The sequence below is a fragment of the Rahnella ecdela genome, from assembly GCF_019049625.1.
Taxonomy (GTDB): domain Bacteria; phylum Pseudomonadota; class Gammaproteobacteria; order Enterobacterales; family Enterobacteriaceae; genus Rahnella; species Rahnella ecdela.
Map to the genome: position 1 here is coordinate 1 of NZ_JAFMOY010000115.1, position 57,671 is coordinate 57,671.

The following is a 57,671-nucleotide window of genomic DNA, read 5'->3' on the forward strand; positions in this document are numbered from 1 at the left end:
CTTTTTATTCCGCCCTGGCCGGAGAGGTAATACTTCACGACAGCAATACGGAATTCCAGTGTGTAATTGGGCTTGCCCATAAATTGCACCTTACTCAGTTAGTGTCCAACTTTTGGGGTGCAGTTCATTTCATGGCGGGGCTTTTTTATTCAGGCGTTATATCTGCTAAGCGTTACGTTTACTCACCATCATCTACTTTCTGCCATTTGGCATCCGGATTAAATGACGTGAGCGCTCGCGCCACCGCATCGGTTTGCGCCCCGAGATCCTGCTGGTAAATTTCACCACGCTGGTCGGTCATAAAACTGGTGACGCCGGTATGTCCATATACCGCTGGCCAGGCAATCAGCGCAAAGCCTTTGGTCATCTTGCCATTTTCGATATAGCTGAAAGCCCCGCCGCTGGCATTCGCGCCCTGGGACGTCAGAATGCGGTAATAATATCCGTGATAATCAGCCCCCGGCTGCGTCTCGCCAAAAGCGGGCCCCAGCGGGCTTGGCGCTTCACCTTCTTTAACCGGCCAGTACAGACCATCATGTTGCCCGTCGGTACTGATAAACCGCTGAGCGTATTGCCCGGCGGTTTGCTGATACTGGTGCTGGGCATCGGCATATGCCGCCACAGCCTGAATGGCGGAAAGCTCATTTCGACCAATGGTGCGGGTTTCAATTTCCGCCGCACCGGCCACCATATCAAATGACCAGCCTTGCGCCGTCTGCTTCATCGGGATCGGCAACTGCCAGTTCTCCGTCCCGACATTCAGATGCGCGGTATCCCCCTCGGTGACAATCTTGTGGCTGATTTTCCAGTCACGGAGGAAACGCGCCACTTCATCCGGATCAACGTCTTTCTCTGGCAGATAAACCCGCCATTTATCGCCCAGAATCTTTTGCAGCGCGGCATCGTCATGGGAATCAATTGCTTTCACCAGCGCTTGCGCAGCCAGATCCGGACTGGTAAACATCTGCTGCGCGAAGCCAGTCAAAGGTAATAATAACAAGCCTGCTGAAATCAACGTATTACGCAAAATCTTCATTTCCTTTCCTCGTCAATCTAGCGGCGATGCAAATGCACCGGCTCTGCGTTCGCAGGGCGTGCATGCTGGAAATTCTGCATATGCTGGCGGCTCTGATTGCCACGCGCCTGCTGCTGTTGCCACGATGGGGCACGGCTCGAGTTCCCGCTGAACGCCGTGCTGCGTGAGGCATTATTTCCCTGATGGAAATTCTGCCTTTGCTGAGCGCCGTTGTGCTGGTTAAGCTGCCCCACGTTCTGATGCTGTAAAGACTGCCGGTTCTGTGTGAGTGATTGATGCTGCTGACTTTGCTGATGTGCGGCAGCATGATGGCTGACTGATGGCGCAGCAGCCCGGCTGGCAGGGACAGAATGTTGCAGCGGTTTCTGCTGCGGGTTCACTTGATGATTGTTCATCACCGAAGCCGCCTGCTGACGACGCTGATCTAGTGTCTGATTCTGCACGCCGCCGTTATTACGTCCGACCGCATTGTTACCGTTAAAACTGCGGGCATTGCTGTCGTAACCGCGATAATTATTGCGCTGCGCCGCATGATTCAGAGCCTGATTTTGCGTGGCTCCGCTGAGATTCGCCGTGTGATTTGGCAGACCTGCGTTAAAGGCAGGATTATGCTGCCAGCCAGCAGTGTTGCCGGAGCCCGGATGGTTCACCACATTGCGGTTGTTGTTTCCGGAAATACGGTTGTAGTTGTTCACGTTCACATTGACGTAATTATTCTGCGACCCGCCGCCGTGATGCCCGTCGTCATGGTGATCGTCATGATGGTCATAATCGTCGTGATGATGATCGTCATCCCAGTCGATGCTGCCGAAAATCGCATACGTCGCCGCGACTCCTACGCCAAAACCAATGCCCGACGCCATACCATTCACAAACTGCTCCCCCGGCGGAGGCGGAAGATAAACAGGCGGATAGGCAGGCGTCGGCCACGCGCCGTAAACCACATTCGGGTTATAGCTCGGCACATACACCACCTGCGGATCGGCAGATTCAATCACAATGGTTTGCTGCACCGGAGCCCCCTTCACCACTGTAGTCGAAGCCGGTTTCGGTTTGACGGTCACCGTCTGCTGCGGAGTGCTTTTCAGCGCCCCGCTCTTTTGCGCTACTTCACGAAATTTCTGCACGGTATTCATGACGTCATCTGGCTGAGCCAGAAACGCATTACCTAAATTTTGCACCCATGCCGGATCTTCTCCCATCAGCGCTAACAGCTGCGGGAATGCCACCAGTGATTTCACACTGGGATCCCAGGGTTCGTTCGCGACCTGAGTCACTGCAGCGTCCCCCTGACTTTGCGGATGATCACGCGACCATTGCACCGCCTGAATCACGTTAGTCGGATAAGTCGAGGCCATCAGTACCTGCGAGAGCAGGCTGTCAGGATAGAGGGCGACAGGTGCGACCCACTGATCGAGCTGAGCCTGAGTAAAGGCTGGGGGTGTCACCGCCGCTGCCGGGACAAGTGCGGGTGTCGATCCAGGGACTGGCGTTGCCTGTACCGCTGCGGGTGCCGGATCTGGCACAGGTGTGGTCCGGGTGGTGGTTTCTGCCTGACTGCTGACCGGAAGCCAGCCTTGCATAAACATGACACTGGCAAGAGCAAATGCGCCTGCAGCGCACAGAACTGCGATACCCCAGGGCTTGAATGATAAATTCATTCGGATCACCTTAAAAAGCCTCAGCCGGATTGAGAGGCACAATGAATGAGTATAATCGGACAAATAAAACTCAACGGGCGCCACTGTATTTTTATTTCATGAATGGGATTTACACATAAAATGCGCAATAAAAATGACCAGAAAGGGAAATATCTCAATCACTTGATTAAAGAGGATTTTTTATTTTCTGCTGTTACAAACTGAATTAGTAAATTTGAGAAGGGTTTTAATTATTTGAATTCTTTAATAATTATTCTAAATACATCATCAATCGAACATTTAGACGGTGAATAAAAAAGCGCGTATTCACCGGAACACACGCTTTTTATTACTGCCATTAATCAGCTGACCGGCGGCAAATTCAGACGGCTGGTATCAGCGGCCAGCATATTCTGCACCAGCTCCACGCATTCGAGAAAACGCTGATCGTAATCTGAAGATTCAACGTGGACATAATCCACTTTGTTTTCTTTCAGCATCTCGATGAGCAAATTCTGGAAAGACATCCGGTCACTGGTGCTGCCTAAACTACGCAGACCGTCGGCGACCCACGGCGTATTGTTTTCCAGCAGGATCACCAGATCAAACCGGTATTCGTCCATGAGCGCCTGCACAAACGGATGTTCACGCCCTTCGTATTTTTTACAAAAAGCCTGAGTGGTCAGAAAATCCGTATCAATAAAGGCGACTTTATTAGCATATTTCACTGCAAAATCAATATACTGCGCCTGACCCAGCGCGATCTTATCGTAATCCGAATATTGCAGCGCCATTTCGTCACCGCCCAGATGAGAGAACACGTAATCGCGTCCGTATTCCCAGGCGCTGGTGGTGTTGAAGATGTTGGCCAGTTTGTTCACCAGCGTGGATTTCCCGCTGGATTCTCCACCGAGAACCGCCACGGTCCGCACGAAGAATGGCTTCACTTCGGTCGGAATATAATCCCAGTAACGGAACGGATCCTGACGGATCTGACGACCGCTGATATTCATAAATGACCGTTTCGGGTCGATCAGCACCGTTTCAATACCGAGATGCTCACGGTACTGCGGTGCATCCGCTTCTTCGCTGGAATAAATGGTATTGGGTTCAATGCCTTTCTGGCCCATGAACTCTTTAATACCACGTCCCCAGACATCCCAGCCATGCGGATAGGGTTCCATCCCTTCTTCGTTAAAGGCATGAATACGAATGTTTTTCTGATATTTGAACGTCTGCAACAACCAGCGCAGTCGGTCGCTGACCGTTGGCTGCTGAGACATGGAACTGTTTTCAAACAGCTCGCGATCGCGTGGCTCGTCATAGCCCATAATGATATGCAGTTCATCCACCTGGCTACAGGCGCGCTGGATCAGATAGATATGGCCGGTGTGCAGCGGATAAAACTTGCCGAACACCACGCCGATATTCTTTTCACGACGGGGAAACTCAAGATCAAGGAAGCGATGCAAAGCCTCCAGCTTCTGAGCACTGGGACTTTTTATCTTTGCATTCAACAACTGACTGAGATAACCCTTGGTCATCCCGCTGGCCTCAGCCACCTGTTGCAGCGTGCGTCCTTGTTGTTTAATCGCGGTTTTTAGATAGTCGAACTGTGACATGCCTTGTCCCCAGGTTTGCTTTACTAAACAAAATAGCTAAACAAAAAATAGCACAAAGACAGCTCCGAATTACAGCGGAGAACAGCTACGAAGTAGAAAAGTTACAGCACAGAACAATTACAAATCGTCGAGGATCGCCAGCGCATCGGCCAGCTTTTTGACGCCAAACACCTGCATTCCGGCCGGGACTTTCTTCGGCACGTTGGCATGTGGAACAATCGCGCGCTTAAAACCGTGCTTCGCCGCTTCGGTAATTCGTTCCTGACCGCTCGGCACCGGACGGATTTCCCCCGCCAGTCCGACCTCGCCAAACACCACTAAATCCTGCGGCAACGGACGGTCGCGCAGGCTGGAAACCAGAGAAAGCAACAGCGCTAAGTCAGCACTGGTTTCGGTGACTTTCACACCGCCGACCACGTTGACGAACACATCCTGATCCGCCATCTGTAAGCCACCGTGACGATGCAAAACAGCCAGCAAAATGGCCAGACGGTTCTGTTCCAGGCCAACCGCCACGCGACGCGGATTGCCCATCATCGACTGATCGACCAGCGCCTGCACTTCAACCAGCAATGGCCGTGTGCCTTCCCACAGCACCATAACCGAACTGCCGGAGGTAATTTCATCACCACGGCTGAGGAAAATCGCTGAAGGATTGCTGACTTCGCGCAGCCCCTGCTCGGTCATGGCAAACACGCCCAGCTCATTGACCGCACCAAAACGGTTTTTGTGGCTGCGCAGCGTACGGAAACGCGAATCTGCGTCGCCATCGAGCAATACCGAACAGTCAATACAGTGCTCGAGCACTTTCGGACCTGCCAGAGAACCGTCTTTGGTCACATGGCCAACCATCACAATCGCCACACCGCGCGTTTTAGCGAAACGGGTCAGGTACGCCGCCGTTTCACGCACCTGGGCAACCGTACCCGGCGACGACTGGATATCCGCCATGTGCATCACCTGAATGGAATCGATCACCATCAGTTTTGGTTGTTCAACATCGGCAATTTCACAAATTTGCTCGATGCTGGTTTCCGACAACATATTCATGTTGGCTGTCGGTAAACCCAGACGGTGCGCCCGCATGGCCACTTGCTGCAAAGATTCTTCGCCGGTGACGTACAGGGTTTTCATGTTTTCGCTGAGGTGACACAGAATTTGCAGCAGCAGCGTACTTTTACCGGCGCCGGGATTACCGCCAATCAGGATCGCACTGCCGGGCACCACGCCGCCGCCCAGCACGCGGTCGAATTCTTTGAAACCGGTGCTAAAGCGTGGAAGTTCATCGAGGCTGATATCCGAGAGTTTCTGCACGCGACTGACGCCTGCATCCCCGGCATATCCGGTCAGCCGCTCGTTACGCGCCACTGTCGGAGAAGCCGCCAAACGGATTTCAGTAATGCTGTTCCAGGCCTGGCAGGCACTACACTGCCCTTGCCAACGCGGATAATCTGCGCCACATTCATTACACACAAATGCACGTTTTGCTGCTTTTGCCACAACTTACCTCTTTGTATTTATTAAGACTGACTGCCACTTAAGATGCAGAGAACGCCAAGAAGATCCGCGTGGCGGATGCAAACGGATGCCTGCTCATACACTTTTGGTTTGGCGTGATATGCAATGCCCAGACCGGCCACCGCCATCATTTTCAGGTCATTCGCGCCGTCACCAATCGCAATGGTTTGTTCCTGAGCAATCCCCAGCTTTTCCGCCAGCTTAAGCAAGGTGTCTGCTTTATATTGTGCGTCGACGATCGGACCGATCACACGCCCGGTCAGTTTGCCTTCACGGATTTCCAGCTCATTCGCTGCGACATCAATCAGATTGAGCTTATCGCGCAGGTATTCGGCGTAATAGGTAAAGCCGCCGGAAGCGATGGCCACATGCCAGCCCGCTTCCTGCAGGCGCTGCACCATGACGGTCAGTCCTGGCATCAGCGGCAGAGTTTCGCGCACCTGCTCAAGAATACCCGCATCGGCATCTTTCAGCGTCGCAACGCGCTGACGCAGACTGGCGGAAAAATCGAGTTCGCCACGCATCGCACGCTCGGTGACTTCCGCCACCTGTTCACCGACGCCCGCCAGTTTGGCAATTTCGTCGATGCATTCAATCTCAATCGCGGTAGAATCCATGTCCATCACCAGCAGGCCCGGCGTGCGCAGATAAGGCACTTTGCCGAGCTGGGTGACATCAAATTCAAAAGATTCAGCCAGTTGCTGTGCGTCGGCGGTGAGTGAACCGGCAAGACGCACAACCTGATAACCTTCTACGGCCCAGGCGCTGACAATCACCAGAGCACGACCTAACCGGCGCTGGAACTGCGTAATGCTCGTTTTATCGAGTTTTCTACCATAGAGCAGCCATCCGGTGTGTCCGGCCCGGTAATCCAGCGGCATGACCTCGTCACCGCTCAACGAAAGGGGAAGTCCCGGCCATTGGTGGATCTCCGCAGGAAGATCGCAATAGGTCAGACTGTTTGGCATGATGGCTCCGGTAGATTGTTTGGTTAAAACGATTGTTAATAAAACGGCTGAAAAGGCAGAGGCAACGTCGATAAAAACAGGCATCAAGCTACCTTATCGTGCCCGCATCTGGCAACATAAAGTCTTCGAAAAACGCAAGGAAACAGAATGGCCAAGGCCAAACTAAAATTTCGCCTGCATCGCGCAGCTATCGTATTGATAAGTCTGGCGTTATTAGTCATTCTGATGCAAGGCGCATCCTATTTCAGTCTGGGACATCAACTGGCACGCTCAACGCAGGTGGAACAGCTTGCCCAGACGCTCGCCAGACAGGTGGCGTTTTCGCTCGCACCGCTTATGGACAGCAATAATGATGGCGCCGATATCGCACAAATTTCCACTATTTTGAGCCAGCTTACTGACGGAAGCCGTATTCTTGATGCCAGCGTTTATGAGTCGGATGGATCTCTGGTTGCCCATGCCGGCGAACAGGTGCCGGTGCGCGACAGGTTGTCTCTTGATGGTAAACGCGCAGGCAGCTACTTCAATCATCAGATTGTGGTGCCTATCGAAGATAAAAATGGTCCCAGCGGATTTTTACGTATCACGCTGGACACGCACGTACTGGCGACAGAATCCAAACAGGTGGATAACACCACTAACTTGTTACGTCTGATGATGCTCGCCGCGCTGGGCGTAGGTATTATTCTGGCACGGACATTGTTGCAGGGGCGCCGTTCGCGCTGGCAGCAATCGCCATTCCTGCTGACTGCCAGCAAACCGCTGAAAGAAGATGATGAACAGGAAGAAGAGCCGGACGAGTTCGGCCCGCCGCCGGTGCTGAACATTCCGGAACCGGAATCTGAGGTTGCGCCGGTCAAACCGGCGACCGAAGCACAAACCAAAGAAGCCGCACAAGCCGCTTACCGCAGTCTGAAACGCAGCCGGCCTAAGTGATTCAGGCCAGCCGCTGGATCGGCGATATTAATTCTTCCACCAGCACCAGCTGGCCAGCTGGCGGAATTCATCACTGATGGCAGTATCGCTTTCCACTTTCAGCCAGAATTCCTTTGCCCAAGCCTGTGCATTCAACCACTTTTCTTTCGACACCAAAGGATCGAGCGTTACAGGCGCAATTTGACGACGCATCGCACCGGCGTTGGTCGGCGCAAAAGCCATCGGCAGCATGTCATACGCTGGCGATAACGAAAGAGCTTGCTTTAAAGGATCAATGGCAGGGTCGATAAACGACAGATTTCCCTGATGCATATCACTGTTGGCGATCAGTTTTCCGAAGGCATAAATCTGCTCAATAATGAATAGGAAAATGCATAGCTAATAGCATAGCTGAACGAAAAGAATGTTGGTATCAGATAACCTGATATCAAGGAGATGAAGAGAGGGTGATATTCAAAAGAGAGTAATTGCCCCCTTAAAATGCATAGCAAAACGGGCGCCATTCAGCGCCCGTTTTAGTTTCTGCTATATATGTGCAGAATTTATTCTTTGTCGCCCAACAAAACAGATTCCAGCGCGATTTCGATCATGTCGTTGAAAGTCGTCTGACGTTCAGCGGCAGTGGTTTGTTCGTGCGTACGGATATGGTCGGAAACGGTACAGATGGTCAGCGCTTTTGCACCAAATTCTGCTGCCACGCCGTAGATCCCGGCGGCTTCCATTTCCACACCCAGAATGCCGTATTTTTCCATCACGTCGAACATTTGCGGGTCTGGCGTGTAGAACAAGTCAGCGGAGAAGATATTACCTACGCGGGCATTGATGCCTTTGGCTTTGGCAGCGTCAGCGGCGTTACGCACCATGTCGTAATCGGCGATAGCAGCGTAGTCATGGTCTTTGAAACGCATGCGGTTCACTTTAGAATCGGTGCAGGCACCCATTCCGATCACGATATCACGCAGTTTGATGTCAGCGCGCACTGCGCCACATGAACCCACACGTATGATTTTTTTCACGCCGAATTCAGTGATCAGCTCTTTGGCATAGATTGAGCAGGAAGGAATGCCCATACCGTGACCCATGACAGAAATTTTGCGGCCTTTATAAGTACCGGTGAAACCCAACATGCCACGCACGTCGTTCACCTGCTTAACGTCCTGAAGGAAAGTTTCCGCGATGTGCTTGGCGCGCAGCGGATCGCCCGGCATCAGCACTACGTCAGCAAAGTCGCCCATTTCAGCATTAATGTGTGGAGTTGCCATCTTCTTATTCCTTAATCAGCGAGGTGTCATATTCATCATAAAAAACGCGGCCAGTATAAGTGACTGGCCGCGTATGCAAAGCGTTATAGCATCGACTTACCGTAATCCATTGGTGACAGGTCGAAGTATTTAGCGACCGTCTGGCCGATGTCCGCGAAAGTCTCACGGTGGCCTAATGAGCCAGGTTTCACTTTAGGACCATAGATTAAGACCGGGATGTGCTCACGGGTATGATCCGTGCCGCGCCAGGTCGGGTCGCAACCGTGGTCAGCGGTGAAGATGATGATGTCGTCTTCTTTCACCAGCTCCAGCAATTCCGGCATACGGCGGTCGAACAACTCCAGCGCAGCGGCGTAGCCCGGCACATCACGGCGGTGACCGTAAGAAGAGTCGAAATCAACAAAGTTGGTGAAGACGATTGTCTTGTCACCCGCTTCTTTCATCTCTTTGATGGTCGAGTCAAACAGCGCGTCCAGACCGGTGGCTTTCACTTTTTTAGTGATACCAACCTGCGCGTAGATATCGGCGATTTTACCAACGGACACCACGTGGCCGTCTTTCTCATCAACCAGTTTTTTCAGGATGGTCGGTGCCGGTGGTTCAACTGCTAAGTCGTGACGGTTACCGGTACGTTCGAAATGACCGGCTTTATCGCCGATGAACGGACGGGCAATCACGCGGCCAATGTTGTAGCCACCTTCGGTCAGTTCTTCACGGGCGATTTCGCACAGTTCGTACAGGCGATCCAGTCCGAAGGTTTCTTCGTGACAGGCAATCTGGAAGACGGAGTCAGCAGAAGTGTAGAAAATCGGCTTGCCGGTTTTCATATGTTCTTCGCCCAAATCGTCCAGTACCACGGTACCGGAAGAATGGCAGTTGCCGAGATAGCCCGGCAGATTGGCACGCTCAACCAGTTTATCCAGCAGTTCCTGCGGGAAGCTGTTGGTGGTATCGCTGAAATAACCCCAGTCGAAAAGCACAGGCACACCGGCGATTTCCCAGTGGCCTGACGGGGTGTCTTTACCGGATGAAAGCTCGCTGGCGTAAGCATATGCGCCGGTAATTTCAGAATTACCGTCCATGCCGTCAGGAATTTTACCGGTAGATTCTTCAGCAGCTTTCGCCAGCCCCAGACGGGTCAGGTTCGGCAGATTCAGAGGACCTTTACGACCTTTGTCCGCATCGCCACGCGCACAGGCAGCCGCAATATGGCCCAATGTGTCAGAACCGGCATCGCCAAAGCGCTCGGCATCTTCACTGGCACCGATGCCGAATGAGTCTAACACCATGATAAATGTACGTTTCATTTTGCTCTCCTGCGAATGGTTACGCATTGGGTCACGCGGAACTGCCGCGCACCTGATCATTCTTAAATGGGGGCAATTCAGCCTGAAATCAAGCCTTGCCGCTGATCCGGCGATAAACCACCGGCGTGCTTTCCGGCGCTTTGTCACTCAGAACAATGGCCGCCCGCACTTCCTGCGCTGCCTGCTGCCAGGCCGCTTCACTGTTCGCGTGGATCATCGCCAGTGGCTGACGGGTATCCACCTGCTGGCCGAGTTGCGCCATGTGGGTCAGACCAACGCTGTAGTCGATAGCATCGCTGGCACGGCGACGACCGCCACCCAGTGAAACGACCGCCATGCCCAAAGCACGGGTATCCATCGCGCTGACAATACCGTTGGTTTCGGCGTAAACCGGTTTGCTCAGTGTGGCCTGTTGCAGGTAATTATCGTAATTTTCGATGAAATCGCTCGGGCCTTTTTGCGCAGCAATCATCCGGCCAAAGACTTCAGCGGCTTTACCGTTATCCAGCACTGCCTGCAATTTGCTGCGGGCTTCGGCGTCATCTTTTGCCAGTCCGCCGGACAGCAGCATTTCAACGCACAGCGCCATCGTAACTTCCAGCAGACGCGGATTGCGGTATTCACCGGTCAGAAAGCGGACGGCTTCGCGAACTTCCACCGCATTACCGGCACTCGATGCCAGCACCTGATTCATGTCGGTCAGCAGCGCCGTGGTTTTACAACCCGCGCCATTCGCTACATCGACAATCGCCTGCGCCAGATCTTCTGAAAGCTGGTAAGTTGGCATAAACGCGCCGGAACCGACTTTAACGTCCATCACCAGCGCATCCAGACCTTCGGCCAGTTTCTTGGCGAGGATCGAGGCGGTGATCAGCGGAATGGAATCGACGGTGGCGGTGATATCGCGGGTCGCATAGAAGCGTTTATCCGCCGGAGCCAGCGAGCTGGTCTGGCCGATAATCGCCACGCCGACATCCTGAATGATGCTGCGAAAACGGCTGTCATCCGGGAAAATATCAAAGCCCGGGATCGCTTCGAGTTTATCGAGCGTGCCGCCGGTATGACCGAGGCCACGTCCTGAAATCATCGGGACATAACCGCCGCAGGCTGCCACCATCGGGCCAAGCATCAGGGAAGTCACATCACCCACGCCGCCGGTCGAATGTTTGTCGACAATCGGGCCGTTCAGATTGAGGCTTTTCCAGTCGAGCACGGTCCCTGAATCACGCATCGCCATGGTCAGCGAAACACGTTCTTTCATGGTCATGTCGTTGAAATAGATAGTCATTGCCAGTGCGGCAATTTGTCCTTCAGAAACCTGGCTGTCACGAATACCGTTAATAAAGAAACGAATTTCTTCGTCGCTTAAAGGCTGACCGTCACGTTTTTTACGAATAATTTCTTGTGCGAGAAACAAGGTATCCCCCTGCCTGAGCTGAACGCTAAATATGAACGCCAATACCGGACGCTGCAAAACAGCGCCACGGCATCGGCATAACGACAGTGATTAGTAGCTGCTGGTGGCTTTCTGGCCAGCGTGACCCAATGTGGTCAGCAGGCTTGCCAGCAGGCTGGATGCGCCGAAACGGAAGTGACGTGCGTCAGCCCATTCGCGGCCCAGCAGGCGGTCAGCCAGTGCCAGATATTGCGCGGCATCTTCAGCGGTTTTCACACCGCCGGCCGGTTTGAAACCGACGTCTTTGCCAACGCCCATTTCAGCAATCACGCTCATCATCAGCTCAGCGCTGTGCAAAGTGGCATTCTCAGGCACTTTACCGGTAGAGGTTTTGATGAAGTCCGCGCCCGCTTTGATGGCGATTTCGGAGGCTTTGCGGATCAACGCATCTTGCTTGAGCTCACCGGTTTCGATGATGACTTTCAGCAGGACGTTGGCAGCCGCACAGGCTTCCTTGCACTGTTTGACCATCTCAAAACCGATTTGCTCGTTACCGGCCATCAGCGCGCGGTAAGGGAATACCACGTCAACTTCATCGGCACCGTAAGCAATCGCCGCACGGGTTTCTGCCAGCGCAATATCAAGATCGTCATTACCGTGCGGGAAGTTAGTCACGGTCGCAATGCGGATATCAGGCGTGCCTTGCTCGCGCAGAGTTTTGCGGGCAACAGGAATAAAACGAGGATAAATACAGACAGCAGCGGTGTTACCTGCCGGGCTTTTCGCCTGGTGACAAAGCGCGATCACTTTTGCATCGGTGTCGTCTTCATTCAGGGTAGTTAAATCCATCAGGTTCAGCGCACGTTGCGCTGCGGCGGTTAAATCGGTCATATAACTCTCCAACAATTTTCAATTCCAGCGACCGGCCAGAACTGAGCATACAGTCATGAATTCGTTCCGGCGGATATCGACGGGAAATGAATTCTGCACGGTTGGCGAGCGGACTTGGTTCCTTGAAGATAGCGTGCGTAAGCGGCGTGTCGTGGCTTACGCGGCAACTGAGATCCTTCTCACCGCGCTTTGATTGGCTGACGCCAATTCGTTGTGACTATTTGAACACGTCACATCAGGTTCCTGTGTGCAGTATTTCACACAAAATGAAAACCATTTGCAACGTTGCTTAGTGAAATGAGACCTTAATCACACTTCACTAGCTTTATGCTCAGTTTTTGGTCCAGATAAGAGTGTATACCCGAATCATGACAAACGGAGTGCGCACGGATATACAGCGATCACCGACCGGCGATCTTAGAAGCAATGTTATTATAATAACATTTCAAAGAGAACATAAATTACAAGACCTGAAGAAACACCTTAATTTATGCGCATGAATGGTGAATTTTAAATGTTACTTTAATCACAAAAACACGAAGAAAGGGATTACAGAACAGATAAATTGAAGATCCGGCGGGTATTTTCCAGCAATGCATCAGCAATCTGCTGGGGGGCTTCTTTGCGCAGACTGCACAATATGCCGAACACGTTAGCCGCACGCTCCGGACGATTAGGCTGCCCCTGAAAACCCTGCAACGGCATATCAGGCGCATCGGTTTCGAGCAGCAAGGAGGAAAGCGGTAACTGCGCCATCACCTGACGGGTTTTCTGCGCGCGTTCATAGCTGATCGTACCGCCCACGCCTATCGCAAAACCCAGCTTAATGAATGCCTGCGCCTGCGAAAGGCTACCGGCAAAGCCGTGAACCACACCCGTTGCGGGCAATTTTGCCTGACGTAACATCGCCGCCAGCTGATCGTGGCTGCGCCGGGAATGCAAAATAACCGGCAACGTTTCACGCTTTGCCAGCGCAAACTGCGCTTTCAGCAGCTGCTGTTGCAGCTCAAATTGCGGCGCCTCCATGTATAAATCCAGCCCGATTTCACCGACGGCCACCAGATGCGGAGCCCGGTGACTGAGCAGCGAATCCAGTAATTCCAGGCAACTGTCTTTGTGCTCACGAATATAGAGAGGATGCAATCCCAGCGCGGCGTGCAGCTGCGGGAATTTTTTGGCCAGCGAGAGAATGGCGCGAAAACGATCTGAGGTGACCGACGGAACGATAATCTGCCGGACACCGGCTTCTCCGGCGAGACGCAAACTTTCGGCTTCCGCACCGGTAAACGGTGGAAAATCGAAATGGCAGTGCGTATCGACGAAGGTATAACTCACAGCTTATCGCCCTCACTGGTGGGATACGTTTCTGATGAACCGTTTTCTACCGGTGGCATGTCAGACGCCGCGCGTTTCGGCTGCGGGTCGTGAACCACGCTGTCTTTAAAAGCCGCCGGACGCACAACGCCGCCGTCCGCCACCATATCCGTCAGCACAGCGGGATCGAGAATAATTTGTTCTACCGTGCTGGCCGATGCCGCCAGCGGGATCACATTTTCCGGCTCGTCCTGCGGTACCACAACCCGCTGAGGACGACGGGTCACGCGCGGTTCAATCTGCGGATAAGGCCGTTCATTTTCACGCGGCTGCAGCCAGTGCGCCGCAGCTGACAGGAAATAGCGTCCGCAGCGGCGCCCCAGATGGTAATCCTGATTCAGCGCAGGCAGACGACTGCCGAGCGCGTGGCTGGCTAACGGTTTCGGCGGGAAAATTTCGAAAATACGCACATCGTCCGGCGGATTCTCAATAAACTGCTGGATGCGATGATAGCTTTCTTCGTGATGCTGCATCATGCGCACCAGCTGTTGCAGGCTGCTTTCACTCAGCCATTGTTCCATACGTTTCATCCACTGCGGGGTATAGAACATCGCCGAGGGAACAGTGCGGATCACCACAATGGTATCTGCTCCACGGCGATAGGCTTCTTCAACCGGGATCGCGTCGCTGATGCCGCCGTCCTGATAACTTACGCCATCAAGATCGACGCCCATGCGGTAAAAACCGGGAATAGCGCTGGAGGCTTTGATCACCGGCAGCCAGTTCTCGCGCGTCGGGGCAAAGTAACTGGCCGTGTAATCGTCGCTGCGGCAGGCGCACATCAGGAACTCGCGGCCGTCGATTAAAAGCTTTTCAGCGGTTTCCATCGACAGCGGCATATTTTTCGCGGTTTCGTCGACCAGCCAGTCCAGATCGATAAGATGCCCGCCGCGCACAAAACGCAGAGGATTGAAAAAGTCGGGGCTGGTGGTGTAGCGGGTGATGACTCTTCTGGCATAACCAGGTTGTCCGCATACAAAAGCAGAGAGATTTTGTGCGCCGGCAGACGTGCCGAGATATAAATCGAACGGATTGAAGCGAGCGCGCTGAAATTCATCCAGCACACCGGCTGTAAAAATGCCCCGCTGTCCGCCGCCTTCGCACACCAGTGCTATTTTGCCGGGTGTATACGGTTTATACGCCAGTGGTTCTATGTTCCCCAGCGTGACAGGTATTCTGTATCCCAACGGGCTATCCTCACAAAATCGGCATCACACAAATGGCCTCACTCGGCGGCCTTCATTTCAGAGCATACCTCGTCTGACTGATTTGCGTGAAATTCTTGCCAAATTTCGGCGATAAAATCGTTACGTCCTGTAAACGGCCATATTGTGCACATAAAAAGAATCGCCCCCTTCACTGAAGGGGGCGATGTCATTAATTAACACTTTTGGCATCAACTCATTGATGCGGTCAGAGTCGTTTACGACCAGTAAACAGGCTGACCAGGAACAGAATGATACCGACTACGAAGACGATTTTTGCAGCCCAGGCAGCTGTACCCGCCAAACCACCGAAACCGAGAGCCGCCGCGATTAACGCGATGATTAGAAAAATAATGCCCCAACGAAACATAAGCTTCTCCTTTACCCTATTTTCACTTTGCCAGTTTAAAAGGTGGTGCCCCGCTTCGGGCCGGACTCACTGTGAAACATCTGCCTTTCTGACACTTTATCTACCGGCCGTATGCCGGGAACAAAAAACTGCTTACTTAATAAAGGTAGTCGAAAAATTAAAGTGTTAGAGCTTCAGCCACGATATTTTTTCCGAAATCAGGCAAATCTGTTCCATCCCAAATTATGAGCGGGCAACACAAATATAGTTATGCGTTATTCAAAAGATGAGGCACCCGCCCGCGGGAGGGCACCCTTTACAACATGTCGGACAGATATTGTTACGGTGCGACTTTCAGGTCATTTTTGACGCTTTTCACGCCATCAACGGTTTTCGCAACGCTTTCAGCACGGTCAGACTGTGCCTGATCTTTCACTGCGCCGGAAAGTTGTACCACGCCATCGGTAGTTTCAACTTTCACATTACGTGAAGGGACGATGTCATCGGCCAGCAGTTTCGCTTTAACAGACGCTGTGGTTGCGCTGTCGCCAGCATAGCCTTTCACGCTTTGATCTTTACTGTCTTTAGTGTGCAGTTTGTCACTGACAGATTTTACACCTTCAACTTTGGTCGCTGCGGCAACGGCCTGTTCTGCTTCAGCCTGTGAACCAACAAAGCCGCTCAGCGTTACGACGCCAGCATTGGTGGTTACGGAAATGTCGCTGCTTTTGATGGCTTTATCATCCACCAGTGCACTTTTTACTTTCGCTGTGATGGCGCTGTCGCCCATGTAGTTATCAACTTTCTTCATGGAACTATCGATTTTTGCACCTGCGCTATCTGTAGTCGTCGTTGCCGCCAGAGCGCTACCGCTCATCAGTGCGGTACCCAGTACTACGGCCATCATTGAATAGGCAAATTTAGAGTTTTTCATCGATTTCTTCCTTTCGGTTTATGAGCCTTGATTTCGACTCTTTACGTCACATTCTTGGTGACGCCTTATAACAAATTGTATTGCTGCTGTTTTTACTTTCCTTGTAGCAGAGCACATCGTTTTATTCTGGCTATTAAACGCCATACGATATAACCCTCTGTAACGTGACTTTAAAGTAGTGCTTTAAGCCACCGCGTCCTGAACACACATTTAATATAGTCAAGAATGATCAGATGTGTAGGAAGATCGTCGAATACGCCCCCTAATGCAGACAAGTCTTAAGATTTAAGACGTTTCACGCCCATTTTTCAGGCAAAACGATGATAAAAAGAACAGGAGGAAATGAGAGATAAATCACTTTTAGCGAGAAAATGGCGAAAAAAAAGACGGCAAACTCGCCGTCTTTCTGTTTCAAAACCCTATGATACGAAAATTAATGCTCGCGGGTTTTGCGGAATTTAACTTCCGGATAACGCTCTGAAGCCAGATTCAGGTTCACCATGGTCGGGGCGATATAGGCCAGATTATCGCCACCATCGAGCGCCAGGTTGGTTTCATTCTTACGTTTGAATTCTTCGAATTTCTTCACGTCGCTGCATTCTACCCAGCGGGCGGTAGAAACGTTCACGGATTCGTAAATCGCTTCGACGTTGTATTCACTTTTCAGACGCGCGACAACCACTTCAAACTGCAGCACACCCACCGCACCAACGATCAAATCGTTGTTTGAGATTGGACGGAAGACCTGTACCGCGCCTTCTTCTGAAAGCTGTACCAGACCTTTCAGCAGCTGTTTCTGTTTCAGCGGGTCACGCAGACGGATACGACGGAACAGTTCAGGGGCAAAGTTAGGAATGCCGGTGAACTTCATGTTCTCACCCTGAGTAAAGGTGTCGCCAATCTGGATAGTGCCGTGGTTGTGAAGACCGATGATATCGCCCGGATACGCTTCTTCAACATGCGAACGGTCACCGGCCATAAAGGTCAGTGCGTCAGAAATCACTACATCTTTACCGGTACGTACCTGGCGCAGTTTCATGCCTTTTTCATATTTACCGGACACCACACGCATGAACGCCACGCGGTCACGGTGTTTCGGGTCCATGTTGGCCTGAATTTTAAACACGAAGCCGGTGAATTTCTCATCGTCGGCTTTCACTTCACGCAGGTCGGTTTTACGTGGCATCGGCGCAGGTGCCCAGTCCATCAGACCGTCCAGCATGTGGTCGACACCAAAGTTGCCCAAAGCGGTACCGAAGAACACCGGCGTCAGCTCGCCCTGCAGGAAAGCTTCATGATCGAATTCGTGCGACGCGCCCTGCACCAGTTCCAGTTCATCACGCAATTGCGCGGCCAGATCTTCGCCGACAGCAGTGTCGAGATCCGGATTATCCAGACCTTTTACGATGCGGACTTCCTGAATGGTGTGACCTTTACCGGTCTGGTACAGATACACTTCGTCTTTATAAAGGTGGTAAACCCCTTTGAACAATTTACCGCAGCCGATCGGCCAGGTAATCGGAGAACAGGCTATTTTCAGCTCGCGCTCCACTTCGTCCATGACTTCCATCGGGTCGCGGATGTCACGGTCGAGTTTGTTCATGAAAGTCAGGATCGGCGTATCACGCAGACGGGTAACTTCCATCAGCTTACGCGTACGATCTTCGACACCTTTTGCGGCGTCGATCACCATCAGACAGCAGTCAACTGCGGTCAGGGTACGGTAAGTATCTTCGGAGAAGTCTTCGTGCCCCGGGGTGTCGAGCAGGTTAACCAGACACTGTTTGTACGGGAACTGCATCACAGACGTGGTGATGGAGATACCACGTTGTTTTTCCATTTCCATCCAGTCGGATTTGGCGTGGTGGCTGGAGCCACGGCCTTTTACCGTACCGGCGGTCTGAATGGCCTGTCCGAATAACAGAACTTTTTCAGTAATTGTCGTTTTACCGGCATCGGGGTGAGAGATGATGGCAAATGTGCGGCGCTTGGCCACTTCAAGGGCGTATTCACTTGGAGACATGTTTTTCACGTTTCTGCGGTTGGTCCGCCCTGCATAGGATTTAACATCACGTCAGAAGATGACGTCAGGCAAAGCGGTAATAAAAGTTATAGCCGGCTATTTTCACTGATTTAGACGGGATGGGCAATCAATGGTTTTTTTGTGCTCTAGCCCAGCGGCAGCGCCATCATAATCGCGTCTTCGCGCCCTTGTGCGGCGGGATAGTAATTACGGCGGACAGAGAGTTCGTTAAAGCCGAGGCTTTCATAGAGTGCGATGGCTTTGGCGTTTGAGGCACGAACTTCCAGCCAAAGCGTGAAAACATCTTTTTTCTCAAGCTGTTGGATCACTTCTTCCAGCAACGTGCGGCCTAAGCCCTGACGCTGGAACGCCGGATCGATGGCGATATTAAACAGCGTGGCTTCGTCGAGCACGATTTGAGTGATAGCAAAACCGGCTATCACCTCGCCCAGCATGATTTTGAGGTTCAGATAACGCTCGCCCTGATTGCTGGCTAACGTATTTTCAGTCCACGGAAAAGCGTGACTGGCCTGTTCGATTTCAAATGCGCGGGGAAGATCAGCGGGCGTCAGGATAGAAATGTTGTTCATTTTCACAGATCTGCTGCCAGAGCGCGCGTTTTGCGCCGGCGTCTTGATAGAGTTCGGCCAGAGCCGGACTGGATAACTGCGGACCGGCGAGAGTCAGCGGTTCGCTTAACCCCAGTCGCCAGACATTGCAGCGGGTATCTTCAGGTAACATGGCTACCTGCTCCGGCGTCAGGCGATAAACCTGCTGTGAGCTCAGTGCCATACTGCGTAAAACATCGGTGACCAGCGGATCATCTTCCGCAGGGGGAACATCTGCCACAATCAGCAGTTTGGTGTCAGGAGGCAGACTGACCGCCACTTCGCCCTGTAAAACCGCAGGCCGGCGCAGCGTCCACTGGGTGATCCCCAGTTGCTGTAACAATGTGTCTCGTCTGGATGCCATGCCTGATCCCTGCCCGTTAAATACCGAAAAAGCCCGGCTATGCTAGCAAACACATCGAACATGCGCCAATAAACCTCTATAATCCCGCGTTCATTCCTGAGGAGCCTCACCCTGATGTCTGCATTAACTCCGGCCAGCGAAGTCATACTGCGCCATAGCGAAGAATTCGAAGGCCGCCGCGTATTGTTCGCCGGCGACTTACAAGACAACCTGCCAGCTGAAATTGACGCCGAAGAAGTCCGCGTCCACACCAATATGTACCATCACTGGCAGATGCTCAGCAAAAGTCTGGGTGAAAACGTTCAGTTTGGTTTGCTGGCTGACGCTGAGCTTATCGCCCCTTGCGATGTGCTGGTGTATTACTGGCCGAAAAGCAAACTGGAAGCGAAATTCCAGTTGTTCAACTTACTGTCACAATTGCCGGTCGGCATTGACGTATTTGTCATCGGTGAAAACCGCAGTGGCGTACGCAGCGCGGAAACCACGCTGGAAGGTTTGTGTGAACTGAGCAAAATCGACAGCGCGCGTCGCTGTGGTTTGTATCATGGCCGTCTGGAAAAACAGCCTGAATTTGATGCTGACGGCTGGTGGGATCAGTACATGGTCGAAGAAGTGACCATTAAAACCCTGCCGGGCGTATTCAGCCGTGAAGGTCTGGATAGCGGAAGCCTGCTACTGATCAACACGTTTGAAGAGCCGGTAAAAGGCAAAGTGCTGGACGTCGCTTGCGGCTCCGGCGTGCTGGCTTCAGTACTGGCCATGTACTCGCCGAAGATGAAAGTCACGCTCAGTGATGTGAGCGCCGCCGCTATCGAAGCCAGCCGCGCCACACTGGCGGCGAACGACCTGCCGGGTGAAGTGATTGCCAGCAACGTCTATTCCGACATTGCCGGTCGTTTCGACATGATAATCTCCAATCCGCCATTCCACGAAGGCCTGCAAACCAGCCTGACTGCGGCTGAGCAATTGATCCGTGGTGCCGTTGGCCATCTGAACATTGGCGGCGAACTGCGCATTGTGGCGAACGCCTTCCTTCCGTATGCCGCCCTGCTCGATGACGCTTTTGGCAGCCATGAAGTGCTGGCTCAAAACGGTCGCTTCAAGGTGTATAAAGCCGTCCGTGGCCGTCCGCCTCGCGATTTGAAAAAGAAAAAACGTTAATCAGTCAGACGCTGAGGATACGCATCATTTCTGCGTTGTAGCGGTCACCCGCCGCCACGCGGAAAGGAAACACTGCTTCGATCGCCGCGATTTCGGCTTCACTCAGGGAGACATCAAGCGCGGCGATGTTTTCCTCAAGATAATGACGACGTTTGGTGCCAGGGATCGGCACCATGTTGTCGCTACGTGAAAGAACCCACGCCAGCGCCAGCTGCGACGGTTTCACGCCTTTCTCCTGCGCCAGTTCCCCGATTTTTTCCGCCAGTTGCAGATTCTTCGCAAAGTTTTCACCCTGAAAACGCGGGCTGTCACGACGATAATCATCCACATCCAGGTCATCCACTGAACGGATTTGCCCGGTCAGAAAACCGCGACCCAGCGGGCTGTAAGGCACAAAACCAATCCCCAGACGTTCGCACGCCGGTAAAATATCGGCTTCCACATCACGCGACCAGAGCGAATATTCCGTCTGCAATGCCGTGACAGGATGCACTTTATGCGCCCGCTCCAGGATGCTCACCGGCACTTCACTCAGGCCGATATATCGGATCTTGCCTTCACTCACCAGATCGGACAGCGCGCCCATTGTGTCCTCAACCGGTACGGTCGGATCCGGGCGATGCTGGTAATAGAGGTCAATAACATCGGTACCCAGACGTTTCAGGCTGCCTTCGACAGATTGACGTACATAATCTGGGTGACCGTTAGTGCCACGCGCTTGCGGATTCGCCGGGTCACGCACAATGCCGAATTTGGTCGCCAGAAAGACCTGATTGCGACGCCCTTTCAGAAAACGCCCCAGCAGTTCTTCATTGGTATGTGGTCCGTAAACATCGGCGGTATCAAACATCGTGACGCCCAGTTCCAGCGCACGCTCCAGCGTCGCCATCGATTCTTTATCATCAAGACCGGTGGTATAGAAATCACTCATGCCCATGCAGCCCAGTCCCAGCGCAGACACCATCGGACCCTGTTTACCCAGCTGACGTTGTTTCATCGGATTTTCCTTTTATAGCTCAGAGAGGGAAGTAACGAATTGAAGTGTGGTTGTTATGTCAGGAAAGATAAATCAGCGAAAACGTGCAACACTGTTCATAAATCGCAAACAATCAGCAGGAAAGTTATGGATCAATTTCAGGCGATGAAAATTTTCATCCGTATTGCCGAACTGGAAAGTTTTAGCCGGGCTGCGGAAGACCTGAATCTGCCGCGCGCAACTGTCAGCACCACGCTAAAGCGGCTGGAACAAAAGCTCGGGGTTCGCCTGTTTCTGCGCACCACACGCCAGGTGAAAATCACCGATGAAGGCAAAATTTACTACCAGCGCTGCCTGCAACTGATATCCGCGCTGGAAGAATCCGACACCTTGTTTGCCCATCACAAAAAACAGCCTGCGGGTATTGTGCGCATCGACATGCCACATTCCTTGGCGCGCGTGATGGTAATCCCCGCTTTACAGGCTTTTTATCAGCGTTATCCGCAAATTACCCTCAGCGTCAGCGCTAATGACAACGCCATCAATCTGCTCGATCAGGGTGTGGATTGTGTGGTGCGCGCCTGGCCTTCAGAGGATGACAATTTGCAGTCGCGCCATCTGGCAGATTTGAAACAAATCACCTGCGCCTCTCCTGAGTATTTAGCGAAATTCGGTACGCCGGAAACGCCGGAAGATCTCGCCGGACATCAGGCTGTGGGCTATTTTTTTGCTCATCAGCGGGCAGATTCGCATCTCGAATTCGTGACAGACGGAAAAATTGAAAAGCGACAACTGGCCAGCAAACTGACCGTCAGCGGCGCTGACGCCTATGTCGCTGCCGCAAAAGCCGGTTTCGGGCTGATTCAGGCCTCTGAGCTGGCAATGGCGCAGGAACTGGTACAGGGAGAACTGGTGGAAGTATTGCATCAGCACCTTCCGCCGCCGATGCCGCTGTACATCATGTATCCGCCCGGCCGTTTTCTCGCGCCGAGGATCCGTGTGCTGCTGGACTGGCTGATCACCCTGTTTTCCAGCCCTGCTCATCCGGAGAAACAAAATGCCATTATTGGAAAAATCGTTGATTTAATCCTCGATTAACCTGAGGGCTTTCTGACACACTGAACCATTCATGGCGAATATGCTGCTTTTTACATCAAACGTCCGAAATGGGGGAAATAAGTATTGACGCCTGTAGGAAAATCTCTAGAATTCGCCCCCGTGGTTGTGTTACTTGCTGATGACATTCCGATGAATGCGTCAACACGGTAATCAATTGGAAGCGATGGTGGCGGAATTGGTAGACGCGCTAGCTTCAGGTGTTAGTGTCCTTTGGATGTGAGGGTTCGAGTCCCTCCCTTCGCACCAAAACAACCACAAGATTTATATTACACGGCACGGTACGCGATGGTGGCGGAATTGGTAGACGCGCTAGCTTCAGGTGTTAGTGTCCTTCGGATGTGAGGGTTCGAGTCCCTCCCTTCGCACCACTCCGGTGATATGAATCGAATCAGCAGTAAGCAGAAATCATCTGTGCGAAGGTGGCGGAATTGGTAGACGCGCTAGCTTCAGGTGTTAGTGTTCTTACGGACGTGAGGGTTCAAGTCCCTCTCTTCGCACCACATGATTTTGCTCCTCAGTTTTACCCTCCTGTACGACCTCTTTCGATTTCAAAAAGTAAAAAAGCCCGACAGCTTTGCTGTGTTTTTTATTTCTCATTCTGATTTCCTTTTATTACTACTTTCTTAAAGCAAGCTAAAATTCAACGTTACCGCAGCCAGTCCGCCTGCCAGCGCCATAAATGAGGGCAGCAGCATGTAATGACGTAACGTGCGGTGAAACAGCATGACCAACGTCGCCAGCATCGCGACCACTACCAGCATCCGCAACTGGTCGAGCGTCATGTGCGTCAGCGCCAGCAAAGGCATTAGCGCACAGGGCAGCAACACACCCCAGCCACTGGTGAGACGCTTACCCAATATCCAGACAACCGCCCAGATCCCACATGCTATGACAATCGCCGGTATCATAACCCTGCTCCAAACGTTGATAATGAGAACCAATATCATATAGGATTTTTTCTCATTTACCACCTATTTGCAGTCATGCCCTCCGTTGGGGTGACACCTGACGACAAAAGTGCTAGTTTTGGAGCGGTAAAAAAATTAGCTCAAGCACCTATTTAAAATAGTAACGCTAATAACGACATTTATTGAATTCTAATAATTACCCATTAGAACTATTAGCCTGCCTGCACGGAATTTGTCTTAACGGAATAAGCACGCAGTATAAGGCGATAAGACACTTTTTCTATTCAGACCAACACACGCTAAATAGAGTAAATTTGATGATATCTCATTCCTATGATGAGCTGCTGAAAAGCAAACATCGGCTGGCGATGTTACTATTCTTTTTTTTAAATAGTGCCACTGCGCTATTTTATATGGTTTATCCGCCAGAAGGCTCTTCCTCAATGCCTTTCCCGCTGATCCTGATTTGCGGCCTTTGCTGCGCGGGATTAATATTTTCATTTTTCAGCAAGAAAAATTATTCTGCCCATCTGAATATGTGCTCCGTCATCGTCGGGCTGTTATGGGGATGGCAAATAGCATTTCGTTTTGCTGAAATTGGTCAGACAGATAAAAACTATCTGCTGGTCAGTCTGCTCAGTATATTCTTTATCAGTGCTATCGCTTTATCAGATAATTTTCTGGCTTTTTGCCTCCATGCAGTACCTTCGACTATTTGCGTCATCTTTCTGGACGATTTTCAACACGTCGGGCGTATCTTATTTACCGTTTCCCTGCCACTGATAGGTTTATGGTTACACCATCTGATGCTCAAACGCAGCGACGAATTTACGCGCAGAATGGTGTCCAACCTTTACATCGAAAGAGAGAAATTCAGCGATCTGAGTATGCTGGATCCCCTCACCGGCCTGTATAACCGTCGAGGGCTGCAAAACAAGCTGGAAACCCTGTTTAATGAGGCTTCCGGGCACTACGTTATGCTGCTGGATATTGATCACTTCAAAGCCTACAACGACAACTACGGCCATCATATGGGAGACCAGGCGCTGGTGCGTGTTTCAGCTGCCATCCGCGATGCCGTCCGTTCTCGTGATGTGGTTGTGCGCTATGGCGGAGAGGAGTTTCTGGTGCTGATGTCCAACGTCAAGCAGGAGCACGCAATTCGCATGGCTGAACGCATCCAGAATAAAGTTCTCGGGTTGAATATCCTGCACTTATTTAATGCAGAAGTGTCCACGCATGTCACCGTCAGTGCCGGACTTGCCGCACTGGAAGACGGCGATTTTATTCGCGCGCTGGGTAAAGCCGATTCCTCGCTGTATAACGCCAAAAACAGCGGACGTAATAAGATATTTTACGCCTGGGAAGAGGAAACCGTTGAGGTCGCTATCGAAGAAAGAATGGCCTGATGATGTTTGAAAGTAACATTGATAACATCGGGTTTATTGCTTTTATTTTCCGGCGACTTATTTGTAAATGCAAGATAGTCGGTATTACAGGTCCTGCATTCATTTCTTTTGCATAATCATTCAACTTTCAGCCAGATTAACAATTCTGGCTGAAAGATAATCAGCTTATTTTTCATATTTAATGTTACTGAACACTGTTACTTTCGATTTCACCCATCTGCTTAAATAAGCTATCTCCACCGTACAAGCCCACCTTAATAACCAACAATAAAGATAATCCTAAACATTATTTTAAATGTCGTAACCCGCCAATCTGCTGCACTTACTTCGCTCATTCCCTGCGCCAGAAAAAAACGCTACTCTCTTGTTTTAACGTGATTATTCTTTCCATTTCTTAATTTGTGAACTGACTCACCCAGACCTTTCGGCGAGTGCCAGCGCTTATTTTCACGTGGCACTGACCGGAAGGTTGCTCTGCCGGACACTTCTTACACTAACGCCCAGCCGCAGCCCTGACTTCTGACGGATCAGCAAGGCGCGGCTTTTTTACTTATCTCTTCACCAGTACGTTTCTCTACATAAAAGGTCCGGTGTATGAACAGTTCGATAGTTTTAGGGATTATCTGGCATCTGATAGGAGCGGCCAGCGCAGCTTGCTTCTATGCACCTTTCAAACAAGTCAAAAAATGGTCATGGGAAACCATGTGGTCGCTGGGCGGCTTCTTCTCGTGGATTATTCTTCCCTGGGCCGTAAGCTACATTTTACTGCCTAATTTCTGGGCATATTACGGTTCATTCAGTTTTGCGACGCTTCTTCCCATTTTCCTGTTCGGCGCAATGTGGGGCATCGGTAACATCAATTACGGCCTGACCATGCGCTACCTCGGGATGTCTTTGGGGATAGGGATTGCCATCGGCATCACCCTGATCATAGGCACGCTGATGACGCCCATCCTGCAAGGGAAAATCGACATGCTGTTCGGCACTACCGGTGGCCAGCTGACGCTGCTCGGTGTATTTGTCGCCGTAATAGGTGTCGGGGTGGTCAGCTACGCCGGTTACCTGAAAGAGAAAGCGCTCGGTATTAAAGCAGAAGAATTCAATCTGAAAAAAGGGCTTATCCTGGCCGTCATGTGCGGTATTTTCTCCGCAGGGATGTCTTTCGCCATGAGCGCCGCAGTACCGATGCATGAGGCTGCGCGGGCATTAGGTATCGACCCGCTGTACGTCGCGCTGCCAAGTTATGTGGTTATCATGGGCGGCGGTGCCATCGTCAATCTCGGCTTCTGTTTTATCCGCCTCGCCACGCGTAAAAGCATCTCGCTCAGGGCAGATATGTCGGTTACGAAATCTCTGCTGCTCACCAATATCATGTTCTCGATAATTGCCGGCGTGATGTGGTATCTGCAATTCTTCTTCTACGCCTGGGGTCACGCCAGCATTCCGATCGAATATGACTACATGAGCTGGATGCTGCATATGAGCTTCTACGTGTTGTGCGGCGGGATTGTCGGGCTGATATTGAAAGAATGGACCGGCGTCGGCAAAAAGCCGGTCAGGATCCTGATCATTGGCGGTCTTGTCATCATTCTGGCGGCCAATATCGTCGGTCTGGGAATGGCGCTGTAATGCGTCAGACGCTCTAAAGGACAGTTCTTAAAAGACGGCAGAAATTATTCTGCCGTCATCAGTGACAACGATGTTTTCCCGCCCAGCCCGATAAAACGCTGCCGGTAATCACGCGGCGATACGCCGCAGGCGCGACTGAAGACCACAGAGAAATAGTTACTGTCATCAAAGCCGCATTCTGCCGCCACATCACTGATCGTCATGCTGCCATAGCGCAACAAACTCATTGCCCGGCACAGCCTGAGCTGTCGTAAATAATGGCTCACATTCATGCCGGTATGCTGCTTGAACAACGAGCGCAAAGCACGGGGATTCAGCTCATGTTTCTGGCAAAAAGTCTCCAGATGGAAAGGTTCAGCGATATTTGCCCGCAGCGCCATCAGCAATAAATCCAGCTGATGAGCATCGGGTAACGCCCCGCTGTCAGGCCGCTGGCGAAAACGCAGTAATAACAGCGCCAGCTGCATCAGCAATGCTTCACTTAGTTGCACGGAAAGCGGCTCCGACTTCATGCACTCTTTTGCCAGCTCATCGACTTTATCGCGCAAAACCGACATCCCGAGCGTACTCAGCCGCCAGTATCGCTGCTCCTGGCTGACATCGTCCCCCGGCAGTAATTGTGACCAGTCGGCCATCAGCCCGATACGCTCACGACAAAACAGTATGTTATCCAGCGCCAGTTCGTTGACCGATTCGTAACTGTGGCGATCCCGCGAATTAATGTAAAACAGGTCGCCGCAGGTAATGGGATAAGGGATGTCGTTCCAGATGTGCAGACCGTTGCCGCGCCAGACAATCACCAGCTCGTCAAAATCATGATCGTGACTGGGGAAATCCGCCTGCGGATGGCGCTCAGCCACCACAACCGAATTCATACTTGTCAGAAAGAAGTCATTTTTAAAAAGTCTCAGCGACATAGCGGCAATCTCATACCCGTTTGACGACAAAATAAACGAGGCGGTTCAGGCAGGAAAAATCCGAAACCGCGAGAGGTGCCGCTTAACGTAACTGGTCACGCATGAGTTTTGGCGACACCGAAAATTCCCGACGGAACTGCGTCGAGAAGTGGTTACTGTCACTGAATCCACAGGCGTAAGCGATATCGGTGATACTTTGATCGCTGTGATGTAAACGGCGGCGCGCCTCGAGCAAACGCAGGCGATTGAGATAACGCTGCGGCGTCATGCCGGTGTAATGCTTCATCTGCCGGTGCAGCGTTCGCAGCGCCAGCGAAAAACGTTCTGCGGCTTCGGTCCAGTTAACATCCTCACTGTAATGTGACTGGAGCCATTGCAAAAGTTGATTGACCCGGTTTTCCGAGGTATCTCGCAATTGTGGCTGGAAACAATCCTGATAGAGCAGGATCAGCAGTTGTAAAAACAAACTTTCGCGCGTGGCGATATGCTCCATTTCCACACTGGCCGGCAAGGCTTCGAGTTGCGTGATGCAGTTCAGAACCTGCTGCATGACGCAGGGACTGAGCTGCCAGTGGATCTGCGACTGATAGTGATGTTCCTGCGGCAAAAAATGGCCGACGTCCTGAATAAACCTGAATGCCTTAGGCGACCGGAACAACACATTTGTCAGGCGCAAATTATCCACATTTTCAAACAAATGGTGATCGCTGGCGCGGACAAAACAAACGGTCCCCGCCGTCAGCGTGTAAGGATTGTCATTAAAGATATGAACCCCTGATCCGCTTTCCACCAGCATAATCTCGTGAAAATCATGGTAATGCTCCGGGAATACATCTTGCGGAAGACGCCGCTCAACCGTCACAGTCAGCTCAGGTGCCGCAAAATAATCATCACCCTTCAGTAACGTCATGTATCGCCTCCGGTTCAAAAAATCATCCTACTTCAGGAAACAACCCTACCCTGTGCCCGGCGTTCTTACCTTCAAACCACAACGTGAAAAACGTCATAAACGGTCATTTTTTCAAGATTGCCGCCCTCATGATTCGGAACTGCGGCAAAGATCACAGTCACTTATGCCCCGTTACCTCTGCGTTGCAAAATTCGTTCACGCCAGCTTTGAGCCGATCTGTGATCTGCCTCGCATCTACCTTTTTAATGCTGCCATCCCGCCAAAACCGGTGGCAATCACCGGAAGGTGCCCCCGCAACGCCTCCCCTACACTGGCCGCATATTCAACAAGGAATGGCCGCTATGAGAACTCACCATCTTGCCGCTATTGACCTCGGCGCTTCCAGCGGCCGGGTGATGCTGGCGACGTTTACCCGCCAGGACTCGCAACCGGAAGCGACACTGACGCTGAAAGAAATCCACCGTTTTTCTAATAATCTGACCCGGATTGACGGTCATGACACCTGGGATCTGGATGCGCTGGAGCAGCACATTCTCGAAGGGCTGAACCGTCTTGATGCTTCCGGTATTCCGCTCGATGGTATCGGTATTGATACCTGGGGCGTGGATTACGTGCTGCTCGATGAAAAGGGTCAGCGGGTGGGTTTACCGGTGGCCTATCGCGACAACCGCACTGAAGGCGTGATGGCGCGGATGGAACAGGAGTTTGGTCGCGAGGATCTCTATCAGAAAACCGGCATTCAGTTTATGCCATTTAATACGCTTTATCAGTTACGGGCGCTGAGTGAACAGCACCCGGAAATCGTCAGTCAGGCTGCACATCTGCTGATGATCCCGGACTATTTCATGTATCGCCTGACCGGAAAACTGAACTGGGAATACACCAACGCCAGTACCACGCAAATGCTCAATATCACGACGGCGGACTGGGATGAGGATCTGTTGAAACTGGCTGGCGTTCCCCGCCGCTGGCTGCAAAAGCCGACACAACCCGGCAATTCACCCGGATTGTGGCAAAGCCCGCGTGGTCGCAGCGTGCCTGTCTTCAGCGTCGCCACACATGACACCGCCAGCGCAGTTGTCGCTGCTCCGCTAACCGGCCCGAACAGCGCCTATCTCAGTTCCGGCACCTGGTCTTTAATGGGCATCGAAAGCCCGAAAGCCTTTAATCACGCACAAGCCTTACACGACAACATCACCAATGAAGGCGGCATCAACGGCAGCTATCGTGTCCTGCGAAATATCATGGGGATGTGGCTTTTCCAGCGAGTGTGCCGCGAGCTGAATATTCAGAACCTGCCGTCATTAATAACGCTGGCTAAAAATATTGAGCCATTTACCTATCTGATTAACCCGAACGAAGACCGCTTTATCAATCCGGTTTCAATGGTGGATGCCATTCGTGAAGCCTGTCAGCAGGCTGGCGGGCCTGTGCCTGAATCGGCCGCCGAACTGGCACGTTGCATTTTCGACAGTCTCGCGATGCTTTATCGCAAAATCGCCCTGCAACTGGCTGATTTACAAGGCACTCCACTGGAAGACATTCACATCGTCGGCGGCGGCAGCCAGAACCAGTTCCTGAACCAGCTTTGCGCAGATGTCTGCCAGGTCAACGTCAGCGCGGGTCCGGTTGAGGCCTCAACGCTCGGCAATATCGGTTGCCAGCTGATGGCGCTGAACGCCGTAAAAGATACCGCCGAATTCCGTCGCATCGTCGCCACGAACTTCGAGCAACGCCATTACATTCCCCGTAACCACGAGGATTTCGCTATTCACTGGCGCCGTTTTCAGGCGCTATGTCACGCCAATGAGGAGCTCGCAGTATGACTTCATCTATCGACCACGCATGGACGCTTGCCAAAGAACGCTTTGCACAGCTGGGCATTGATGCCGAAGCCGCAATCAAACAACTCGATACCCTGCCTGTTTCCATTCATTGCTGGCAGGGGGATGACGTCGCGGGCTTTGAAAATCCGGAAGGCGGTCTGACCGGTGGTATTCAGGCAACCGGTAATTATCCCGGCAAAGCGCGAAACGCACAGCAACTGCGTGCCGACCTGGAACTGGCCATTTCGATGATTCCGGGTCCTAACCGTCTGAACCTGCATGCTATTTATCTGGAATCCGATACACCGGTTCCGCGTAATGAAATCGAACCTAAGCATTTCACTGGCTGGGTCGACTGGGCGAAGAAAAACAAACTGGGACTGGATTTCAACCCTTCCTGCTTCTCACACCCGATGAGTGCCGACGGCTTTACTCTTTCCAGCGCTAATCCGGAAGTCCGTCAGTTCTGGATTGAACACTGTCAGGCCAGCCGCCGCGTCTCCGCCTCATTTGGTCGCGCACTGGGCACACCATCCGTCATGAACATCTGGGTGCCGGACGGCATGAAAGACATCACCGTCGATCGCCTGGCTCCGCGTGAACGCCTGATGAGTGCGCTGGATGAAGTGATTTCTGAGAAGTTTGACCTGAGCGAACACATTGACGCCGTCGAAAGCAAACTGTTCGGCATCGGCTCGGAAAGCTACACCGTCGGCTCCAACGAATTCTATCTGGGTTACGCCGCCAGCCGTGGCACCGCGCTGTGTCTGGATGCCGGCCACTTCCACCCGACTGAAGTCATTTCCGACAAAATCTCTGCCGCCATGCTGTATGTGCCACGCCTGCTGCTGCACGTCAGCCGTCCGGTACGCTGGGACAGCGATCACGTAGTCCTTCTGGACGATGAAACGCAAGCCATCGCCAGCGAAATTGTCCGCCATAACCTCTTTGACCGCGTGCATATCGGGCTGGATTTCTTTGATGCCTCGATCAACCGCATCGCCGCGTGGGTGATCGGTACACGCAATATGAAAAAAGCCCTGCTTAAAGCCCTGCTGGAACCGACTGACTTGCTGAAAAAGCTGGAAGTCGAAGGTGATTACACCGCGCGTCTGGCACTGCTGGAAGAACAGAAATCCCTGCCGTGGCAGGCCGTGTGGGACATGTATTGCCAGCGCCACGACGTACCGGTCGGCGGCCAGTGGCTTGATACCGTGCGCCATTACGAAACCAGCGTGCTGACCAAACGTTAATCAGCGCTAATCGCTACAGAATCACATTCTCAAAATTCGCAGGAAAGAAACGATGAAAACATTATTTAGTTCGTGGTTTGTGCAGGGCATGGTTAAAGCGACCACTGATATGTGGCTGAAAGGCTGGGATGAGCGCAACGGCGGCAACGTCAGTATGCGTCTGTTACCCGAAGACGTGGCGCCCTATAAAAATGATTTCTACGCCCAACCGCGTCAGGTCGAACTGACTCAGCACGCGCCGGATCTGGCCAACCAATACTTCATCGTGACCGGTTCCGGTAAATTCTTCCGTAACGTGCAACTGGCACCGTCCGAAGCGCTGACCGTTATCCAGCTCGACGACAAAGGCGCCAGCTACAAAATTCTGTGGGGCCTGACCGCAGGCGGCCTTCCGACGTCAGAACTGGCATCGCATCTGCAATCACATGCCGTACGCAAACGCGTCACTCACGGTCAGGATCGCGTGATCATGCATTGCCACGCCACTAATCTGATTGCGCTGACCTACGTGCTGGAACTCGATAGCGCCAAAATCACCCGCAAGCTATGGGAATGCAGCACCGAGTGTTTGGTGGTCTTCCCTGACGGCGTGGGCATTGTGCCGTGGATGGTGCCGGGCACCGACGGCATCGGCGCCGCCACTTCCGATCAGATGCAGCATCACAGCCTGGTGCTGTGGGCTTTCCACGGTATCTTCGGGTGCGGCCCGACGCTGGATGACGCCTTCGGCCTGATCGACACCGCAGAAAAATCGGCAGAGATCTTGGTCAAAGTCATTTCAATGGGTGGCATGAAACAAACCATCCAGACCGACGAACTGATTGCCCTCGGCAAACGTTTTGAAGTCACGCCTTTCGAGGCAGCACTGAAAGCCTGATACGCGACAACTGCTCCATAACATTAAAAACCTTGCACCGGGAACAGGGACCGTTCCCGGTAGCAGGGAGTGACGAAGATCAGGAGAAGCGCGATATAGTTATTTGATTTTATTAAATATAAGAGGGATTTTTTATGAGCTTTATGTTGGCCTTACCTAAAATAAGCCTTCACGGCCAGGGCGCTATCGAAGATATGGTCGCGATGCTGGCAACCCATCAGCACGGCAAAGCACTTATCGTCACCGACGGTCGGTTAGTCGAACTTGGCCTGCTCGATGGATTATTCTCGGCACTCAAACAAGCCGGATTACCCTACGCTCTTTACGGCGGTGTGGTGCCCAATCCAACCTCAGCCCATGTCGATGAAGGTTTTCGTCTGTATCAGGAAAATCATTGCGATTACCTGATCGCTTTCGGTGGCGGCAGCCCGATTGATACCGCCAAAGGCATCAAAATTCTGACCGCCAATCCGGGACCCGCAACGAAGTACTCCGGTGTCGGAAAAGTCACTAAGCCGGGCGTATTTCTGGTGGCGATCAACACCACCGCGGGTACCGCCGCTGAACTCACCAGCAATGCGGTGATCATCGACAGCCAGCGTCATGTGAAAGAAGTGATCATTGATGCCAATCTGATCCCGGATATTGCCGTCGACGATCCGACGATTATGCTGAAGATCCCGGCAGACATTACCGCTGCAACAGGCATGGATGCTCTGACGCACGCGATTGAAGCCTATGTTTCTGTCGGCGCGCATCCGCTGACTGATCCGACCGCGCTGGCCGCGATTTCCATGATCACTCAGTGGCTGCCAAAAGCGGTAGATCACGGTGATAATCTGGAAGCACGCGAGAAAATGGCACAGGGACAATATCTGGCAGGCATGGCGTTTAACAGCGCCGGTCTGGGACTGGTTCATGCACTGGCGCATCAGCCGGGTGCAACGCACAACCTGCCGCACGGCGTTTGTAATGCGATTCTGTTGCCGGTCGTCGAAGAGTTTAATCGTTCATCTGCTCCTCATCGTTTTGCCGATATCGCCCGCGCAATGGGCGTGCATACACAAAGCATCAGCGAAACGCAGGCCAGCATGGCAGCGATTGACGCTATCCGTAAATTATCCACACGCGTGGGGATCCCTTCGGGTTTCAAAGAATTGGGGATTAAAGAAGCCGATATTGAAGGCTGGCTGGATAAAGCACTGGCTGACCCGTGTGCGCCATGTAATCCGCGCACCGCAACGCGTGAAGAAGTGCGCGAGTTGTATCTGAAAGCGATGTAGTTTCTTTACTCCCTCCCCTTCGCCGGGGAGGGAGCAAACCCAACCTGGAGAGCAAATATGATCCGTAAATCCTTCGTTATGCAGGTTAATCCCGATGCGCACGCGGAATATCAGCGCCGCCATACTCCCATCTGGCCAGAACTGGAAGAAACCCTGAAAGCTCATGGTGCGCACCACTACAGCATTTTTCTGGATGAAAAACGTAATCTGCTGTTCGCATATGTGGAGATCGAATCGGAAGAAAGATGGAATGCGGTGGCAAAAACGGATATCTGCCAGCAATGGTGGAAACATATGGCAGACGTGATGCCTGCCAATGCCCATAACAGCCCGGTGAGCAGTGAACTTAAACCGGTCTTTTACCTCGATTAACCCGCTGCTGCCCGCCTTTTCCCTGCGCGGCAGGCTTTCCTTTTCCGGCAGACGGATTTTGCGCTTTTGACGCAGTAAAACGGGTGGTCGCCGGTTTGTCTTTCCCCGAACGCGACGGTGCAAACTTCGGATCAAAGCCGTCCGGCGGTACCAGACAATCAGGGCGGATCCCGATCAGACGACGCATCCCCATCGCAGTCAGCGCCTCGCGGATCACCGGCCAGTTCGCCGGATCATGATAGCGCAGCAGCGCTTTATGTAACCGGCGCTGACGATCCCCTTTCGGCACCACCACGTCTTCACTCTTGTAATCGACCTTGCTGAGCGGATTTTTACCGCTGTAATACATGGTGGTCGCACTGGCGAGCGGCGACGGATAGAAGTTCTGCACCTGATCCAGCCGGAAGCGATTTTTCTTCAGCCACAGCGCCAGATTGATCATATCTTCAGTGCGCGTTCCCGGATGCGCGGAGATGAAATACGGGATCAGATACTGCTCTTTTCCGGCCTGTTTGGAATAGCTGTCGAACAGTTCTTTGAACCGGTAATAACTGCCCATGCCCGGTTTCATCATTTTCGACAGCGGCCCCGTTTCGGTATGTTCCGGCGCGATCTTCAGATAACCGCCGACATGATGCTCGGCCAGCTCTTTGATATAACGCGGATCCTCAACCGCCAGATCATAACGCACGCCTGAAGCGATCAGGATTTTCTTGATGCCTTTCAGGCTGCGCGTACGGCGATAAAGATTGATCGTCGGCTCATGATTGGTGTCCATGTGCGTACAAATTTCCGGATACACGCAGGAAGCGCGACGGCAGCTTTGCTCCGCTTTTGGCGACTGACAGCGCAGCATATACATGTTGGCGGTCGGGCCACCGAGATCGGAAATCACACCGGTGAATCCCGGTACGCTGTCGCGGATCTCTTCGATTTCACGCACGATCGACTCTTCCGAACGGCTCTGAATGATCCGCCCTTCGTGCTCGGTGATCGAACAGAACGCACAACCGCCGTAACAGCCCCGCATGATATTGATCGAGAAACGGATCATGTCATACGCCGGAATAGTCGCTTTGCCGTAAGACGGATGCGGCACACGCTGGAACGGCAGGCCAAACACTTCGTCCATTTCTTCGGTAGAGAGCGGGATCGCTGGCGGATTGATCCACACATAGCGGTCACCGTGTTTTTGCATCAGCGCGCGGGCACAGCCAGGATTAGTTTCGTGATGAAGAATGCGTGAGGTATGGGCGTACAGCACTTTGTCGCCTTTCACTTTTTCAAATGATGGCAGCAGAACGTAGGTTTTCTCCCACGGTTTCGGCTTCGGCGCGCGCACCGTCACCGGCTGCGGAGCATCCTGCGCAGGCAATTCGCCTTCTGAACACGGCAAATCTTCGCCGTACGGATTCATGATCGGCTCAATGCGACCGGGTTTATCCAGACGCGTGGAATCGACACCCGCCCAGCCGATCAGCGCGGTTTTGCGCATCACCGCCGTGTTACGCACGTCGTGAATATCCGTAATGGATTCGCCCGCCGCCAGACGGTGCGCCACTTCCACCAGCGGCCTTTCGCCGTTGCCGTAAATCAGCATGTCAGCTTTTGAATCCACCAGCACCGAACGGCGCACGGTATCGGACCAGTAATCGTAATGCGCGATACGCCGCAAACTGGCTTCGATACCGCCAAGCAATACCGGCACATCGCTGTAAGCTTCTTTGCAGCGCTGCGTATACACCAGCGTCGCGCGATCCGGACGTTTGCCGCCGACATTGCCCGGCGTATAAGCATCGTCATGGCGCAGTTTACGGTCGGCGGTATAACGGTTGATCATCGAATCCATATTCCCGGCTGTTACGCCATAGAACAGGTTCGGTTTGCCCAACCGCATGAAATCTTCTTTGTTGGTCCAGTCCGGCTGCGCGATGATCCCGACGCGAAACCCCTGCGCTTCCAGCATCCTGCCGATGATCGCCATCCCGAAACTCGGATGATCTACATACGCATCGCCGGTCACCACGATCACATCACAGCTGTCCCAGCCCAGTTCATCCATTTCCGCCCGGCTCATCGGGAAAAACGGCGCGGTGCCGTAACATTCGGCCCAGTAGCGCGGGTAAGAAAACAGGGTACGATCGGGTTGGATCAGGCTGACTGGCATAAGAGGTTCTTCATCGGCAGCAAATAATTGGCCGCAAATTATACGGGCGGCGATCACACGGCGGGCGGACAAATGACCAAAACTTGTTTTAGATCAGTTTTTGAGAAAACATAAAAAAGGCCTGCCGGTTTCCCGCAGGCCTCTCCCCTTTTACTGACGTAAAGCTTATTTCTTCGCCAGCGCTTCAAACACTTTTTCGACGGCGACAGCACCCGGATCTTTGACCCCTTTCAGGCTGTCGCTGCTCAGATAGGATGAGCGCCCGGCATTGGCTTTCTTCATGCTGGCCGTTTCTTTAGCACCTTTGGTGGCGGCTTTCGCTGCCCCTCTCAGCGCATCTTTCTTACCTAAGGCTTCCAGCGCGGGCTGAAGCGCGTCGATCATCGTGCGATCGCCGAGATCGGCCCCGCCGTAATGCTTCATGCGTTCCAGACCAAACAGCAGTGCTTTCGGTAATTTCTCGCCTTCAGCAACTTTTTTACCGGCGGCGGTAAAGAAGATCGACATCAGCACACCGCTCGAGCCGCCCATCACAGTTGCCAGACGATCGCCGACGACGCCAAGCAGATCGGCCACATTATTCAGCGGCAGTTTTTTGCCTTTGTTCTGCTTCTGGATGTCGCGCGCACCGGTCGCAAATGTCGAACCGGTATCGCCGTCACCCACTTTGGCATCAAGTTTGTTCAGCTCATCTTCCAGACCGGAAAGTGTCTGCGTGATAGTTTCGACGATCTTGCCGACTTCGGCATTCGACGATGCTTTCACGGATTTTTTATCGCTGATGTCTTTCCCTTTTTTGGTCGCCAGTTTTTCCAGTTTAACCAGCGGATGCCAACCGGAGGCTTCCACTTCAGCCAGCAATGCTTCTTCAATTCCGCCCTTCAGCGCGATCACCGAAAGCGAAAAGCCTTTCATATCCAGCGCACTGACCAGAGAAGCAGGCCCGATGAGGTACCGCACCGAACTGCCCAGCGCAGAATGCACAACTTCTTTGGTTATCTGATTCATCTCAAGCGGTGAAACGCCGCCCAGGTTATTGATCAGCACCGCCAGCTTGTCGCTTTTTTTCACATGCTGCTGGAGCTTTTCAACCAGCGTATCCACCACTTTTTTACTGTTCTGGGTTTTCATCCTTGAGACGCCCGGCTCGCCGTGGATCCCTAAGCCCAGCTCAACGTGGCCTGATTCGATACGCTGTTCTTCTTCATCTTCGCCGCCGCCCGGCAGACTGCAACCCGCGGCCGCCACACCAATACTGGCGGTGGCATCAATGGCCTGCTGCGCAATTTTGGTGACGTCTTTGAGAGATTTCCCCTGCTCTGCGGCGTAACCGGCAATTTTATGCACCAGCACTGTCCCCGCGATACCGCGCGGCTGCTTATTATCCGGCAGAGAAATGTCGTCTGATACCATCACCAGTTCAACGTCATAGCCCATGCCTTTGGCTTTCTCGGCAGCCAGGCCAAAATTCAGACGGTCGCCGGTGTAGTTTTTTACGATCAGCAGACAACCCGCTTTACCAGTGACCGCCACAATTGCATTCAGCACTGCATCCACGCTCGGTGAGGCAAATACTTCGCCGCACACCGCCGCAGTGAGCATTCCTTTACCGACAAAACCGACGTGAGCCGGTTCGTGACCGGAGCCACCGCCGGAAATCAGAGCAACTTTTTTCTTATCCCAGTCACGGCGAACCACCACGCGGATGGCCGGATCGATGTCCAGTTTTGCCAGATTTTTGTAGGGAGAGGTCAGGATCACCCCTTCGATAACATCGTTAATCAGAGACTTACGGTCATTCATAAAGAATTTAGACATGCCGGATCTTTCCTTTTAACTGTTTTCCAGGTGTTGTGAGGCAGCAAAAACATACCTCTGCGTAATGCAGGTACCTGAAAACATAGCACAGGACAAAAATCAGGAAGGAGACGAGAAAGGCGATTTCCCGCCTTTTTAGTCATATAAGGTATCGCTGGAATACCCTAAACCATTTGGGGTAAATGAAGGCTGCCAATGCAGAGGCAGCCTGAAAGGAGACGGATATTAGTTACACGCTAACACTTTAATCGCGAGGCCACCGGTTGAAGTTTCACGGTATTTCGAGTTCATGTCTTTACCGGTTTCGTACATGGTTTCGATAACTTTATCGAGACACACGCGCGGCTCGCTGGTACGGCGCAGCGCCATACGTGAAGCATTCACCGCTTTCACCGCTGAAATAGCATTTCGCTCGATGCACGGCACCTGAACCTGTCCCGCAAGCGGGTCACAGGTCAGCCCAAGGTGATGTTCCATCGCAATTTCCGCGGCCATAAACACCTGCGCGGTGCTGCCGCCCAACAGTTCAGTCAGACCGGCTGCCGCCATAGAACACGCCACGCCGACTTCACCCTGACAACCGACTTCTGCACCGGAAATCGAGGCGTTCATTTTGAACAAAATGCCGACCGCACCGGACGCCAGGAAGAAACGGCTGTAAGAATCCGGGCTGATCGGACGGATAAACTGATCGTAATACGTCAGTACCGCCGGAATGATGCCGCATGCGCCGTTGGTCGGTGCCGTCACCACACGTCCCCCGGCGGCGTTTTCTTCATTTACCGCCATCGCGTACATATTGATCCAGTCCACAACGCCCATCGGATCGACATTATTTTTATCCTGTGTGACCAGAATACGGCGCAGCGCTGCGGCACGACGGTTGATTTTCATCGGCCCCGGCAACAGACCTTCGGTATGGATACCGCGCGTAATGCCTTCGCTCATCACGTTCCAGATGGCCGCAAAGTGACCGCTGATCTCGTTACGGGTATGGTCCGCCAGCTCGTTTTGCAGCATGAGAGCCGACAAAGAAAGGCCGGTGTCGGTACAGTGTTTTTGCAAATCACTGGCTGAACGGAACGGATACGGACGCACCACCGGATTTTCGTCCTGCATACCGAATTTGCTGGCTTCGACAATAAAGCCGCCACCAATGGAATAGTAGGTTTGCGTGTACAGCAGCTCATCGCCGTTGAACGCGCTGATGGTCATGCCGTTTTCGTGCAATGGCAGATTATTAAAATGGAAATTCATGCCGGAACCGGCCGGGAAATCCACTTCTTTCGCGCCTTTGCCCAACATCAGCCGCCCTGTCGTTTCCACCTGGCGGATAAACACCGGGATCGCATCAATATCCACATCATCCGGCATATTGCCAGCCAGCCCCATGATGATCGCCAGATCGGTATGGTGGCCTTTACCCGTTAACGATAAAGATCCGTAGACATCGACAACTACGCGGGTGGTAGCAGTAATATGGCCAGAAGAGATAAGTTCATCAGTGAATATTTTCCCGGCTTTCATCGGGCCAACAGTATGCGAACTGGAAGGACCAATACCAATTTTGAAAATATCGAAGACGCTGATCACGGTGGACACTCCATGTGAATAAGATGACGGGCAAAAACACGGGATAAAAGTGAGCAGGAATATCCCCACTCACTTTATTACACTTTATTTTAATGCGTTAATAATTAACCAATCAGGCTAAATACGATGGCTGACATTGCAATCAGCCCCATAATAACCACGAACACGTTGCTGATATGGCCGCTGTATTTTTTCATCGCCGGCACTTTGCGAATAGCATACATAGGCATCAGGAATAACAGCATGGCAATAATCGGGCCGCCCAGAGTTTCAATCATACCCAGAATACTTGGATTCAGAGTCGCGACTAACCAGGTGGTTAATAACATGAAGATGCCGGTATAACGGTTCAGCGTTGGCAGGGCAATAGTTTTACCTTTACCTCGCAGGGATTTAATCACCATACCGTTGAAACCTTCACGCGCGCCCAGATAATGGCCGAGGAAAGATTTAGTAATCGCAATAAAGGCAATAAACGGTGCGATATATTCAATGACCGGGTTAGAGAAGTGGTTGGCTAAATAAGACAGAATAGACACGTTCTGCGATTTGGCTTCCATCAGGTCTGCCGGGGACAGGCTCAGGACGCAACTGAACACGAAGAACATCACAGTGATAACCATCATGATGTGGCTAAATGCCAGAATACGTGAACATTTTTTCTCAGCGTCATCTCCGTACTCTTTGCGTTTTGCGACAGCAAAAGAGGAGATAATCGGTGAGTGGTTGAAGGAGAACACCATCATCGGGATGACCAGCCACAGCGTCATCAGCATGCCGTGGCCCACGCCATTGCCGGACAGCGAGACATTTTCAAACACTGACGTATTCCAGTTAGGAATAAGGTACAGCGCCAGCGCCATCAGCACTGCAACAAACGGGAACACCAGAATACTCATCGCTTTTACGATCATATCCTGACCAAAATGCACCAGCGTCATTAAGCCCAGAATGAGGATCAGTGACAGCAATGCGCGTGGGGGCGCATTCATATGCATCTGGTGAGTAATAAAGCTTTCAACGGTATTGGTGATCGCCACGCTGTAAACCAACAGAATAGGATAGATGGCGAAAAAATAAAGCAGCGTAATTAATTTACCAGCTGAAATACCAAAATGCTCTTCCACGACTTCCGTAATATCTTCACCGGCATTCTTTCCGGATAATACAAACCGGGTTAATCCGCGGTGAGCGAAGAATGTCATTGGAAACGCGAGGATCGCCATGATGATTAATGGAATTAAACCACCGATGCCAGCATTAATAGGAAGAAAAAGAACACCTGCGCCAATTGCCGTTCCATATAAACCTAACATCCACATGGTGTCTGTTTTGCGCCAGGAGCTTACCGATTTTTTAGACAGTGTCCCGATTGTTGTATTATCCATGATTCCTCAGTACCTAATTATAAAAATAATTCCGTTTCCCCAGGAATGGTTGATGTTTTATTACTGCACCCGTCATCAAAAAAACCACCCTGACGGATAAAACATACCATTAATGCGGGCATGATACCTATTGGCAGCATAAAAATCTGGGTAACAGCGTGGCTTTGAGATCATGGTCACGAATATCCCTAAAACGCGGTCTGATATTCCTTTAAATTCCAAACTATTAACATTTTCTCTAATTTAAATTCATCAAATAGTGATTACGGTAACATTTATTTTTTGTGATATTTTGTTATACCCGTGACTATTATTTAAATAACGGTTGAAATACCACCAAGATGTTTTATTTATAGACTCAATTCCCTTGCCTGATCGCTCAATTATTAATCACATAAGAAATGAAATACTTTAGCATTCCTTCATAATGTGCCGTTTTTCTTCCTTGTGTAAAAAATACGGCACAAAGAGAGCCACATTGCAGAACGAAAATTTTTCCACTTACACTTTCAGAACTATTGCCGATAAAGTTATTCTTACGCCACTGTAATAATTTCAACCAGAAGCAACACAGAGCGACTCAATGGGAAAAGCCCGATCAACTTTTTGCCCGTCAGTAAGTACATCCCTGCGCCGTTTTGTTAAGGCTGCGTATGGTGTTGCCCTGCTGATGATGCTGCTGGTCGCTCCGCTGACATCGGGTGTTGCTCAGGACAGCGATCCGCAGGCGGATGCGGCGGTCGCGCAGACCGTGAACGGCATTCTGAGTTACTCACGCTGGCCGGGCGCCACGCCTTCTTCCGTATTAACACTTTGCATCATCCCGCCCGTGAAATATGCCGCGCAACTGACCCCCGATGGCAGCGCATTCACCGGAAGACCGCTCAAAGTCATGACGCTTCCCTTCGACAGCCCGCTGCTCATCTCAGAGTGCGACGCCATTTATTCCGGCAGCACGACAGCGGAGCAGCAGGCGGATTTACATCAGCGTCTGGAAGGTCATGCCATTTTAACTATCGGTGAGCAGGATGATGCCTGTGCATTACTGAACGCATTTTGTCTGGTGATGACACCATTTCATACCGGATTCAAACTGAATCTGGACACGCTGTCCCGCAGCGGCGTGCGGGTTAATCCCGCCGTATTACAACTTGCCAGGGAAAAGGAGTGACCATGGATAATAAAATTCCTGTTCCTGACGTTGAACAGTCGGGCCAGCGCCTGACGCTGAGCGCTGCACTGAACCGAATTCATGTGATTGTGATTTTGACGGCGATCGGACTCGCCGGTTTTCTGCTGACGTTGCTGGCGTTAATCGCCCTGCGCTCACACGCGGAAAGCAATCTGCAACTGACCGCGCGCGCCATCGGCTACACCACTGAAGCCGCGCTGGTCTTTAATGACCCGGCGGCAGCACATGACTCGCTGGAATTTATCGCCCGACGCGGCGATTTCGCGCAGGCAAAAATTCTGACTCCGGCGGGGGCGACCTTCACCGAGTGGCAGCGGCCGGTCAACAGCAACTGGGACAAACTTGGCCAGATAGTCGGTCATGTGGCGTTTCCGGAACCCGTCACGATACCGGTGGTGCATTCTGGCTCAGTCATCGGTACCGTCTGGCTGGCGGGCAACGGCAGTAGCCTGATTGTTTTTCTGCTGGAAACGATTCTCAGCCTGCTTGGGTGTCTGGTGCTGACCGCGCTGGTTGCGCTGTATTTTTCCCGCCGGATGCAAAAAGGCATTGTCGATGCTCTCGGCCACATTACGCATGTCACCCATGAGGTCAGTGCTAACCGCTCGTTTAATCTGCGCGTTCCTTCCGCGCCGATTGCCGAGCTGCACACACTGAGCCAGGACTTCAACAGCCTGCTGACGGAGCTTGAAGCCTGGGAGAACCACATGAGGAATGAAAACGTCTCATTGACGAAAAAAGCATTGCACGACGGTCTGACCGGTCTGCATAATCGCGCGTTTTTCATTGATACCCTTAATCAATGTTTCAATCCGATGCGCCCGCCGCTTTCGCTGGCGTTGCTGTTTATCGATATTGATAATTTTAAGGAAATCAATGATTCGCTCGGACACGCTGCCGGCGACCGGGTGCTGATGGTGATTGGTGAACGGCTGGCGAAAACGCTGCGCAAAGGTGATGTGCTGGCCCGTCTGGGCGGCGATGAGTTTGCCATTCTGCTTGAGCCGATGATTTCTACCGCCGAAGCGGTGGCGTTCGCTGAACGGATTGTCGATATCATGAAAACGCCGGTCATTTTGCTTAACAACAAAACGCTGGATGTGTCACTCAGTATTGGCATTGCGCTTTCGCCCTCACAGGCAAACAGTGCAAAAGAAATTCTGGAAAAGGCCGATGAGGCCATGTATCGCTCGAAAAAAATCTCTGGCAGTTGCTGGCATGTTTCTACAGGAATGCCACTTTCCGCTGCAATGAAAAACTAAAAGGAATTAATGACAATGAAGACCTGCACTACTTTTAAAACCTGGTATCAGTTCGCCGCGATGGGACTTTGCATTCTGTTGCTGGCCGCCTGTCAGAGCAAACCTGCGGGATTAACACCGGAACAAATCGCCGTGCTGCAAAAAAATGGCTTCTCACAGACCGAGGCGGGCTGGGAACTGGGGCTGGATGCCAAAGTTCTGTTTGGGAATAATCAGGACACGCTTTCCGCCGAAAGTAAGCAGTCAGTGGAAAAACTGGCGGGCGAACTTCTGCACGTTGGTCTGAATAAGGTCAATCTCGACGGCCATACTGATAATTACGGCGACGCCAGCTACAACAACGATCTTTCGCTGCGCCGTGCGAATACCGTTGCCGCCGCCTTTGCCGATGCTGGTATGCCACGCGCCAATATCCATACCCGTGGATTAGGCCAGAGCCAGCCAGTTGCCAGCAATAAAACCCAGGCAGGACGCGCGCAGAACCGCCGCGTGTCTGTGATTATTGTGGTTTAACCGACAACAATCCCACCAGATGCAGCGCGGCCTTGCAGTTATCTGTTCTGCGCCAGGCCAGCGCGATTTGCGTCGTTAATGTCTGCCCTGCCAGGGGCAGACACCGCACATTGGTTTCATCAATCTTACTCAGCGACGCCGGCACCAGCGCGTAACCAAATCCTGTCGCCACCATACTCAGCGCCGAAGTAATTTGCGGACATTGCTGTCCGTAGCGCGGCGTAAAGCCCGCTTCTTCGCAGGCCTGCGTCACGGCATCATAAAGCCCCGGCGATAAATCGCGGGGAAAGGTGATCAGCGTCTCGTGGCGCATCGCCGCCAGCCGGACTTCTTTTCCCTGACTGAGGGGATGGCTTTTGGGCAGCGCCACCCTCATTTCCTCGATATCCAGCACCTTATAACTAAACTCTTTACTACGCTCACACGGCAGACGGATAAATGCCGCATCCAGCGCACCCTCGCTCATCACCGTCATCAGCCCCGCCATATCCTTTTCCTGCGGCTCAAGAGTCATGCCTGGATATTTATCCCGAAAACGATGCAACAGCGCAAAAACCTGCGGATTAAACGCCGTCGACGTGGCAAAGCCAATACGCAACGTACCGTTCAGTCCGCGTGCCACAGCGCGGGTGCGCTCAAGGGTGGCATCGGTCAGTTTGATGATAGTTCGCGCGTCGTCGTACAGCACTTTTCCGGCTTCGGTCAGCTCGACGCCACGGGTCAGACGTTTAAGCAAAGGCGTACCGATTTCATGTTCGAGCCGCTGGATTTGCTGGCTCAGAGGAGGCTGGGAGATCCCCAGTTGTTCGGCAGCACGGGTGAAGTGGCCCGTTTCTGCAACCGCGACAAAATAGCGCAGGTGACGAAGTTCCATATCAAAAACGTCTCAAAGTGAACACCTCCTCATATTGGAACTGTGCGCTGAATGGGGTCAACCTTTTCGTTAGCAAAGTTAATTATTCGACGGAGACCCCTGCATGAAAACCCATTCCGGATCCTGTTCCTGCGTCGCGGACATTGCCCGCACGGCGACGGCTTTTAAACATCAGCACCCTGACCGTGTTTTGTATCAGTCCTCGTTGATGAGCGCCCTGCTGAGCGGCGTGTATGAAGGCGACACCACGATGGCGGAATTGCTAAAACACGGCGATTTTGGTCTCGGCACCTTCAATCATCTGGACGGGGAACTGATCGCGTTTAACAGCAACATCTTCCAGCTGCGCGGTGACGGCAGCGCCCGGCGCGCCCTTCCCGAACAAAAAACGCCGTTTGCCGTCATGACATTCTTTAACCCGACGAATGAATACGTCATTGACCGTCCGCATACCCGCGGGCAAATCCACAAGGTGATCGACAACGCCGTCGCCAGTCAGAACACCTTCTGCGCCCTGCGCATTGATGGCGAGTTCAGCCGTGTCGAAACCCGCACCGTGCCGGAACAGCACCGCCCGTATAAGCCGATGCTGGAAGCCATCGAAGCCCAGCCGACGTTTCATATCGAACACAGCCAGGGCGTGCTGATCGGATTTCTGACTCCGGCCTATATCCAGGGCATCAACGTAGCGGGATATCACGAACATTTCATTAACCAGGCGCGAAGCAGCGGCGGTCATGTGCTGGATTATCAGGTGGAGCGCGGCGTGCTGACCTTCGGCACGGTGGAGAAGTTACTGATCGACTTCCCGCAGGACAGCGATTTCCTGCACGCTAATTTATGTCCTGATGATTTAAATGATGCGATTCAGTCCGTTGAGAGTTAACAGCCGCCAGCAAAAGGAATAACGTCATGAAAAATTCAGACAGTAAAACCAACTGGAAATGCGGTGCGGATCTGGTCGTCGCGCAGCTCGAAGCTCAGGGCGTAAAACATGTTTTCGGCATTCCCGGCGCAAAAATCGACCGCGTATTTGATTCACTGGTCGATTCCCACATTAAAACCATTCCGGTACGCCACGAAGCCAACGCCGCCTTTATGGCCGGTGCCGTCGGCCGCCTGACCGGTAAAGCGGGCGTCGCGCTGGTCACTTCCGGCCCCGGCTGCTCGAACCTCATCACCGGCGTCGCCACCGCAACATCTGAAGGCGATCCGCTGGTCGCGCTTGGCGGGGCGGTAAAACGCGCCGACCATGTCAAACAGGTCCATCAGACCATGGATACCGTGGCGATGTTCCGCCCGGTCACCAAGTATTCCGCCGAAGTCACCTCGCCTTCCGCACTGGCCGAAGTGCTGGCGAACGGTTTTCGCGCCGCCGAGTTCGGACGTCCGGGCGCAGCCTTTATCAGCCTGCCAATGGATATCATCAACGAACCGGCAAGCGGTAAACTCCTGACCTCGCAGCCGCCGGTACTGGGCAGCGCGCTGCACGATGCGATATTGCAGGTCTCGCATTTACTGAAAGAGGCCAAAAATCCGGTGTTACTGCTGGGCCTGATGGCCAGTCAGCCGCGTAGTGCCGAAGCCATCCGCCATCTGCTGCACAAAAGTGATCTGCCGGTCACCAGCACTTATCAGGCGGCAGGCGTTATCGATCAGGCCTCTTTCCACCGTTTCGCCGGTCGTGTCGGTTTGTTCAACAATCAGGCCGGTGACCGCCTGCTACGTAATGCCGATCTGGTCATCACTATCGGTTTCAGTCCGGTCGAGTATGAACCGGCGCAATGGAGTAACGGCAACGCCGAACTGGTGCATATCGACGTGATGCCCGCCGAGACCGACAGCGACTATCTGCCGGATGTCGAACTGGTCGGCGACATTGCCGACACGCTGGATTTGCTGACCGAACAGATCCCGCAGCGCATCGATCTGAGCGCCTCTGCCATCGCGATCCTCGAAGATCGCCGCCAGCAACGTGAACTGCTGGATCAGAAGGGCCGCAGCCTGAACCAGTTTGCGATCCACCCGCTGCGTCTGGTGCGCGCGATGCAGGACATCGTCAACAGCGATGTCACCCTGTGCGTCGATATGGGCAGTTTTCACATCTGGATCGCCCGATATCTTTACAGCTTCCGCGCCCGTCAGGTGCTGATTTCCAACGGCCAGCAAACCATGGGCGTCGCGCTACCGTGGGCAATCGGCGCTGCGCTGGTCGATCCCGGCCGCAAAGTGGTTTCCGTATCCGGCGATGGCGGCTTTATGCAATCAAGCATGGAACTGGAAACCGCCGTGCGTTTAGGCGTCAATCTGCTGCACATCATCTGGGTCGACCAGGCGTACAACATGGTGGCAATTCAGGAAGAAAAAAAATACCAGCGCACCTCCGGCATCCAGTTCGGCCCGATAGATTTCAAAGCCTACGCCGACGCTTTCGGCGCCAAAGGATTTGCCGTCACCTCCGCCGAAACGCTGGAAGCCACCCTGCGCGCAGCCATGGACGTACAAGGCCCCGCCGTCGTCGCCGTACCGGTGGATTACAGTGATAACGCGTTACTGATGGGACAACTGGAGATGGGAAGGATTTTTTAGGGGGGATTTGCTAAACGTTAAACGCCCTAGTTAGGGCGTTTTTTTACTCGCAGCGATCATATCTTTCAACTCATCAATCGAGAGAGTACGGTCTTTTTTGCGATGAATAACCCCGTGGCAGTTAGCGCAAACGGGAACGAGATCAATATTAGGGTCGACATTTTTCGCTCCCCCAAATTCAGACACCGGAACAACGTGATGAATATGAATGAAGTCTTTCGCATATTCTCCGTAGAAGTCACCAAAGTTAAAACCACAGGCATAGCAAGTTGTGCCATGAATGATTTTAGCGAGCTTCTTAAGCTTCTGATCTCTTTCATAAGTGGTGACATATTTAGAAGACTTCTTCCCTTCCACATATGAAACCAGAGATTCTTCGTCAGCTTCATTTTCCGTATGCACAACTTCATTTTTTATATCACTGATGACGTGACGTGGTTCAGTTAGCGCAGCGGCTACAGCAATGTCAGCAAAGACTTCTGATGAAATGGGACGGACGCTAGAACGCCAGTAATTGGATTTCTTACTTTCAGGGATTTTTTCATAATAATCATCACCATTTCTAGCAAGAACCGCTTGATCAAATCGTTGAAAGTCAGTCAGGATTGCATTGAGATTACCTGCATCATCAGGCTCTATCCTGCTTATCCTACCAACACCGAAGTAATGCGGAGCGTCGGATAAACGTTGGGAGGAATACTGCTTATTCTCAGACTTTAATTTCCCTTTGTAATAAACAAATCGCATCCCAGGACTTACTGACTTTTGATATTGTTTTGGAAAATGATATAGCTTGCCAGTTTCATCGTCCCACGGGGAAACATCATTCTCCGTTAGCACAACGCACATTTCCTTGTCTGTCATCTACTGATACCTGTTAAGTGAATCAATAGGTTGGAAGTATAATGTGTTCTTGATCGCTTACAACTCATACATTTAATTTCTGAATAGTTTGACCATTCTTTTCGGCAAGAGGGTTAATAAATAATGCATTTACACGTTCAATTTCATTACTTTTCCAAGACATCTCGCAAAACGTAAAACTGCCTAAAAATTCTTCTTACTGTACAAATTCCCGCGTATTACACTCTCTTCGCTGCGGAAAAACCGCAGTCAGAATTAGCGTTCTGTCCCAGTTTGGTGCCATCAACTCTATGAAAATAGAGTAAATATGGTACGGTCTGCACTCACCCAAATTATTGTGGCTCAGACAGTGGCTTCTCACGAAGCACCGGCTCCAGAAAACCGGTAACGCTAACGCTGTTTGAGCTACCACCACGAGATTAGCGTCTCCAGTGGTAGCAAACCCACTATTTTCTGGAGTACTTAACATGCCTAACCTTTACGACAATACCCCGCTGGAACTGGAAGAGATCGTCGATCATTGTCGTGCGTTGTCTTATGCCATTGTGTCGCTGGATAATCCGCAGGCGAAAGACCTGCTCGGTTATATTCTCTGTGAAAGGCTGGAAGTGCTTTACCAGACGCTGGAAATGCCGTTCAGCGATGATGATGTGGTGGTTATTGAAATGGTGGAAACGCTGGCGCATTAAGCGGATTTACCGCCGTAAAAAAGCCAGCGCAAAGGCGCTGGCTTTGGGATCCACAAGGCATGTGAATTAGAAATCGTAGAAGACGGTGACCCAGGTCTGGTCCGGTTCGTTGTCGGTAGAATGCGCCAGTGTGCGTTCCACATAAACAGACAAGCCGTAACCGATGGTAGTACCAGCGCCCAGATAAACGTGGTTCGCGTGATATTCTTCGCCGCCTTTCAATTGCAGGGAATCCGCTGCTACGTAAGGCTGAATAGATTTCAGGAACGGCTTATCGATATTAAAGGTATAACCGACGAAGCCTTCCACACCATAGCCGCTGCCTGCGAAGTAATGATCGACAGGATTTTCACGGGTGCTCGGTACAAAATCTTTGTAATAACTGCCGGTACCGACGATGTACCAGTTATTCGGCTGCCAGGTTAACGCCGTGCCAGACAACTGCTGATGATAATCTTTTTCGTTATATTGATTATCTTTCACCGTGGCGTCCGTCAGGCTGTACGCCGCACTCCAGACTAAATCTTTGGTGAGTTTATAATCGAAACCTAAACCGCCACCATTATTACGGCGATAGTGTTGATCCTCGCCAGCCTGAATTTCATCTTCCGGCAACAGGTAGTTGGCGTATAACGTCACAGGACCAAAGTCATTGGTATATTTGATGCTGTTTTTGGGCTTATTTGCGCCATCGTAATTGCCATTAATACCGATACCTGTACCGCCAGCATGACCATCGTTATCCCATACATCGCTTTTAATCCCGACGACAGAATAATAAATACCGTACTGGTGGCCGTAAGTTAATGTCCCGTAGCGGTCATCTTTAAAGCCTGCATATAACTGACGCTGAGTATCGCGGCGGGAACCCTCTTCGTAGTGGCCATCCATCCCCAGCAGGTGTGCCATATCTACACCCAGCTCGTAGTAGGCAATGACGGAGGTGTCTTGCGTCAGTTTATAATCACCACGGAAGCGGAAACGAGTGCCGCCATCGTGACCATTTTTATAATAACCTGGCTCGGGGCCATTATTAAAAATCCACTCCGGGCGGATACTCCCCCCAACCTGCAAACTTAATGGTGCCAGCAAAGCATTACTCTGAGGATTTTTATCTAAAACAGTAATCTCGGCTTGCGCGCTGGCCGATAACGCCGACAGCACGACGCCGCCAATGAATATTGACGTTTTTAAATTTCTCATTATTACCCTGTCTTTATTATTTATGTGATGTGTGTGCGGTCTTGCGCCGCGTATAAATAATTAACATAGGTCTGACGAGGGACAAAGTGAAAATTCAGAAAGTTCCTTATAAGGAAATTATATATATGGGTCAATTTGCAGGCAACAATATTTTTATATGTAACCAGTGGAAATATTTTGTATCTTATCGATTAAATACAAAACAACATGACAAAATTATAAGCAATGGTAAACTCCCCAGAGATCAGAATTGAAATGTTTTATAACAATTGCATCGTAAAATAGCATCAATAAGTAAACCACACCAGCGTGACTATTACATTACGTGACAGACACGGAATATTATTATAAATAATTTGAGTTAATTAAAAATAGTCAGAATAATATATGGCAAATACTGCTATTAATTAGCCAATTTATTTCATTATCTCCCACATTCTATTCTGACGGACAATACCTCCGATCCCCATACAGAGATTTGCGAGCTGCCTTCCAGTTCTGACAACAAACCACTGTAAATAAACGGGTCTTCCCCTGTTGTGGTGGCTGTTGTAGGATTTTGGTTGTTCACCGAACAATGGGAGATCCCACTTGAATAATGCTGCTGTTGTTATCAGAAATTACACTTCTGCTTTTCCTGACCCCATTTCGTTAACGAAGAATGATATTGCCGTTATCAGCCATTGTGATCTTGAATATCCGGGATGGATATGGATAACACTCCCCTCAGGGAAAGCAGGATGGGCTCCCCAACAAATATTTTCTCCACTCAGCTCTAATGAAGTCACCTGTCTTGAAGATTACACGGCCCATGAATTATCAGTCAGCTTCAACGAGGAAATTACTGTTATCAAGTCTCTTAATGGCTGGTACTGGGCGCTCAAACACTCAGGAGAGTCTGGTTGGGTGCCAGAAGAATGTGTAAATCTTCTGAGTATCTAATCAACCTGGAGCAGTTTCATGGATGAAAAATCCCTCTATGCCCATATCCTTAACCTGTCCGCACCGTGGCAAGTTCAATCGCTTTCTCTTGATGAAAAATCTGGTTCAGTGACGGTCATTGTCGGCATTGTTGAGCACACACAACTGACCTGTCCAACCTGCGGTAAATCCTGCCCCATACATGATCACCGGCGTCGTAAATGGCGTCACCTCGATACCTGTCAGTTCACCACGCTGGTTGAGGCTGATGTCCCCCGCGTCGACTGTCCCGAGCACGGTTGCCAGACATTGCCGGTTCCCTGGGCAGGGCCAGGCAGCCGCTACACTTTGCTGTTCGAAGCCTTTGTTCTGTCATGGCTGAAAGTCAGCACCGTGGATGCTGTCAGAAAACAGCTTAAACTCAGTTGGAATGCTGTGGACGGCATCATGATGCGCGCAGTCAAACGAGGCTTAGCCCGGATAAAACAGCCTTTATCGGCCCGTCACCTCTGCGTGGATGAAGTCGGCTTTAAAAAGGGACACCAGTATGTCACCGTTATCTCTGACAGGCAGGGACGTGCTTTGCAACTGACCGATGATCGCGGTGTAGAGAGTCTTGCGAGTTATCTGCGTAGTCTGAGAGATCATCAGCTTGATGATATAAAAACGCTGTCGATGGACATGAACATGGCCTATATCAGTGCAGCCCGCATCCATCTCCCCAACGCTGTAGATAAAATCGCCTTCGATCACTTCCATGTGGCAAAAATGTTGTGCGCCGTCGTTGATAAAACCCGCCAGGCAGAGATGAAACACATCCCATCGTCTGACAGGAAAGGCGCCCACCGGTCACGCTACCTATGGTTTTACAGCAAACAAAACCGTCTCGGCCACCGCGCTGATAGGTTAGAAGCAGCCCGCCTGGTGTTGCCCCAAACGAGCCAGTGCTGGGTAATGAAAGAGCTTGCCCGCGATCTGTGGCACCGCCGCTATGACGATCATAGTCGTAAGCTGTGGCAGGAATGGATGGCGATGGCCAAAGACACAGGTATACCGCTCATGGCCAGCGTTGCCCGCATGGTGGCAAAGCGCCTTTACGGCATCCTGAATGCAATGAAAAACCGGGTATCGAACGGCAATGCGGAGTCTCTGAACAGTAAAATACGGTTGCTGAGGATCAAGTCACGGGGCTTCAGGAATAAAGAACGGTTCAAGCTGGGCGTAATGTTCCACTACGGGAAGCTGAACATGGCGTTCTGAGTCTCCCACCATGATCGGGGAAGACCCAAATAAACACAGGTTATTTCATTACTGCAAAAACAGGCATAGAGTTCTCTGGCAGCGGCAATCACCCCGCCAGTAAAGGGGGCCTCGACTCACTGACAATGGAATGATCTTCATGACTAACACTGAAAACAGCACGGCATTCACAGCAAATTCGATAACCGTTTTTCGTTCACTGATTGAGGGATTGGATCTCAGCCACTTCGGGGAATCACAGCTTTATGACCTCAGCGCGCTGGCATCGGAGTCCGCCAGCGGACTATGCCAGGGGCTTTTGTGTTTGAGTGAAGGACTGGAGAACTGCGAGATATTACCCCCGGAAGGGATCGCACAAGTCAGCGGCTATCTGAAAGCGTCAGCGCATCTGATCCCTGTACTCTTTGAATTATGCGAACAGGCCAACAGCGGCCTGATGCGCATGAAAAAAATTACGGCATATCCGATGAACTGAGTATTGTTGCAATATCCCGCATGACCACGCGCGCTATCTTGCAGATCCCACCGAGCTGGAAAAATCCGTGGATGACACCCTTATAGCGCTGCGCAGTACACTCAATACTCTGTTCTGTCAGCCGGGAGAACACCGCCTCGCCTTCGTCACATAACGGATCGTATTCCGCCGTGATGATATGAACCGGCGGTAATCCGGCAAAGTCATCGCGCCACAGAGGGCTGGCTTCAGGGTGCATGAAGTCAGTTTTCGGAAAATAAGCTTCAAAACCGCTGAGTAAAGTGTCGCTGTTCAGCACGTAATCCTCACCATTGCGCTTATGGCTGTCAGATGCAGCGGTCGCGTCAATCATCGGATATATCAGAACAAGTTGTTGCGGCAACCACTGCCCGGCATTTCTTAAACGCAGAGCGGTGATAAGGGCCAGATGTTCGCCTGCGCTGTCACCCATGAGCATTATCTGATTGCGGGACGAAGGTCGGCCAGCAGCGATGAAGTCGCTAACAAGCTCAGCAATTGCGGGTACCAGTGCCATGATGATTTCTCCCTGAGGGTGGTAGTTAATGCATCAGTTTAATTGGCGCGAAAGGGGTGAAAAGGGCAAAGGAAGGCAAGATTGGCTGAATTTTATCCATAAAAAAAGCCACCCGTGGGTGACTTAATTTTCATACTAATGGTGCGAAGGCCGGACTCGCACATGACAGGCAACTTACTGATATCAATGTTATTTATTTTTATCACTTAGAACTTGTACCCGCACTTGTACCCACAAACAGAAATCCGTACAAAAATCAGACACCGCGAGTAGGTACAAAATAACATAAGTACAACACCAATATAGTGGTCAAGACAAGAACAAAGCAGGTAAGAACGTTTTCTTCAGAGGCACCAAAGGCTTGGTCTCGATATCGACCTGCTAATAATTTTCTAGGGGCGCACAGATATGATTATCAAATGTCAAAAGAGTCACAGGAATCGTAAAGTAATCTGTCTTATCGAATGCCTCTTAACTAATCCGCCTGTATGAAAACCATATATGTCTCAAAGCATGAAGCGGACATTGGCACTTCAAAAACAATATTGGTTCGTTATGTCATACACCAAAACATATGGTTATTCGATTCTTACCTCGCGCTTGCTCCATATGATTTCCATCTCGCATTTTCAGTCAACGTTGATCTCACAATAGGGATGCTCTTACATCCATCTATCATTTTTAGAAGTTTCACAACATCCTCCCTCAAGCTAGGATGCATCCACGGGCTAAGGGTTATTCTTGTAATTGAAGCAATATCAATAGGAACATCTAGGAAACCTACTTTATCGGACTCTGACTCCCATAATGCTCTGAACTCTTTCTCATGCTTATAAGGTATTCGTTTAACAAATGGTAATTGAGCGATTGTTGGGCGATTTTCACGTAGTTCTTTCAATGCGAGGTAGTTTACCTCTTTAAATTTAACTCCTTTGGCCCTAGCGAAAGCTGTTTCTAGTTGTTCAGGATTGAAGTTAATACATGCTCCAGATGCTCCAGATGAAAACACCCGCCAATGATGGTATGTCTCTGATTCCTTTGTGAAGCATAAGGCAAGCACTGACTGTAATTCCTTCTTCTCCTTATAAGTCGCAAGAAAGTAAGAGTCATTCTTATCGTCCCAAAAAGAAGGATCGAGAAGAGTCAGAGTTCTGTTTGTCAAAATATGTATTAGTGCCGGAAGATCCGTATAACGTCTATAGCTTACCTTAGTCATCATTGCTCCTTTCTACCAAAGATACCAAGACACAAAGTTTATCAAACTGAAGTGTTCTATTTCTAATTCCAAAGATTTTAAATTTCATCACTCCCTTTTTTCATCATCAACGTTTCGTCTCTGAGGCTTACAATTAAATCGGCAACGTTTGACTCACAGCTCTATACGGTTCGCAGTCACAGCTACGGGCTATTAACGATGAAGGTGTCTGGCCTGCCAACGACAGGCCAGAATCACCAAAGGGTTAGATCGAATTTTTACAAACAACACTAACTGAATTAAGAAACTGTGTTAGCCACTGCGCTAAAGACTTACCAACTCCGCGATTTTAGTCGCGACAACTTTCATTGAATCTTCTCCTGTATCCAAGCCGCTTCGTGATGCAAGCAAGGGGCTGATATTGCGGAGAGCTTGATACGTTGTGTTATGTACAATTGGAACTAGTTGATTACCCGCCAGAAGTGCCGAAAGCTCCTTGTCAGCAACACCCTCCTTGGGGAGACGGCTCAATAACGCTGGCGTCACCAATACCAACCCGATTCTCGAATTTGCTAATCCCTTGTCGATAGCCCGCATCATAGGAACTCCAAGACCGAGGTCCTTCTCGCTGAACCAGACTTTGACACCAGCAGCCACGAGTAAATCGTGCAGCTCTTTGGCTACGCCCTGTCGGTCATCCCACGCGTGGCAAAGGAAGACATCACGGAGATCTGGTTGCTCCACTGCACGTGTTTCAATAGTTTGTCGGATTGGCGTGAGTGACTGCACTTGGGCTGATGTATACGACACGGATGAACTTGATTTCGACCAGCGGGGTCTTGGGCTGCTGGAACTGGCACCGCCGCCACTATTTCCCCCACTACTGCCCGACGAAGAGTAGGAGGGACCGTAAGAACCATAACTTCTACTGCGATAACGACATGCAGGACATGCTGCAGCCGCTGCCGCTGAGGTATGTCCGCGCACTGGTGCTGTGCATCTAGTCATATCGTAATTCTCCCATTAGTAATTTTTTTTCCAATTAGAGGTTGCCCTTGAACGCAAATTTTATGGGATATTAATCCTATAAAAAGTGAGCCCTCCCTTCTTTATTGATTTCATTGTCTTAATTAAATGTCTCACTCCAGTAGTGAAGAGAGGAACCGTCGCTAAATGCAAGCACGCCAACCGGTAATGGCAAGCGCATTATGCGATGAATAAAAAGGGTGGAAAGTACAGAGGTAAAAATCAGGAATGAGACTCGAAGAATTTAAGTATTCATTAATCCGGTAGCTCGCCTTGCTCTGAGAATATCGGTAGCGGTCAGAAATGGTGTCTGCTCCTGCCACGTAAACCCTTTGCGGTCAGTGCGTACCAGCTCATAGCGTTCCACCAGAAAATTCACTGCATCAGCAAGCGTTATTCCCGCTTCGATATGCTCCTGAATGGCCGCGTCGTCATGAAATGGCGTATCGTTAAGCGTCAGGCCGTAATGGTGTTCCAGCAGATACGTTAAAAGTTGCTGCCAGACCTGCACGGGCGACAGGCGTGACGAAACCGGCACCGTGGCCGATACAGTTGAGATTTGCATGTGTTGAGTCTCTTAAATAAAGGAACGGAAGATTTGAAGGCTTACAAAACTGAGATGATGCTGAAGGTTAGTCTTTAACCTGATTTGAGGGATAAATGGCGATATACACATACCCATGACTTCCCAGCGTATCTGCTTCACAAGTCAGCTCGTTACGGTACAGCGTAACGCAGTGCGCGTACCGGGGATTCAGCTCACCTGAGAGCAGCATCAGCTCTAGGTGTGCGACAAAATGCGGGAAGGCTTCATCCAGTTGTAGGGTCTGCACCTCACTGAATGAGCCGGTGAATCCTGCCCGGTCAGCCAGAAAATGCAGGCGATGACCTTCCTGCACCAGTCGGGCTCCGAAACACGGTGTGATATCTCGTTTAAGACCCCAGGTTTGTGTAACGTCTTTATTCATAATTTTATTCCTGTTTAAAGAAGGCCATGTTCGGCAAAAGAGAAAATCTGTCTGCCACCTACAATCAGGTGGTCAGGCACTCGAACTTCCACCAGCATCAGCGCCTGCACCAGTCGCTGGGTAATAGCCTTGTCTGCCTGACTTGGTGCAACCTCCCCGGAAGGGTGGTTATGGGCAAATATCACTGCTGCCGCGTTAAAGTACAGGGCGCGTTTCACCACTTCCCGGGGATGAACTTCAGTGTGATTGAGGGTGCCGGTGAACAGTGTTTCGTGGGCAAGCAGCTGGTTCTGGTTATTGAGGTACAGCACGACAAATTCTTCACGCTCAAGGGTTCCCATCTTGAGCCTGAGCCAGTCGCGAGCGGCCTGTGTGGAGGTGAATGCCACACCCGGTTCGCGCAGATGGTGGTCAAGCAGACTCAGGGCGCGTTTGATGGTGCGCAGTGCCTGTAACGGCAGTTCCGGCGTAAACAGGGCTAGTTGTTTCTCCATGGAAAAATTCCTTAATCAATGATGGCGAGAATTGCGCGGGATTCGGGGTGGTTAAGGGAATAGTCGCGCAGACGGTAATAGTGCTCCGTCATGGCATCGCATTCGGTGCGACAGGCGTGATGGCTGTATTCGATCAGGCAGACAGCAATGCCTGCGGCTTCCGCGCTCATTTCCGCACCATTGCAGTTCATGCCGTTGAAAAGATGCCATTTATCGTCACTGTCAGCATCAGGGGCCATAAACGCTCCACCATTGCTGAGCTTGTAAAATGACCAGATACCACCGCTATACTCATCACAGAGGCGGTCCATCCAGGCGAAAATACGCGGTTCCAGCGTTATCCACTGCGGGATAGCCCCAAAGTATAGTGGCCAGAAATCGAGACGCTGTTCGTCGGGTACTGGCGTTGCAGTAAGGTCAAATTGAGGTTTATTAGCGGGCATCAATTCGCGTTGAGTTAGTGTCATCATGGATATTCTCCGTCAATAAAAACGCCAGCGACGATTGCTGGCGTATGGGAAATAAAGGACATGCAGGGATGATGAATGGGTGTGGTCAGGAGGATGCACTGA

54 protein-coding genes, 3 tRNA genes and 2 pseudogenes (1 of these 59 running past the window's edge) are annotated in these 57,671 nt (G+C 51.5%); 22 read left to right on the forward strand and 37 right to left on the reverse strand.

Going from position 1 to position 57,671, the window contains the following annotated elements; genetic code table 11:
• Positions 1-178: 178 nt before the first annotated feature.
• From J1784_RS06140 to serB, 5 genes are all read right to left on the reverse strand, one after another.
• Complete coding sequence (locus J1784_RS06140) at positions 179-1,036, reverse strand: DUF2950 domain-containing protein (protein WP_217148454.1); 858 nt, start codon at positions 1,034-1,036, stop codon at positions 179-181.
• 17 nt (positions 1,037-1,053) lie between these two features.
• A complete protein-coding gene (locus tag J1784_RS06145) occupies positions 1,054-2,697 on the reverse strand; it encodes a DUF3300 domain-containing protein (protein ID WP_217148455.1) in 1,644 nt (547 codons plus the stop codon).
• Between the two features lie 341 nt (positions 2,698-3,038).
• Positions 3,039-4,298, reverse strand: coding sequence for a multifunctional transcriptional regulator/nicotinamide-nucleotide adenylyltransferase/ribosylnicotinamide kinase NadR (gene nadR / locus J1784_RS06150; RefSeq protein ID WP_217148456.1), 1,260 nt, complete (start codon positions 4,296-4,298; stop codon positions 3,039-3,041).
• A gap of 117 nt (positions 4,299-4,415) precedes the next feature.
• Positions 4,416-5,798 carry a DNA repair protein RadA gene (gene radA, locus J1784_RS06155; RefSeq protein WP_120132546.1) on the reverse strand — a complete coding sequence of 461 codons (1,383 nt, stop codon included), beginning with the start codon at positions 5,796-5,798 and terminating at the stop codon, positions 4,416-4,418.
• A 20-nt stretch (positions 5,799-5,818) separates the two neighbouring features.
• Positions 5,819-6,784, reverse strand: a complete 966-nt coding sequence (gene serB, locus J1784_RS06160) for a phosphoserine phosphatase (protein WP_217148457.1) — start codon at positions 6,782-6,784, stop codon at positions 5,819-5,821.
• A 147-nt stretch (positions 6,785-6,931) separates the two neighbouring features.
• Here serB and J1784_RS06165 point away from each other — a divergent pair, with 147 nt between their 5' ends.
• Positions 6,932-7,720, forward strand: a complete 789-nt coding sequence (locus tag J1784_RS06165) for a YtjB family periplasmic protein (protein WP_217148458.1) — start codon at positions 6,932-6,934, stop codon at positions 7,718-7,720.
• 27 nt (positions 7,721-7,747) lie between these two features.
• Here J1784_RS06165 and J1784_RS06170 read toward each other — a convergent pair whose 3' ends face one another.
• The 12 genes from J1784_RS06170 to J1784_RS06225 form a co-directional block, all read right to left on the reverse strand.
• Positions 7,748-8,032, reverse strand: a complete 285-nt coding sequence (locus tag J1784_RS06170) for a hypothetical protein (RefSeq protein ID WP_238485414.1) — start codon at positions 8,030-8,032, stop codon at positions 7,748-7,750.
• A 230-nt stretch (positions 8,033-8,262) separates the two neighbouring features.
• Positions 8,263-8,982 (reverse strand): purine-nucleoside phosphorylase, encoded by a 720-nt coding sequence (deoD, locus tag J1784_RS06175; RefSeq protein ID WP_013577098.1) that lies wholly within the window; start codon positions 8,980-8,982, stop codon positions 8,263-8,265.
• Positions 8,983-9,065: 83 nt separating this feature from the next.
• Positions 9,066-10,289 (reverse strand): phosphopentomutase, encoded by a 1,224-nt coding sequence (deoB, locus tag J1784_RS06180; RefSeq protein WP_217148459.1) that lies wholly within the window; start codon positions 10,287-10,289, stop codon positions 9,066-9,068.
• 88 nt (positions 10,290-10,377) lie between these two features.
• On the reverse strand, positions 10,378-11,706 hold the full coding sequence (deoA, locus tag J1784_RS06185; protein WP_217148460.1) for a thymidine phosphorylase: 1,329 nt from the start codon (positions 11,704-11,706) through the stop codon (positions 10,378-10,380).
• A 90-nt stretch (positions 11,707-11,796) separates the two neighbouring features.
• Positions 11,797-12,576: a deoxyribose-phosphate aldolase gene (gene deoC / locus J1784_RS06190; protein WP_217148461.1), complete on the reverse strand. Its 780-nt coding sequence runs from the start codon at positions 12,574-12,576 to the stop codon at positions 11,797-11,799.
• Between the two features lie 549 nt (positions 12,577-13,125).
• Positions 13,126-13,911 (reverse strand): TatD family hydrolase, encoded by a 786-nt coding sequence (locus J1784_RS06195; RefSeq protein WP_217148462.1) that lies wholly within the window; start codon positions 13,909-13,911, stop codon positions 13,126-13,128.
• A complete protein-coding gene (locus J1784_RS06200) occupies positions 13,908-15,137 on the reverse strand; it encodes a patatin-like phospholipase family protein (RefSeq protein WP_217148463.1) in 1,230 nt (409 codons plus the stop codon). The genes J1784_RS06195 and J1784_RS06200 overlap by 4 nt, the downstream gene beginning before the upstream one ends.
• Positions 15,138-15,363: 226 nt before the next feature.
• The gene (locus J1784_RS06205; RefSeq protein ID WP_013577105.1) at positions 15,364-15,525 is read right to left on the reverse strand and encodes a DUF1328 domain-containing protein; all 162 of its coding nucleotides are present in this window, start codon (positions 15,523-15,525) and stop codon (positions 15,364-15,366) included.
• Between the two features lie 319 nt (positions 15,526-15,844).
• A complete protein-coding gene (gene osmY, locus J1784_RS06210; protein ID WP_120507985.1) occupies positions 15,845-16,438 on the reverse strand; it encodes a molecular chaperone OsmY in 594 nt (197 codons plus the stop codon).
• Positions 16,439-16,871: 433 nt separating this feature from the next.
• A complete protein-coding gene (gene prfC / locus J1784_RS06215) occupies positions 16,872-18,461 on the reverse strand; it encodes a peptide chain release factor 3 (protein ID WP_217148464.1) in 1,590 nt (529 codons plus the stop codon).
• Between the two features lie 146 nt (positions 18,462-18,607).
• Entirely contained in the window at positions 18,608-19,051 is a 444-nt protein-coding gene (gene rimI / locus J1784_RS06220; protein ID WP_217148465.1) for a ribosomal protein S18-alanine N-acetyltransferase, read from the reverse strand.
• A complete protein-coding gene (locus tag J1784_RS06225; protein WP_217148466.1) occupies positions 19,020-19,433 on the reverse strand; it encodes a DNA polymerase III subunit psi in 414 nt (137 codons plus the stop codon). The genes rimI and J1784_RS06225 overlap by 32 nt, the downstream gene beginning before the upstream one ends.
• A gap of 114 nt (positions 19,434-19,547) precedes the next feature.
• Here J1784_RS06225 and rsmC point away from each other — a divergent pair, with 114 nt between their 5' ends.
• On the forward strand, positions 19,548-20,594 hold the full coding sequence (gene rsmC, locus J1784_RS06230) for a 16S rRNA (guanine(1207)-N(2))-methyltransferase RsmC (protein ID WP_217148467.1): 1,047 nt from the start codon (positions 19,548-19,550) through the stop codon (positions 20,592-20,594).
• Positions 20,595-20,598: 4 nt separating this feature from the next.
• On the opposite strand, the gene J1784_RS06235 is transcribed toward rsmC, so the two are convergent.
• Positions 20,599-21,591 (reverse strand): aldo/keto reductase, encoded by a 993-nt coding sequence (locus J1784_RS06235; protein ID WP_217148468.1) that lies wholly within the window; start codon positions 21,589-21,591, stop codon positions 20,599-20,601.
• 126 nt (positions 21,592-21,717) lie between these two features.
• Here J1784_RS06235 and J1784_RS06240 point away from each other — a divergent pair, with 126 nt between their 5' ends.
• The 4 genes from J1784_RS06240 (at position 21,718) to J1784_RS06255 (ending at position 23,189) form a co-directional block, all read left to right on the forward strand.
• Positions 21,718-22,668, forward strand: a complete 951-nt coding sequence (locus J1784_RS06240; protein ID WP_217148469.1) for a LysR family transcriptional regulator — start codon at positions 21,718-21,720, stop codon at positions 22,666-22,668.
• Positions 22,669-22,849: 181 nt separating this feature from the next.
• Positions 22,850-22,935: transfer RNA gene (locus J1784_RS06245), tRNA-Leu, on the forward strand.
• A gap of 36 nt (positions 22,936-22,971) precedes the next feature.
• Positions 22,972-23,057 (forward strand) — tRNA-Leu (locus J1784_RS06250).
• Between the two features lie 45 nt (positions 23,058-23,102).
• Positions 23,103-23,189: transfer RNA gene (locus tag J1784_RS06255), tRNA-Leu, on the forward strand.
• Here J1784_RS06255 and J1784_RS26615 read toward each other — a convergent pair.
• Entirely contained in the window at positions 23,152-23,286 is a 135-nt protein-coding gene (locus J1784_RS26615) for a hypothetical protein (protein WP_274387310.1), read from the reverse strand. The two genes, J1784_RS06255 and J1784_RS26615, sit on opposite strands and share 38 nt — an antisense overlap.
• A 26-nt stretch (positions 23,287-23,312) precedes the next feature.
• The gene (locus J1784_RS06260; RefSeq protein ID WP_120132563.1) at positions 23,313-23,597 is read right to left on the reverse strand and encodes a DUF1435 domain-containing protein; all 285 of its coding nucleotides are present in this window, start codon (positions 23,595-23,597) and stop codon (positions 23,313-23,315) included.
• Positions 23,598-23,914: 317 nt separating this feature from the next.
• Between J1784_RS06260 and J1784_RS06265 the strand changes: the two genes are divergently transcribed.
• Positions 23,915-25,006 (forward strand): GGDEF domain-containing protein, encoded by a 1,092-nt coding sequence (locus J1784_RS06265; protein WP_217148470.1) that lies wholly within the window; start codon positions 23,915-23,917, stop codon positions 25,004-25,006.
• Positions 25,007-25,600: 594 nt separating this feature from the next.
• The gene (gene rhaT / locus J1784_RS06270) at positions 25,601-26,635 is read left to right on the forward strand and encodes an L-rhamnose/proton symporter RhaT (protein ID WP_217148471.1); all 1,035 of its coding nucleotides are present in this window, start codon (positions 25,601-25,603) and stop codon (positions 26,633-26,635) included.
• A 44-nt stretch (positions 26,636-26,679) separates the two neighbouring features.
• On the opposite strand, the gene rhaR is transcribed toward rhaT, so the two are convergent.
• Together rhaR and rhaS are read right to left on the reverse strand one after the other, a co-directional pair.
• Positions 26,680-27,552: an HTH-type transcriptional activator RhaR gene (gene rhaR, locus J1784_RS06275; protein WP_217148472.1), complete on the reverse strand. Its 873-nt coding sequence runs from the start codon at positions 27,550-27,552 to the stop codon at positions 26,680-26,682.
• Between the two features lie 82 nt (positions 27,553-27,634).
• Complete coding sequence (rhaS, locus tag J1784_RS06280; RefSeq protein WP_120507976.1) at positions 27,635-28,462, reverse strand: HTH-type transcriptional activator RhaS; 828 nt, start codon at positions 28,460-28,462, stop codon at positions 27,635-27,637.
• A 341-nt stretch (positions 28,463-28,803) separates the two neighbouring features.
• Here rhaS and rhaB point away from each other — a divergent pair, with 341 nt between their 5' ends.
• The 5 genes from rhaB to rhaM all read left to right on the forward strand — a co-directional run bounded on the left by rhaB (position 28,804) and on the right by rhaM (position 34,073).
• Complete coding sequence (gene rhaB / locus J1784_RS06285; protein WP_217148473.1) at positions 28,804-30,288, forward strand: rhamnulokinase; 1,485 nt, start codon at positions 28,804-28,806, stop codon at positions 30,286-30,288.
• Entirely contained in the window at positions 30,285-31,541 is a 1,257-nt protein-coding gene (locus J1784_RS06290) for an L-rhamnose isomerase (RefSeq protein ID WP_217148474.1), read from the forward strand. The genes rhaB and J1784_RS06290 overlap by 4 nt, the downstream gene beginning before the upstream one ends.
• 52 nt (positions 31,542-31,593) lie before the next feature.
• On the forward strand, positions 31,594-32,418 hold the full coding sequence (gene rhaD, locus J1784_RS06295; RefSeq protein ID WP_217148475.1) for a rhamnulose-1-phosphate aldolase: 825 nt from the start codon (positions 31,594-31,596) through the stop codon (positions 32,416-32,418).
• Positions 32,419-32,552: 134 nt separating this feature from the next.
• Positions 32,553-33,701 (forward strand): lactaldehyde reductase, encoded by a 1,149-nt coding sequence (fucO, locus tag J1784_RS06300; protein WP_217148476.1) that lies wholly within the window; start codon positions 32,553-32,555, stop codon positions 33,699-33,701.
• A 57-nt stretch (positions 33,702-33,758) separates the two neighbouring features.
• Positions 33,759-34,073 carry an L-rhamnose mutarotase gene (rhaM, locus tag J1784_RS06305; protein WP_217148477.1) on the forward strand — a complete coding sequence of 105 codons (315 nt, stop codon included), beginning with the start codon at positions 33,759-33,761 and terminating at the stop codon, positions 34,071-34,073.
• Here the strand turns inward: rhaM and J1784_RS06310 are convergent.
• The 4 genes from J1784_RS06310 to J1784_RS06325 all read right to left on the reverse strand — a co-directional run bounded on the left by J1784_RS06310 (position 34,048) and on the right by J1784_RS06325 (position 41,039).
• Positions 34,048-36,240, reverse strand: coding sequence for a YgiQ family radical SAM protein (locus J1784_RS06310; RefSeq protein ID WP_217148478.1), 2,193 nt, complete (start codon positions 36,238-36,240; stop codon positions 34,048-34,050). The genes rhaM and J1784_RS06310 overlap by 26 nt on opposite strands.
• Before the next feature lie 165 nt (positions 36,241-36,405).
• Complete coding sequence (locus J1784_RS06315) at positions 36,406-38,058, reverse strand: dihydroxyacetone kinase subunit DhaK (RefSeq protein ID WP_217148479.1); 1,653 nt, start codon at positions 38,056-38,058, stop codon at positions 36,406-36,408.
• A gap of 225 nt (positions 38,059-38,283) precedes the next feature.
• Positions 38,284-39,651 (reverse strand): L-serine ammonia-lyase, encoded by a 1,368-nt coding sequence (locus J1784_RS06320; RefSeq protein ID WP_217148480.1) that lies wholly within the window; start codon positions 39,649-39,651, stop codon positions 38,284-38,286.
• A 104-nt stretch (positions 39,652-39,755) separates the two neighbouring features.
• A complete protein-coding gene (locus J1784_RS06325) occupies positions 39,756-41,039 on the reverse strand; it encodes an HAAAP family serine/threonine permease (protein ID WP_217148481.1) in 1,284 nt (427 codons plus the stop codon).
• 583 nt (positions 41,040-41,622) lie between these two features.
• Between J1784_RS06325 and yfiR the strand changes: the two genes are divergently transcribed.
• The 3 genes from yfiR to yfiB are packed head-to-tail and all read left to right on the forward strand — an operon-like array spanning position 41,623 to position 44,006.
• Positions 41,623-42,210 (forward strand): regulatory sequestration protein YfiR, encoded by a 588-nt coding sequence (gene yfiR / locus J1784_RS06330; protein WP_238485415.1) that lies wholly within the window; start codon positions 41,623-41,625, stop codon positions 42,208-42,210.
• 2 nt (positions 42,211-42,212) lie between these two features.
• A complete protein-coding gene (gene dgcN, locus J1784_RS06335) occupies positions 42,213-43,493 on the forward strand; it encodes a diguanylate cyclase DgcN/YfiN (RefSeq protein WP_217148482.1) in 1,281 nt (426 codons plus the stop codon).
• 15 nt (positions 43,494-43,508) lie between these two features.
• Complete coding sequence (yfiB, locus tag J1784_RS06340; RefSeq protein WP_217148483.1) at positions 43,509-44,006, forward strand: outer membrane lipoprotein YfiB; 498 nt, start codon at positions 43,509-43,511, stop codon at positions 44,004-44,006.
• On the opposite strand, the gene J1784_RS06345 is transcribed toward yfiB, so the two are convergent.
• Positions 43,993-44,880: a LysR family transcriptional regulator gene (locus J1784_RS06345; protein WP_217148484.1), complete on the reverse strand. Its 888-nt coding sequence runs from the start codon at positions 44,878-44,880 to the stop codon at positions 43,993-43,995. The two genes, yfiB and J1784_RS06345, sit on opposite strands and share 14 nt — an antisense overlap.
• Positions 44,881-44,983: 103 nt before the next feature.
• On the opposite strand from J1784_RS06345, the gene budA reads away from it, so the two are divergent.
• Both budA and alsS read left to right on the forward strand, forming a co-directional pair.
• Positions 44,984-45,766 (forward strand): acetolactate decarboxylase, encoded by a 783-nt coding sequence (gene budA, locus J1784_RS06350; protein ID WP_217148485.1) that lies wholly within the window; start codon positions 44,984-44,986, stop codon positions 45,764-45,766.
• A gap of 26 nt (positions 45,767-45,792) precedes the next feature.
• Complete coding sequence (gene alsS / locus J1784_RS06355; RefSeq protein WP_217148486.1) at positions 45,793-47,469, forward strand: acetolactate synthase AlsS; 1,677 nt, start codon at positions 45,793-45,795, stop codon at positions 47,467-47,469.
• A 30-nt stretch (positions 47,470-47,499) separates the two neighbouring features.
• Here the strand turns inward: alsS and J1784_RS06360 are convergent, their stop codons facing one another.
• Positions 47,500-48,333: an HNH endonuclease gene (locus J1784_RS06360; RefSeq protein WP_217148487.1), complete on the reverse strand. Its 834-nt coding sequence runs from the start codon at positions 48,331-48,333 to the stop codon at positions 47,500-47,502.
• Positions 48,334-48,800: 467 nt separating this feature from the next.
• Between J1784_RS06360 and J1784_RS06365 the strand changes: the two genes are divergently transcribed.
• Positions 48,801-49,022: a hypothetical protein gene (locus J1784_RS06365; RefSeq protein WP_217148488.1), complete on the forward strand. Its 222-nt coding sequence runs from the start codon at positions 48,801-48,803 to the stop codon at positions 49,020-49,022.
• Between the two features lie 66 nt (positions 49,023-49,088).
• Here J1784_RS06365 and J1784_RS06370 read toward each other — a convergent pair whose 3' ends face one another.
• Complete coding sequence (locus J1784_RS06370; RefSeq protein ID WP_217148489.1) at positions 49,089-50,225, reverse strand: porin; 1,137 nt, start codon at positions 50,223-50,225, stop codon at positions 49,089-49,091.
• A 591-nt stretch (positions 50,226-50,816) separates the two neighbouring features.
• On the opposite strand from J1784_RS06370, the gene J1784_RS06375 reads away from it, so the two are divergent.
• The 3 genes from J1784_RS06375 (at position 50,817) to J1784_RS06385 (ending at position 52,881) form a co-directional block, all read left to right on the forward strand.
• On the forward strand, positions 50,817-51,167 hold the full coding sequence (locus tag J1784_RS06375; RefSeq protein WP_119262276.1) for an SH3 domain-containing protein: 351 nt from the start codon (positions 50,817-50,819) through the stop codon (positions 51,165-51,167).
• A gap of 18 nt (positions 51,168-51,185) precedes the next feature.
• Positions 51,186-52,406 (forward strand): ISL3 family transposase, encoded by a 1,221-nt coding sequence (locus J1784_RS06380; protein ID WP_217148490.1) that lies wholly within the window; start codon positions 51,186-51,188, stop codon positions 52,404-52,406.
• A 139-nt stretch (positions 52,407-52,545) separates the two neighbouring features.
• On the forward strand, positions 52,546-52,881 hold the full coding sequence (locus J1784_RS06385) for a hypothetical protein (protein WP_217148491.1): 336 nt from the start codon (positions 52,546-52,548) through the stop codon (positions 52,879-52,881).
• Here J1784_RS06385 and J1784_RS06390 read toward each other — a convergent pair.
• The 8 genes and pseudogenes from J1784_RS06390 to J1784_RS06425 all read right to left on the reverse strand — a co-directional run.
• Positions 52,859-53,350: pseudogene (locus J1784_RS06390) on the reverse strand (alpha/beta hydrolase); the annotation flags it as partial. The gene J1784_RS06385 and the pseudogene J1784_RS06390 overlap by 23 nt on opposite strands.
• Positions 53,351-54,005: 655 nt before the next feature.
• Positions 54,006-54,632, reverse strand: a complete 627-nt coding sequence (locus tag J1784_RS06395) for a hypothetical protein (RefSeq protein WP_054878581.1) — start codon at positions 54,630-54,632, stop codon at positions 54,006-54,008.
• 303 nt (positions 54,633-54,935) lie between these two features.
• Entirely contained in the window at positions 54,936-55,355 is a 420-nt protein-coding gene (locus J1784_RS26985; RefSeq protein ID WP_253272186.1) for a toll/interleukin-1 receptor domain-containing protein, read from the reverse strand.
• Between the two features lie 526 nt (positions 55,356-55,881).
• Positions 55,882-56,202: a TA system toxin CbtA family protein gene (locus J1784_RS06405; RefSeq protein ID WP_120011098.1), complete on the reverse strand. Its 321-nt coding sequence runs from the start codon at positions 56,200-56,202 to the stop codon at positions 55,882-55,884.
• 67 nt (positions 56,203-56,269) lie between these two features.
• Entirely contained in the window at positions 56,270-56,605 is a 336-nt protein-coding gene (locus J1784_RS06410; RefSeq protein ID WP_054878578.1) for a type IV toxin-antitoxin system YeeU family antitoxin, read from the reverse strand.
• Positions 56,606-56,619: 14 nt separating this feature from the next.
• Positions 56,620-57,099, reverse strand: a complete 480-nt coding sequence (radC, locus tag J1784_RS06415) for a RadC family protein (protein ID WP_054878577.1) — start codon at positions 57,097-57,099, stop codon at positions 56,620-56,622.
• Between the two features lie 11 nt (positions 57,100-57,110).
• Positions 57,111-57,569, reverse strand: coding sequence for an antirestriction protein (locus J1784_RS06420; protein ID WP_054878576.1), 459 nt, complete (start codon positions 57,567-57,569; stop codon positions 57,111-57,113).
• An 85-nt stretch (positions 57,570-57,654) separates the two neighbouring features.
• Positions 57,655-57,671 (reverse strand): annotated as a pseudogene (locus tag J1784_RS06425) (DUF905 domain-containing protein) (it continues 217 nt past the right edge of the window).

Excerpts from the sequence above, each read along its gene's own strand:
- J1784_RS06140 (WP_217148454.1), bottom strand. The coding sequence starts at position 1,036 with ATGAAGATTTTGCGTAATACGTTGATTTCAGCAGGCTTGTTATTATTA.
- J1784_RS06145 (WP_217148455.1), bottom strand. The coding sequence starts at position 2,697 with ATGAATTTATCATTCAAGCCCTGGGGTATCGCAGTTCTGTGCGCTGCA.
- nadR (WP_217148456.1), bottom strand. The coding sequence starts at position 4,298 with ATGTCACAGTTCGACTATCTAAAAACCGCGATTAAACAACAAGGACGC.
- serB (WP_217148457.1), bottom strand. The coding sequence starts at position 6,784 with ATGCCAAACAGTCTGACCTATTGCGATCTTCCTGCGGAGATCCACCAA.
- J1784_RS06165 (WP_217148458.1), top strand. The coding sequence starts at position 6,932 with ATGGCCAAGGCCAAACTAAAATTTCGCCTGCATCGCGCAGCTATCGTA.
- J1784_RS06170 (WP_238485414.1), bottom strand. The coding sequence starts at position 8,032 with ATGCATCAGGGAAATCTGTCGTTTATCGACCCTGCCATTGATCCTTTA.
- deoD (WP_013577098.1), bottom strand. The coding sequence starts at position 8,982 with ATGGCAACTCCACACATTAATGCTGAAATGGGCGACTTTGCTGACGTA.
- deoB (WP_217148459.1), bottom strand. The coding sequence starts at position 10,289 with ATGAAACGTACATTTATCATGGTGTTAGACTCATTCGGCATCGGTGCC.
- deoC (WP_217148461.1), bottom strand. The coding sequence starts at position 12,576 with ATGACCGATTTAACCGCCGCAGCGCAACGTGCGCTGAACCTGATGGAT.
- J1784_RS06205 (WP_013577105.1), bottom strand. The coding sequence starts at position 15,525 with ATGTTTCGTTGGGGCATTATTTTTCTAATCATCGCGTTAATCGCGGCG.
- osmY (WP_120507985.1), bottom strand. The coding sequence starts at position 16,438 with ATGAAAAACTCTAAATTTGCCTATTCAATGATGGCCGTAGTACTGGGT.
- prfC (WP_217148464.1), bottom strand. The coding sequence starts at position 18,461 with ATGTCTCCAAGTGAATACGCCCTTGAAGTGGCCAAGCGCCGCACATTT.
- rimI (WP_217148465.1), bottom strand. The coding sequence starts at position 19,051 with ATGAACAACATTTCTATCCTGACGCCCGCTGATCTTCCCCGCGCATTT.
- J1784_RS06225 (WP_217148466.1), bottom strand. The coding sequence starts at position 19,433 with ATGGCATCCAGACGAGACACATTGTTACAGCAACTGGGGATCACCCAG.
- rsmC (WP_217148467.1), top strand. The coding sequence starts at position 19,548 with ATGTCTGCATTAACTCCGGCCAGCGAAGTCATACTGCGCCATAGCGAA.
- J1784_RS06235 (WP_217148468.1), bottom strand. The coding sequence starts at position 21,591 with ATGAAACAACGTCAGCTGGGTAAACAGGGTCCGATGGTGTCTGCGCTG.
- J1784_RS06240 (WP_217148469.1), top strand. The coding sequence starts at position 21,718 with ATGGATCAATTTCAGGCGATGAAAATTTTCATCCGTATTGCCGAACTG.
- J1784_RS26615 (WP_274387310.1), bottom strand. The coding sequence starts at position 23,286 with ATGAGAAATAAAAAACACAGCAAAGCTGTCGGGCTTTTTTACTTTTTG.
- J1784_RS06260 (WP_120132563.1), bottom strand. The coding sequence starts at position 23,597 with ATGATACCGGCGATTGTCATAGCATGTGGGATCTGGGCGGTTGTCTGG.
- J1784_RS06265 (WP_217148470.1), top strand. The coding sequence starts at position 23,915 with ATGATATCTCATTCCTATGATGAGCTGCTGAAAAGCAAACATCGGCTG.
- rhaT (WP_217148471.1), top strand. The coding sequence starts at position 25,601 with ATGAACAGTTCGATAGTTTTAGGGATTATCTGGCATCTGATAGGAGCG.
- rhaR (WP_217148472.1), bottom strand. The coding sequence starts at position 27,552 with ATGTCGCTGAGACTTTTTAAAAATGACTTCTTTCTGACAAGTATGAAT.
- rhaS (WP_120507976.1), bottom strand. The coding sequence starts at position 28,462 with ATGACGTTACTGAAGGGTGATGATTATTTTGCGGCACCTGAGCTGACT.
- rhaB (WP_217148473.1), top strand. The coding sequence starts at position 28,804 with ATGAGAACTCACCATCTTGCCGCTATTGACCTCGGCGCTTCCAGCGGC.
- J1784_RS06290 (WP_217148474.1), top strand. The coding sequence starts at position 30,285 with ATGACTTCATCTATCGACCACGCATGGACGCTTGCCAAAGAACGCTTT.
- rhaD (WP_217148475.1), top strand. The coding sequence starts at position 31,594 with ATGAAAACATTATTTAGTTCGTGGTTTGTGCAGGGCATGGTTAAAGCG.
- fucO (WP_217148476.1), top strand. The coding sequence starts at position 32,553 with ATGAGCTTTATGTTGGCCTTACCTAAAATAAGCCTTCACGGCCAGGGC.
- rhaM (WP_217148477.1), top strand. The coding sequence starts at position 33,759 with ATGATCCGTAAATCCTTCGTTATGCAGGTTAATCCCGATGCGCACGCG.
- J1784_RS06310 (WP_217148478.1), bottom strand. The coding sequence starts at position 36,240 with ATGCCAGTCAGCCTGATCCAACCCGATCGTACCCTGTTTTCTTACCCG.
- J1784_RS06315 (WP_217148479.1), bottom strand. The coding sequence starts at position 38,058 with ATGTCTAAATTCTTTATGAATGACCGTAAGTCTCTGATTAACGATGTT.
- J1784_RS06325 (WP_217148481.1), bottom strand. The coding sequence starts at position 41,039 with ATGGATAATACAACAATCGGGACACTGTCTAAAAAATCGGTAAGCTCC.
- yfiR (WP_238485415.1), top strand. The coding sequence starts at position 41,623 with ATGGGAAAAGCCCGATCAACTTTTTGCCCGTCAGTAAGTACATCCCTG.
- dgcN (WP_217148482.1), top strand. The coding sequence starts at position 42,213 with ATGGATAATAAAATTCCTGTTCCTGACGTTGAACAGTCGGGCCAGCGC.
- yfiB (WP_217148483.1), top strand. The coding sequence starts at position 43,509 with ATGAAGACCTGCACTACTTTTAAAACCTGGTATCAGTTCGCCGCGATG.
- J1784_RS06345 (WP_217148484.1), bottom strand. The coding sequence starts at position 44,880 with ATGGAACTTCGTCACCTGCGCTATTTTGTCGCGGTTGCAGAAACGGGC.
- budA (WP_217148485.1), top strand. The coding sequence starts at position 44,984 with ATGAAAACCCATTCCGGATCCTGTTCCTGCGTCGCGGACATTGCCCGC.
- alsS (WP_217148486.1), top strand. The coding sequence starts at position 45,793 with ATGAAAAATTCAGACAGTAAAACCAACTGGAAATGCGGTGCGGATCTG.
- J1784_RS06360 (WP_217148487.1), bottom strand. The coding sequence starts at position 48,333 with ATGACAGACAAGGAAATGTGCGTTGTGCTAACGGAGAATGATGTTTCC.
- J1784_RS06365 (WP_217148488.1), top strand. The coding sequence starts at position 48,801 with ATGCCTAACCTTTACGACAATACCCCGCTGGAACTGGAAGAGATCGTC.
- J1784_RS06370 (WP_217148489.1), bottom strand. The coding sequence starts at position 50,225 with ATGAGAAATTTAAAAACGTCAATATTCATTGGCGGCGTCGTGCTGTCG.
- J1784_RS06380 (WP_217148490.1), top strand. The coding sequence starts at position 51,186 with ATGGATGAAAAATCCCTCTATGCCCATATCCTTAACCTGTCCGCACCG.
- J1784_RS06385 (WP_217148491.1), top strand. The coding sequence starts at position 52,546 with ATGACTAACACTGAAAACAGCACGGCATTCACAGCAAATTCGATAACC.
- J1784_RS06395 (WP_054878581.1), bottom strand. The coding sequence starts at position 54,632 with ATGACTAAGGTAAGCTATAGACGTTATACGGATCTTCCGGCACTAATA.
- J1784_RS06405 (WP_120011098.1), bottom strand. The coding sequence starts at position 56,202 with ATGCAAATCTCAACTGTATCGGCCACGGTGCCGGTTTCGTCACGCCTG.
- J1784_RS06410 (WP_054878578.1), bottom strand. The coding sequence starts at position 56,605 with ATGAATAAAGACGTTACACAAACCTGGGGTCTTAAACGAGATATCACA.
- radC (WP_054878577.1), bottom strand. The coding sequence starts at position 57,099 with ATGGAGAAACAACTAGCCCTGTTTACGCCGGAACTGCCGTTACAGGCA.
- J1784_RS06420 (WP_054878576.1), bottom strand. The coding sequence starts at position 57,569 with ATGATGACACTAACTCAACGCGAATTGATGCCCGCTAATAAACCTCAA.